Annotated in this window: 55 protein-coding genes (1 of these 55 cut by a window edge); 27 read left to right on the forward strand and 28 right to left on the reverse strand. The window is 69.6% G+C overall.

All coding sequences use genetic code 11. From position 1 onward, the window contains the following. Positions 1-195: 195 nt before the first annotated feature. The gene (locus ACWIGI_RS13380) at positions 196-684 is read right to left on the reverse strand and encodes a hypothetical protein (RefSeq protein WP_454202648.1); all 489 of its coding nucleotides are present in this window, start codon (positions 682-684) and stop codon (positions 196-198) included. Between the two features lie 81 nt (positions 685-765). Between ACWIGI_RS13380 and ACWIGI_RS13385 the strand changes: the two genes are divergently transcribed. The 4 genes from ACWIGI_RS13385 to ACWIGI_RS13400 all read left to right on the forward strand — a co-directional run bounded on the left by ACWIGI_RS13385 (position 766) and on the right by ACWIGI_RS13400 (position 6054). Continuing rightward, a complete protein-coding gene (locus ACWIGI_RS13385; RefSeq protein WP_454202649.1) occupies positions 766-2154 on the forward strand; it encodes a cystathionine beta-synthase in 1389 nt (462 codons plus the stop codon). A 274-nt stretch (positions 2155-2428) separates the two neighbouring features. Then, positions 2429-3553, forward strand: a complete 1125-nt coding sequence (locus ACWIGI_RS13390) for an AbrB family transcriptional regulator (RefSeq protein ID WP_454202650.1) — start codon at positions 2429-2431, stop codon at positions 3551-3553. Positions 3554-4137: 584 nt separating this feature from the next. Further along, positions 4138-4761 carry a transglycosylase SLT domain-containing protein gene (locus ACWIGI_RS13395; RefSeq protein WP_454202651.1) on the forward strand — a complete coding sequence of 208 codons (624 nt, stop codon included), beginning with the start codon at positions 4138-4140 and terminating at the stop codon, positions 4759-4761. 246 nt (positions 4762-5007) lie between these two features. After that, on the forward strand, positions 5008-6054 hold the full coding sequence (locus tag ACWIGI_RS13400) for a membrane protein (RefSeq protein ID WP_454202652.1): 1047 nt from the start codon (positions 5008-5010) through the stop codon (positions 6052-6054). A gap of 158 nt (positions 6055-6212) precedes the next feature. Here ACWIGI_RS13400 and ACWIGI_RS13405 read toward each other — a convergent pair whose 3' ends face one another. Both ACWIGI_RS13405 and ACWIGI_RS13410 read right to left on the reverse strand, forming a co-directional pair. Beyond that, positions 6213-6557 (reverse strand): DUF6401 family natural product biosynthesis protein, encoded by a 345-nt coding sequence (locus ACWIGI_RS13405; protein WP_454202653.1) that lies wholly within the window; start codon positions 6555-6557, stop codon positions 6213-6215. Positions 6558-6653: 96 nt separating this feature from the next. Further along, positions 6654-7829 (reverse strand): acyl-CoA dehydrogenase family protein, encoded by a 1176-nt coding sequence (locus ACWIGI_RS13410; protein ID WP_454202654.1) that lies wholly within the window; start codon positions 7827-7829, stop codon positions 6654-6656. A gap of 292 nt (positions 7830-8121) precedes the next feature. Here ACWIGI_RS13410 and ACWIGI_RS13415 point away from each other — a divergent pair, with 292 nt between their 5' ends. Continuing rightward, entirely contained in the window at positions 8122-9267 is a 1146-nt protein-coding gene (locus ACWIGI_RS13415; protein ID WP_454202655.1) for a cystathionine gamma-synthase, read from the forward strand. A 211-nt stretch (positions 9268-9478) separates the two neighbouring features. Here ACWIGI_RS13415 and greA read toward each other — a convergent pair whose 3' ends face one another. Next, positions 9479-9970: a transcription elongation factor GreA gene (gene greA, locus ACWIGI_RS13420; protein WP_354991300.1), complete on the reverse strand. Its 492-nt coding sequence runs from the start codon at positions 9968-9970 to the stop codon at positions 9479-9481. Between the two features lie 245 nt (positions 9971-10215). Beyond that, positions 10216-10632, reverse strand: coding sequence for a DUF4307 domain-containing protein (locus ACWIGI_RS13425; RefSeq protein WP_454202656.1), 417 nt, complete (start codon positions 10630-10632; stop codon positions 10216-10218). A gap of 154 nt (positions 10633-10786) precedes the next feature. On the opposite strand from ACWIGI_RS13425, the gene mca reads away from it, so the two are divergent. Both mca and ACWIGI_RS13435 read left to right on the forward strand, forming a co-directional pair. Continuing rightward, positions 10787-11668, forward strand: a complete 882-nt coding sequence (mca, locus tag ACWIGI_RS13430; protein WP_454202853.1) for a mycothiol conjugate amidase Mca — start codon at positions 10787-10789, stop codon at positions 11666-11668. Continuing rightward, positions 11665-11934, forward strand: coding sequence for a hypothetical protein (locus ACWIGI_RS13435; RefSeq protein ID WP_454202657.1), 270 nt, complete (start codon positions 11665-11667; stop codon positions 11932-11934). The genes mca and ACWIGI_RS13435 overlap by 4 nt, the downstream gene beginning before the upstream one ends. 78 nt (positions 11935-12012) lie before the next feature. On the opposite strand, the gene ACWIGI_RS13440 is transcribed toward ACWIGI_RS13435, so the two are convergent. Both ACWIGI_RS13440 and ACWIGI_RS13445 read right to left on the reverse strand, forming a co-directional pair. Further along, the gene (locus tag ACWIGI_RS13440) at positions 12013-12477 is read right to left on the reverse strand and encodes a VOC family protein (protein WP_454202658.1); all 465 of its coding nucleotides are present in this window, start codon (positions 12475-12477) and stop codon (positions 12013-12015) included. Further along, positions 12387-12875, reverse strand: a complete 489-nt coding sequence (locus ACWIGI_RS13445; protein ID WP_454202659.1) for a LysR family transcriptional regulator — start codon at positions 12873-12875, stop codon at positions 12387-12389. The genes ACWIGI_RS13440 and ACWIGI_RS13445 overlap by 91 nt, the downstream gene beginning before the upstream one ends. Before the next feature lie 322 nt (positions 12876-13197). On the opposite strand from ACWIGI_RS13445, the gene ACWIGI_RS13450 reads away from it, so the two are divergent. Next, on the forward strand, positions 13198-14223 hold the full coding sequence (locus ACWIGI_RS13450; protein WP_454202660.1) for a diguanylate cyclase: 1026 nt from the start codon (positions 13198-13200) through the stop codon (positions 14221-14223). A gap of 52 nt (positions 14224-14275) precedes the next feature. Here ACWIGI_RS13450 and ACWIGI_RS13455 read toward each other — a convergent pair whose 3' ends face one another. Further along, positions 14276-14692 carry a hypothetical protein gene (locus tag ACWIGI_RS13455; protein ID WP_454202661.1) on the reverse strand — a complete coding sequence of 139 codons (417 nt, stop codon included), beginning with the start codon at positions 14690-14692 and terminating at the stop codon, positions 14276-14278. A 133-nt stretch (positions 14693-14825) separates the two neighbouring features. Further along, positions 14826-15524, reverse strand: a complete 699-nt coding sequence (locus ACWIGI_RS13460; protein WP_454202662.1) for a hypothetical protein — start codon at positions 15522-15524, stop codon at positions 14826-14828. 303 nt (positions 15525-15827) lie between these two features. Between ACWIGI_RS13460 and ACWIGI_RS13465 the strand changes: the two genes are divergently transcribed. Further along, entirely contained in the window at positions 15828-16358 is a 531-nt protein-coding gene (locus ACWIGI_RS13465) for a hypothetical protein (RefSeq protein ID WP_454202663.1), read from the forward strand. 92 nt (positions 16359-16450) lie between these two features. Here the strand turns inward: ACWIGI_RS13465 and ACWIGI_RS13470 are convergent, their stop codons facing one another. Then, entirely contained in the window at positions 16451-17041 is a 591-nt protein-coding gene (locus tag ACWIGI_RS13470; RefSeq protein WP_454202664.1) for a TetR/AcrR family transcriptional regulator, read from the reverse strand. Between the two features lie 92 nt (positions 17042-17133). Here ACWIGI_RS13470 and ACWIGI_RS13475 point away from each other — a divergent pair, with 92 nt between their 5' ends. Then, entirely contained in the window at positions 17134-17853 is a 720-nt protein-coding gene (locus ACWIGI_RS13475) for an alpha/beta fold hydrolase (RefSeq protein WP_454202665.1), read from the forward strand. A 20-nt stretch (positions 17854-17873) separates the two neighbouring features. Here ACWIGI_RS13475 and ACWIGI_RS13480 read toward each other — a convergent pair whose 3' ends face one another. The 4 genes from ACWIGI_RS13480 to ACWIGI_RS13495 form a co-directional block, all read right to left on the reverse strand. Continuing rightward, complete coding sequence (locus ACWIGI_RS13480) at positions 17874-19157, reverse strand: M20 metallopeptidase family protein (protein ID WP_454202666.1); 1284 nt, start codon at positions 19155-19157, stop codon at positions 17874-17876. A gap of 34 nt (positions 19158-19191) precedes the next feature. Then, entirely contained in the window at positions 19192-20880 is a 1689-nt protein-coding gene (locus ACWIGI_RS13485) for a hypothetical protein (protein ID WP_454202667.1), read from the reverse strand. Between the two features lie 32 nt (positions 20881-20912). Then, the gene (locus tag ACWIGI_RS13490) at positions 20913-22595 is read right to left on the reverse strand and encodes a hypothetical protein (RefSeq protein WP_454202668.1); all 1683 of its coding nucleotides are present in this window, start codon (positions 22593-22595) and stop codon (positions 20913-20915) included. Between the two features lie 207 nt (positions 22596-22802). Then, positions 22803-23315 (reverse strand): GtrA family protein, encoded by a 513-nt coding sequence (locus ACWIGI_RS13495; RefSeq protein ID WP_454202669.1) that lies wholly within the window; start codon positions 23313-23315, stop codon positions 22803-22805. A 49-nt stretch (positions 23316-23364) separates the two neighbouring features. Here ACWIGI_RS13495 and ACWIGI_RS13500 point away from each other — a divergent pair, with 49 nt between their 5' ends. Next, entirely contained in the window at positions 23365-26634 is a 3270-nt protein-coding gene (locus ACWIGI_RS13500; RefSeq protein WP_454202670.1) for a BTAD domain-containing putative transcriptional regulator, read from the forward strand. On the opposite strand, the gene ACWIGI_RS13505 is transcribed toward ACWIGI_RS13500, so the two are convergent. The 3 genes from ACWIGI_RS13505 to ACWIGI_RS13515 all read right to left on the reverse strand — a co-directional run bounded on the left by ACWIGI_RS13505 (position 26618) and on the right by ACWIGI_RS13515 (position 31158). Then, positions 26618-27367, reverse strand: coding sequence for an ABC transporter permease (locus ACWIGI_RS13505; protein WP_454202671.1), 750 nt, complete (start codon positions 27365-27367; stop codon positions 26618-26620). The genes ACWIGI_RS13500 and ACWIGI_RS13505 overlap by 17 nt on opposite strands. Beyond that, positions 27367-28308: an ATP-binding cassette domain-containing protein gene (locus tag ACWIGI_RS13510; RefSeq protein WP_454202672.1), complete on the reverse strand. Its 942-nt coding sequence runs from the start codon at positions 28306-28308 to the stop codon at positions 27367-27369. The genes ACWIGI_RS13505 and ACWIGI_RS13510 overlap by 1 nt, the downstream gene beginning before the upstream one ends. Before the next feature lie 141 nt (positions 28309-28449). Next, a complete protein-coding gene (locus ACWIGI_RS13515; protein WP_454202673.1) occupies positions 28450-31158 on the reverse strand; it encodes an AAA family ATPase in 2709 nt (902 codons plus the stop codon). 186 nt (positions 31159-31344) lie between these two features. On the opposite strand from ACWIGI_RS13515, the gene ACWIGI_RS13520 reads away from it, so the two are divergent. The 5 genes from ACWIGI_RS13520 to ACWIGI_RS13540 all read left to right on the forward strand — a co-directional run bounded on the left by ACWIGI_RS13520 (position 31345) and on the right by ACWIGI_RS13540 (position 34931). Continuing rightward, complete coding sequence (locus ACWIGI_RS13520; RefSeq protein ID WP_454202674.1) at positions 31345-31788, forward strand: SRPBCC family protein; 444 nt, start codon at positions 31345-31347, stop codon at positions 31786-31788. A gap of 137 nt (positions 31789-31925) precedes the next feature. Continuing rightward, positions 31926-33125, forward strand: coding sequence for an MFS transporter (locus ACWIGI_RS13525; protein ID WP_454202675.1), 1200 nt, complete (start codon positions 31926-31928; stop codon positions 33123-33125). A gap of 44 nt (positions 33126-33169) precedes the next feature. Then, positions 33170-33589, forward strand: a complete 420-nt coding sequence (locus tag ACWIGI_RS13530; RefSeq protein ID WP_454202676.1) for a Dabb family protein — start codon at positions 33170-33172, stop codon at positions 33587-33589. Positions 33590-33786: 197 nt separating this feature from the next. After that, positions 33787-34425, forward strand: a complete 639-nt coding sequence (locus ACWIGI_RS13535; RefSeq protein WP_454202677.1) for a DUF4097 family beta strand repeat-containing protein — start codon at positions 33787-33789, stop codon at positions 34423-34425. A gap of 278 nt (positions 34426-34703) precedes the next feature. Further along, entirely contained in the window at positions 34704-34931 is a 228-nt protein-coding gene (locus ACWIGI_RS13540) for a hypothetical protein (RefSeq protein ID WP_454202678.1), read from the forward strand. Between the two features lie 69 nt (positions 34932-35000). On the opposite strand, the gene ACWIGI_RS13545 is transcribed toward ACWIGI_RS13540, so the two are convergent. Beyond that, positions 35001-35612, reverse strand: coding sequence for a TetR/AcrR family transcriptional regulator (locus tag ACWIGI_RS13545; RefSeq protein ID WP_454202679.1), 612 nt, complete (start codon positions 35610-35612; stop codon positions 35001-35003). Positions 35613-35706: 94 nt separating this feature from the next. On the opposite strand from ACWIGI_RS13545, the gene ACWIGI_RS13550 reads away from it, so the two are divergent. Then, positions 35707-36630, forward strand: coding sequence for a tyrosine-protein phosphatase (locus ACWIGI_RS13550; RefSeq protein WP_454202680.1), 924 nt, complete (start codon positions 35707-35709; stop codon positions 36628-36630). 43 nt (positions 36631-36673) lie between these two features. Here ACWIGI_RS13550 and ACWIGI_RS13555 read toward each other — a convergent pair whose 3' ends face one another. Then, positions 36674-37252 (reverse strand): TetR/AcrR family transcriptional regulator, encoded by a 579-nt coding sequence (locus ACWIGI_RS13555; protein ID WP_454202681.1) that lies wholly within the window; start codon positions 37250-37252, stop codon positions 36674-36676. A 178-nt stretch (positions 37253-37430) separates the two neighbouring features. On the opposite strand from ACWIGI_RS13555, the gene ACWIGI_RS13560 reads away from it, so the two are divergent. Continuing rightward, a complete protein-coding gene (locus ACWIGI_RS13560) occupies positions 37431-38552 on the forward strand; it encodes a hypothetical protein (protein ID WP_454202682.1) in 1122 nt (373 codons plus the stop codon). Further along, positions 38549-39574 (forward strand): phosphotransferase family protein, encoded by a 1026-nt coding sequence (locus tag ACWIGI_RS13565; protein ID WP_454202683.1) that lies wholly within the window; start codon positions 38549-38551, stop codon positions 39572-39574. Before ACWIGI_RS13560 ends, ACWIGI_RS13565 begins: the two co-directional genes overlap by 4 nt. A gap of 71 nt (positions 39575-39645) precedes the next feature. Here ACWIGI_RS13565 and ACWIGI_RS13570 read toward each other — a convergent pair whose 3' ends face one another. After that, positions 39646-40590, reverse strand: a complete 945-nt coding sequence (locus tag ACWIGI_RS13570) for an SGNH/GDSL hydrolase family protein (protein ID WP_454202684.1) — start codon at positions 40588-40590, stop codon at positions 39646-39648. Positions 40591-40810: 220 nt separating this feature from the next. Beyond that, positions 40811-41182, reverse strand: a complete 372-nt coding sequence (locus tag ACWIGI_RS13575; RefSeq protein WP_454202685.1) for a hypothetical protein — start codon at positions 41180-41182, stop codon at positions 40811-40813. Between the two features lie 204 nt (positions 41183-41386). Here ACWIGI_RS13575 and ACWIGI_RS13580 point away from each other — a divergent pair, with 204 nt between their 5' ends. Beyond that, positions 41387-41968, forward strand: a complete 582-nt coding sequence (locus tag ACWIGI_RS13580; protein WP_454202686.1) for a dihydrofolate reductase family protein — start codon at positions 41387-41389, stop codon at positions 41966-41968. Positions 41969-41990: 22 nt separating this feature from the next. Here ACWIGI_RS13580 and ACWIGI_RS13585 read toward each other — a convergent pair whose 3' ends face one another. Both ACWIGI_RS13585 and ACWIGI_RS13590 read right to left on the reverse strand, forming a co-directional pair. Then, on the reverse strand, positions 41991-42413 hold the full coding sequence (locus ACWIGI_RS13585) for a hypothetical protein (RefSeq protein WP_454202687.1): 423 nt from the start codon (positions 42411-42413) through the stop codon (positions 41991-41993). Positions 42414-42621: 208 nt separating this feature from the next. After that, the gene (locus ACWIGI_RS13590) at positions 42622-43257 is read right to left on the reverse strand and encodes an NAD(P)-dependent oxidoreductase (protein WP_454202688.1); all 636 of its coding nucleotides are present in this window, start codon (positions 43255-43257) and stop codon (positions 42622-42624) included. 86 nt (positions 43258-43343) lie between these two features. On the opposite strand from ACWIGI_RS13590, the gene ACWIGI_RS13595 reads away from it, so the two are divergent. Further along, positions 43344-43943 carry a TetR/AcrR family transcriptional regulator gene (locus tag ACWIGI_RS13595; RefSeq protein ID WP_454202689.1) on the forward strand — a complete coding sequence of 200 codons (600 nt, stop codon included), beginning with the start codon at positions 43344-43346 and terminating at the stop codon, positions 43941-43943. On the opposite strand, the gene ACWIGI_RS13600 is transcribed toward ACWIGI_RS13595, so the two are convergent. Beyond that, complete coding sequence (locus ACWIGI_RS13600; RefSeq protein ID WP_454202690.1) at positions 43829-44686, reverse strand: AraC family transcriptional regulator; 858 nt, start codon at positions 44684-44686, stop codon at positions 43829-43831. The two genes, ACWIGI_RS13595 and ACWIGI_RS13600, sit on opposite strands and share 115 nt — an antisense overlap. 159 nt (positions 44687-44845) lie before the next feature. On the opposite strand from ACWIGI_RS13600, the gene ACWIGI_RS13605 reads away from it, so the two are divergent. Both ACWIGI_RS13605 and ACWIGI_RS13610 read left to right on the forward strand, forming a co-directional pair. After that, positions 44846-46234 carry an MFS transporter gene (locus tag ACWIGI_RS13605; protein ID WP_454202691.1) on the forward strand — a complete coding sequence of 463 codons (1389 nt, stop codon included), beginning with the start codon at positions 44846-44848 and terminating at the stop codon, positions 46232-46234. Positions 46235-46327: 93 nt separating this feature from the next. Beyond that, the gene (locus ACWIGI_RS13610) at positions 46328-48427 is read left to right on the forward strand and encodes a thioredoxin domain-containing protein (protein ID WP_454202692.1); all 2100 of its coding nucleotides are present in this window, start codon (positions 46328-46330) and stop codon (positions 48425-48427) included. A 13-nt stretch (positions 48428-48440) separates the two neighbouring features. On the opposite strand, the gene ACWIGI_RS13615 is transcribed toward ACWIGI_RS13610, so the two are convergent. Beyond that, a complete protein-coding gene (locus ACWIGI_RS13615) occupies positions 48441-48935 on the reverse strand; it encodes a hypothetical protein (RefSeq protein WP_454202693.1) in 495 nt (164 codons plus the stop codon). Between the two features lie 344 nt (positions 48936-49279). On the opposite strand from ACWIGI_RS13615, the gene ACWIGI_RS13620 reads away from it, so the two are divergent. Beyond that, a complete protein-coding gene (locus tag ACWIGI_RS13620) occupies positions 49280-50029 on the forward strand; it encodes an ATP-grasp domain-containing protein (protein WP_454202694.1) in 750 nt (249 codons plus the stop codon). A 15-nt stretch (positions 50030-50044) separates the two neighbouring features. Here the strand turns inward: ACWIGI_RS13620 and ACWIGI_RS13625 are convergent, their stop codons facing one another. Both ACWIGI_RS13625 and trhA read right to left on the reverse strand, forming a co-directional pair. Then, positions 50045-51604 (reverse strand): adenylate/guanylate cyclase domain-containing protein, encoded by a 1560-nt coding sequence (locus tag ACWIGI_RS13625; protein WP_454202695.1) that lies wholly within the window; start codon positions 51602-51604, stop codon positions 50045-50047. A 135-nt stretch (positions 51605-51739) separates the two neighbouring features. Further along, a complete protein-coding gene (gene trhA / locus ACWIGI_RS13630; RefSeq protein ID WP_454202854.1) occupies positions 51740-52417 on the reverse strand; it encodes a PAQR family membrane homeostasis protein TrhA in 678 nt (225 codons plus the stop codon). A 532-nt stretch (positions 52418-52949) separates the two neighbouring features. Between trhA and ACWIGI_RS13635 the strand changes: the two genes are divergently transcribed. Both ACWIGI_RS13635 and ACWIGI_RS13640 read left to right on the forward strand, forming a co-directional pair. Then, positions 52950-53729 (forward strand): isoprenyl transferase, encoded by a 780-nt coding sequence (locus tag ACWIGI_RS13635; RefSeq protein WP_454202696.1) that lies wholly within the window; start codon positions 52950-52952, stop codon positions 53727-53729. 129 nt (positions 53730-53858) lie between these two features. Then, positions 53859-54443 carry a hypothetical protein gene (locus tag ACWIGI_RS13640; protein ID WP_454202697.1) on the forward strand — a complete coding sequence of 195 codons (585 nt, stop codon included), beginning with the start codon at positions 53859-53861 and terminating at the stop codon, positions 54441-54443. Positions 54444-54471: 28 nt separating this feature from the next. Here the strand turns inward: ACWIGI_RS13640 and coaA are convergent, their stop codons facing one another. Beyond that, the gene (gene coaA, locus ACWIGI_RS13645; protein ID WP_454202698.1) at positions 54472-55404 is read right to left on the reverse strand and encodes a type I pantothenate kinase; all 933 of its coding nucleotides are present in this window, start codon (positions 55402-55404) and stop codon (positions 54472-54474) included. A gap of 258 nt (positions 55405-55662) precedes the next feature. On the opposite strand from coaA, the gene ACWIGI_RS13650 reads away from it, so the two are divergent. Then, positions 55663-55797, forward strand: partial view of a DUF885 domain-containing protein gene (locus tag ACWIGI_RS13650; protein WP_454202699.1) — the 5' end (the start) only. The gene runs 1062 nt beyond the window's last position; 135 of the gene's 1197 nt are visible here — the first part of the coding sequence; its start codon is at positions 55663-55665; its stop codon lies beyond the right edge, outside the window.

Genomic DNA, 55797 nt, shown 5'->3' on the forward strand with positions numbered 1-55797 from the left:
TTTTCCCGGCCCGCGGCCTTGTGTGCGTTAACACAACATTATCTGGGGTTCTATCCCCCAACCGGGGGGGCGCGGGGGGGGCCGCGTGCCGGGGGGCGCCGCCCCCCGACGGAGAAAGGGGAGGTCGGGAGCTCTTCGAAATGTCAACGCCGACTTGGCCGGTCGTGATGCCGGACCTCAGGGTGATGCTGAGGCTCAGTCGTCCTGTGGCGCCGGGGCGGCCGGGGCGGGGACGTCGAAGGCGCCGACCTGGGGCACGTGCAGGCCGTCGGTGAAGACCGTCGTCACGATGTGGCCCGGACCGGTGTCCTGGAACTGGGCGTACTGGATGCTGCCGTAGATGCCCGCGACGACGTTGACCCGATATTCGCCGGCCGCGCCGGTGGTCGTGTTGCGCCAGGCGATGGTGGTCAGGTTCTCGCAGAGCGGCGCGAAGATCCAGGGGCCTGGACCGATGCCCGCGATCGGGTTCGCCCGGATGTTCAGAATGGCGCGGCCCGCGTAGGTGGGGCTGGTCTCGGCCCAGGTGCGGATGGATCCGCCGCAGGGGCCGGGCTGGAACGTGGTTGGTAGCTGGGGGAATTCGTAGGTCCGCGCCTGGGCCGGCGCGGTCGCGGCGATCGTTGTCGCGGTCGCGAGACACCCGAGGAGCACGGTGGCACGCAGGTGGTTCGGCGTCCTCATGCGGCGATGGTAATTTCCCGCCGACGTGAGATCGCCTACGTGCGCGTAGGCGCCGATATCCTTTCTGCAACGATGAGGGGTATGCGCATCGCTAACTCCGTGGTCGATCTGATCGGAAACACTCCACTCGTTCGACTGAACTCCGTGGTGGGTCCGAACTCGGGCCTGGTGGCGGCGAAGGTGGAATACCTGAACCCGGGCGGCAGCTCGAAGGACCGCATCGCCGTCAAGATGATCGACGCCGCCGAAGAGGCCGGGCTGCTCAAGCCCGGCGGCACGATCGTCGAACCGACCTCCGGCAACACCGGCGTCGGCCTGGCGCTGGTCGCGCAGCAGCGCGGCTACAAGTGCGTGTTCGTCTGCCCGGACAAGGTTTCCGAGGACAAGCGCAACGTGCTGCGCGCCTACGGCGCCGAGGTCGTGGTCTGCCCGACCGCGGTCGCGCCCGAGGATCCGGACAGCTACTACAACGTCTCCGATCGCCTGGTCCGGGAGATCGAGGGCGCCTGGAAGCCGAACCAGTACTCCAATCCGGGCGGCCCGGAGTCGCACTACGAGACCACCGGCCCGGAGATCTGGGCCGACACCGACGGCAAGGTCACGCACTTCGTGGCGGGCGTCGGCACCGGCGGCACCATCTCCGGCACCGGCCGCTACCTGAAGGAAGTCTCGGGCGGCAAGGTCAAGATCATCGGCGCGGATCCCGAGGGCTCGGTGTACTCCGGCGGCACCGGCCGCCCGTACCTGGTCGAGGGCGTCGGCGAGGACTTCTGGCCCACCGCCTACGACCCGTCCATCCCGGACGAGATCATCGCGGTCTCGGACGCCGATTCCTTCGAGATGACCCGTCGCCTGGCCCGCGAGGAGGGCCTGCTGGTCGGCGGCTCCTGCGGTATGGCCGTCGTGGCCGCCCTCAAGGTCGCCGAGCGCGATCCGGATGCGGTCGTGGTCGTGCTGCTGCCGGACGGTGGCCGCGGCTACCTGTCCAAGATCTTCAACGATCAGTGGATGAGCTCCTACGGCTTCCTGCGCACCCGCCTCGACGGCCGGACCGACGAGACCCACGTCGGTGACGTTTTGCGCGGCAAGTCGGGCGAGCTGCCCGATCTGGTGCACACCCACCCGCAGGAGACGCTGCGCGACGCGATCGAGATCCTGCGCGAGTACGGCGTCTCGCAGATGCCGGTCGTCGGCGCCGAGCCGCCGATCATGGCGGGCGAGGTCGCGGGCAGCGTGACCGAGCGCGACCTGCTCTCGGCGGTGTTCGAGGGCCGGGCCAAGCTGACCGATTCGGTCGCCTCGCACATGAGCCCGGGCTTCCCGCTCATCGGCGCGGGCGAGCCGGTGTCGGCGGCGACCAAGTTGCTCGAGTCCACCGACGCGCTCATGGTGGTCGACGACGGCAAGCCGGTCGGCGTCATCACCCGGCACGATCTGCTCGGGTTCCTGAGCGAGGGGTCGCTCGTCTAGCGCGACAACGATTTCGCCCGGCGCCCGTCCGCACCCCCGAGGTGCGGGCGGGCGCCGTTTTTCGTGGCGGCCCCGGTGTCCCGCTCGTCGGTAGCGGTGGTCGTTTCGACTCCGGCGGTCGGTCGCTTTCCGGGCTCGGATCGCGAATTACCGTCGTGTGATTTGTGGTCTGCCCCTTGGTTTTTCGATTGTGCATCGGAAATCACAAGGCCCGGGAATCGCGATAACTGCGCTGTTACTCTGCGTTCATGGTTGACGAGCAGGATCGGCTCGTATGAACCGAAGGCAAGCGCTGAGCTGGGTGGCGTTGTCGGCCGGGGTCCTCGGCGGCGCGGCACTGCTCGACCGCGTGGGATTCCCGGCCCCGCAGATGATTCTGGCGATCGTGGTCGGCGCGGCGCTCGCCATGACGGGCCGGCTGCCGCAGCCGCTGCCCAAGCAGGTCGGCGTCGGCGTGCAGGCCATGCTCGGCGTCGTGATGGGCAGCTACCTGCAGGTGGAACTGCTCACCTCGATCGGGCTGGATCTGCTGCCGGTGCTGGCCGTCACCGCCGCCACCATTCTGGTGAGCGTGGGGGTGGCCCTGGTGTTCGCGCGCGCGGCCAAGGTCGACGTGCCCACCGCCACGCTGGGTTTGCTGGCGGGTGGTTCGGCGGCGGTGGTCTCGGCCGCGGACGAGTTGGACGCGGACCCGCGCCGGGTGGCGTTCATGCAGTATCTGCGCGTCGCGCTGGTGGCGCTGAGCGCACCCGCGATCGCCGCGATCCTCGACGAGGAAGCCGGAATCTCTTACCGCACAACCACACTCGGTGGCGGCGTGACCAATCCCGATCTGCCGTACTGGATGATCGTCGGCCGCGGCGATCAGGTCGCGGGCATCTCCATCGCGATCATGCTGTGCGTGCTGGGAATCTGGTTGGGGCGCAAGGTCGGTCTGCCCAACGCCGCGCTCCTGGGTCCCATGCTCATCACCGCGCTGCTCACCGCGGCCGGCATCTCGCACGGCTACGCCCCGACCCATCTGTTCAAGGATCTGCTGTTCGTGCTGATCGGTTTCGAGGTCGGCACCCGCTTCACCCGCGAGGTGGTGCGTCAGATGGCCCGCATGATCCCGGGGATGACCGCGGCCGTGCTGGCCCTGAGCGGCATCGTGGCGGCGCTGGCGCTCGGGCTGGGCAATGTCGTGGACCTGCACATGTCGGATCTCTATCTGGCCACCACGCCGGGCGGCATCAACGCCGTGCTCGCCACCGCCGACAAGATGAACGCGAATCTGCCCCTGATAACCAGCGTGCAGACCCTGCGCCTGCTGCTGGTGATGCTGACGCTCCCGCTGCTCATGCGGGTTCTGCGTCGATTCGCGGTGCCGCGAGCGCTGCCGGCGCAGTCTCCGGCCTGAGCTCGCGAGCCCTCGGAAGCTCGAGGTCACGACCCCTCACGAAGCCTGGTTCGCGCCCCCGCGGATCAGCCCTGCGGCGTACCCCGGCACGCGAAAAATGGTCGATTTGGGGTATATCGCGTCATTCGACCGAAATACTTCTGTGATCCGAACCACTTTGCGTTTCGAAATGAATCAGCAGGTCAGTGCATGTATTAATGCAGGTAAACGGCGTGCACTTCGGGCCGGTTCACTTTCCGTTCACTTTCGGTTCAGGCTGTGTTCACTCGACGCAATCAAGCTGTGACCTTGTTGGAAACAGACCCCAGGTCTGGTTGACGCAAGGAGATGTGAACTCACATGAGGAACGTGATCATCACACCGGTGCGCTGAGGCACCGCGGCCCGATTGGCCGCAGACCCTCTTCGCGGAATTCCTGCAGCGTCAGAATTCCTTGGCCCGTAACGGGTTTCACAACAGCAACGCGAAACAGCCCGAGCGCTGGAGTGGAGTACCGATGGTACCCGCCTGATCAGCGCTGCCTTCTCTCGGCCTGCGAGCCCAGAAACCGAACAGGAATCAAATTCGCCATGCCTACGAATGCCATGACTGCTCTGCGTGACCCTGCCAAACGCAGCAGGGTGGTCGCCGCCGCCCGCACGGCCGGCACCGCCGCCCTCGCCCTCACCGTCTTCGGCTCCATCGTGACCGCCGCCGGTGCGGCCTCGGACGACGTGCAGCCCGCGGCCCTCAAGGACTCCCTCACCGCCGCCGTCGCCGCGCCGACCGCGATCAAGCACGTCGAGACCCCGGCCGAGGCCGCCCTGGCCGCTGCCGCCGCCGTCGTGCCCGCGCCCGCCCCCATGCCGGAGCCCGAGCCCATCGCGCCGCCGCCGGCCCCGGTGTACGAGAACAACCTCGACGGCTGGATCCGTCAGGCGCTGGACATCATGGCCGCCAAGGGCATCCCCGGCAGCTACGACGGCATCTTCCGCAACATCATCCGCGAGTCCAGCGGTAACCCGCAGGCCATCAACCTGTACGACATCAATGCCATCAACGGCATCCCGTCGAAGGGTCTGCTCCAGGTCATCGATCCGACCTTCGCCGCCTACCACGTCGAGGGCACCCCCTTCGATGTCTGGAACCCGGTCTCCAACATCGTCGCCGCGTGCAACTACGCCGCGGACCGCTACGGCTCGATGGACAACGTCAACAGCGCGTACTGATTCACCCCGGCCTGTTCGGCCCAAGGTGCGTACCGAGTGTCACTCGGTACGCACCTTCTGCGTCCGGCCCATGTCCCGATGATTGCCGGCGCGGCCGACTCGCCGCCCGGCAATGCCCGAGCACCCGATTTGGCAACTATTTCGCAAACTGACGAATGAGCCGATCGCCTGCGGGTATAAATCGCCCTTGGAGCAGGTTCCGGCAGTAGGCCGGGACCGGAACAGGTAGCGAAGGGACGGGGTTCTATGCACACCTCGAGTTTGGCTATCGATATCCAGCAGGGGCTGTCCGACGCGTGGAGTTCGTTCGCCACCTTCGTGCCCAAGTTCGCCGGATTCCTGGCCATCCTGGTCATCGGCTGGATCGTGGCCAAGATCGTGGCCAGGCTGGTGACGCGGATTCTGCATCAGGTCGGCTTCGATCGGCTCGTGGAGCGCGGCGGCATCAAGGACATGCTGGCCGACAGCCGGTACGACGCGGTCGGAATCATCGCGAAGCTGGCGTACTACGCGGTTCTCTTGCTCACGCTGCAACTGGGCTTCGGCGTCTTCGGGCCGAACCCCATCAGCGACATGCTCAACGGCATCGTGGCCTGGCTGCCGCGACTGGCCGTCGCCATCGTCATCGTCTGCATCGCGGGCGCCATCGCCCGCGTGGTCATGGACCTGATCGCGAACGTGCTCAGCGGTCTGTCCTACGGCCGGATGATGGGACGTGTTGCGGCGGTGTTCATCTGGGGTGTCGGCCTCATCGCCGCGCTCAATCAGATCGGGGTGGCGACCTCGGTCACCATGCCCATCCTGATCACCGTGCTCGCCGTGATCGGCGGCGTGCTGATCGTCGGTGTCGGCGGTGGTCTGGTGCGGCCGATGCAGCAGCGCTGGGAGGGCTGGCTCGAGACCATCGAGGGTGAGATGCCCGAGATGAAGGGTCATGCCGAGGCGTACCAGCGCGGCCGGGAGGATGCCGCCCGTCAGCGTGCGGCCGCCTCGCAACAGCAGGCCATGATGGGTCAGCAGCAGGGGATGGGCGGGCAGCAGATGCCGCCCGGAAAGTGGGCCGAGCAGCCGGTCGGCTCGCCCGGATACCGGCCGCAGAGTTTCGAGGGTCAGGGCGGCTACCAGCAGCCGGGCCGGCAGGGCCAGGGATATCCCGGGCAGGCGCCGGGGCATGGCGGGCAGATGCCCGGGCAGAGCGGGTACGGGCAGGGTGGCCAGGGCAACCAGGGTCACGGCGGTCAGGGGTACGGCGGTCAGATGCCGGACGACGGCAACCAGTCCGGGATGGTCTAGCAAACCCCGGGGCCGAACCGGCCCGTCGGAACCGAATACACGTCGAGCGGCCCGGATGCAGGCATCCGGGCCGCTCGGTGTTCGGTGTGAGCGTGTCGAGTGGAGGTTTGCCGCGACGGCCGCATTCGGGTCCGGCAACCTCCGGAGACGCGGAGCGTTCAGTCGGCGTGCGCGAGCGCGCAGACCGCGGCCAGGCGCAGATGCACCCAGTCCGCGCGCTGCCACTGTCCTGCGCTGTCGGGCAGTGGCTCGCCCGATTCGCGCAGATCCTCCAGCAGGCCGCGCGCGTAGCCGGCCAGCAGCACGCTCGTCGGGACCACGCTGGAATTCTCCACGCCCATATCGAGAATGTCGCGGACGGCGGCGGCATGCTGATCGAGCACCGCGTGCAGGCCCGGGAAATCCCGAGCGGCCGAGCGGACCGGACTTCCGTGCGTGCGTTGCAGGCGGTTCAAAGTCTTACGCGCCGAAACGACGAGCAGCGCGGAGCCGGGCAATAACACCTGGTCATGCTAGCAATCGGGGTGCTCTCCCGGCAGTGGGCTGTGAGATATAGCGCATCTGCGCCAGTGTCACTTCGCGGCAGTTCGCGGCCGTCCTCAGCGGAAGGCCTTGGACCCGGTCAGCGCCTCGCCGAGGACAAGCTGGTGCACCTCGGCCGTGCCCTCGTAGGTGAGCACCGACTCCAGGTTGTTGGCGTGCCGCAGCACCGGGTAGTCCAAGGTTATGCCGTTGGCGCCCAGGATGGTTCGGCATTCGCGGGCGATCGCGATGGCCTCGCGCGTGCTGTTGAGCTTGCCCGCGCTGATCTGCTCGGCGCGAATCTCGTGGCGGTCCTTGAGCCTGCCCAGGTGCAGCGCCAGCAGCTGGCCCTTGCCGAGTTCGACCGCCATGTCGGCGAGCTTGGCCTGGGTCAGCTGGTACGCGGCCAGGGGTTTGTCGAAAACCTCACGCGTGCGGGCGTATTCGATGGTGGCGGACAGGCAGTCGCGGGCCGCGCCGAGCGCGCCGAAGATGATGCCGAAGCGCGCCTCGGACAGACAGCCCAGCGGCGCGGCCAGCCCGCGCGCCTCCGGCAGCAGGGCGTCGGCGGGCAGGCGCACGCCGTCGAGCGAGAGTTCGGCGGTGATCGAGGCGCGCAGCGACAGTTTGCGATGCATCTCGCGAGCGGTGAAACCCGGTGTGTCCGTGGGCACCACGAAGCCGCGGATGGTGTCGCGCTCGCCTTCGCGGGACTGCGCCCAGATGATGGCGACATCGGCCACCGAGCCGTTGGTGATCCACATCTTGGCGCCGTCCAGGATCCAGTCGTCGCCGTCGCGGCGGGCCCGGGTGCGCATGCCGCCGGGGTTGGAGCCGAAGTCGGGTTCGGTGAGCCCGAAGCAGCCGATCAGCCGGCCGGCCGCCATTTCCGGCAGCCAGCGCTGCTTCTGCTCCTCGGAGCCGTACTTGTGAATCGCGGTCATCGCCAGGGAGCCCTGGACCGAAACCAGGCTGCGCACACCGGAATCCACGGCTTCGACCTCCATGCAGGCCAGCCCGTAGGCGGTCGCCGAGGTCCCCGCGCAGCCGTAGCCCTCGAGGTGCATGCCGAGCAGCCCGAGCTTGCCGAGTTCGGGCGCCACCTCGCGCACCGGGAAGGTTCCGGCCTCGAACCATTCCGCCACGTGCGGGCGCAGGCGCTCGTTCGCGAACGCGCGCACGGTGTCGCGGATTTCGCGCTCCTCGGCGCTCAGCAGGGAGTCGATGGCGAACAGTTCGTCTACGGAGACCATGCGCTCAGCCTAGGACCAGCGCCCGGCCCGCACGAGGACCCGGCTCGCCGTTCGCGCTTCCGGGCGCGGCCGCGGATGTGCGGCCCGAGCATCCCGGTTCCTCGCGCGTGCTCGGAACTCCGGCCATGGGATCCGGGCGCAGGTGGACCGCGGGATTCGAGCGGCGATGCTGTCCCATTGCGCGCCCGGCAAGTCGGCTGGTCGGGGCCATGTGCCCGATTTGCGGGTGAGTTCGGACACGCGACGCGTGCCCGGGGTAGGGGGCGAACGCGGAGCGACCTAGGCTGGCGGTATGAGTGAGCAGCTTGGTTTCTCCACGCGGGCGGTGCACGCCGGGTACGAGCCGGATCCCCAGACCGGCGCGGTGAATGTACCGATCTACGCGAGCTCCACCTTCGCCCAGGACGGCGTCGGCGGCATGCGTGGTGGTTACGAGTACGCGCGGACGGGCAACCCGACCCGTACCGCCCTGGAGGCCAATCTGGCCGCGCTCGAATCCGGTACCTACGGGCGGGCGTTCTCCTCGGGCATGGCCGCGACCGACTGTGCGCTGCGCGCGATCCTGCGCCCGGGTGACCACCTGGTCATTCCGGATGACGCCTACGGCGGCACCTTCCGGCTCATCGACAAGGTCTTCACCCAGTGGGGCATCGAGTACTCGGTGGCGCACGTGAACGATCCGGCCGCGGTGGCCGCGGCCATGCGCCCGAACACCCGGCTGGTGTGGGTCGAGACCCCGACCAACCCGCTGCTGAACATCGGCGACATCTCGGCGCTGGCCGACGTCGCGCACGCCGGCGGTGCGAAGCTGGTGGTGGACAACACCTTCGCTTCCCCCTACCTGCAGCAGCCGCTGCTGCTGGGCGCGGACATCGTGCTGCACTCGACCACCAAGTACATCGGCGGGCACTCCGACGTGGTCGGCGGCGCGCTGATCACCAACGACCAGGAGCTGGACGTCAAGTTCGCGTTCCTGCAGAACGGCTCGGGCGGCGTCCCGGGCCCGTTCGACGCGTTCCTGACCATGCGCGGCATCAAGACCCTGGCCCTGCGCATGGACAAGCACTGCGACAACGCCGAGGCCATCGCCGAGTTCCTGGCGAACCACCCCAAGATCGCGCAGGTCATCTACCCCGGCCTGGCCGAGCACCCGAGCCACGAGGTCGCTCAGAAGCAGATGCGCCGGTTCGGCGGCATGATCTCGGTGCGCGTGCACGGCGGTCAGGCGGCGGCGCTGGACTTCTGCGCCCGCACCAAGATCTTCACCCTGGCCGAGTCGCTCGGCGGCGTGGAGTCGCTCATCGAGCACCCGGGCGCCATGACCCACGCCAGCACCGCGGGCTCGGCCCTGGAGGTCCCGGCGGACCTGGTCCGGCTGTCGGTCGGCATCGAGGACATCGCCGACCTGCTTGCCGACCTCAAGCAGGCGCTCGCGTAGGAAGCGCCCGCACATGGCAACGACGAAGCCCCGCACCGGAATCGGTGCGGGGCTTCGTCATTTGTCTACGACGCCGTGTCGTTCGGTGCGGTCTGTGCGCCGACCGCTCAGGACCGTGCGCCCCCTGCTCCGGCCTGTGCGTCGTGCGCCCGAACACACGACGGCCCCCGGTCCAGGGGGACCGGGGGCCGCGATGTTCGTGTCGCCTACCTCAGCTGTGGTACGGCTCCGCCGACACCAGGGTCACCTTCATGACCTTGCCGTTGGGCAGCTGGTACTCGCGGGTCTCGCCGACCTTCGCGTCGATGAGCGCGCCGCCGAGCGGGGAGTTGGGGGAGTAGGTCTCCAGTTCGGAGTTGCCCAGACCTTCTTCGCGGGTGGCGATGAGGAAGGTCTCGCTGTCGCTCTCGTCGCCGTCGTAGTAGACCTTGACGACCGAGCCGGGCAGCGCGACGCCGGACTTGGTCGGGGCGATGCCGACCTTGGCGTTGTTGAGGAGTTCCTGCAGCTGGCGGATCCGCGCCTCCTGCTGGCCCTGCTCCTCGCGCGCAGCGTGGTAGCCGCCGTTCTCCTTGAGGTCGCCCTCTTCGCGACGCTCGTTGATTTCGGCCGCAATGACCGGACGGTTGGCAATGAGCGCGCCGAGTTCGCTCGTGAGCCTCTCGTGCGACTCCGGGGTCAGCCAGGTCACTGTCTCAGTCATCTCGATCACTCCCTAGTAGTTGTCCCCGGCAAGCCGGGATTCCCTCTGAAATCCGTTGCCGCACCCACCGGAGCCGGGCATGGCAACAGCGGACGGCAAGAGCGATCCTGGGGGAGGTACCCGACAGCGCCGGCCGCCAATGCAGCAAACACGGCTCCGAACCCCGGAACCGTGTGTTGCGTTATTTTAGCACGAATCGCATAGATGCAGGTAGAAGCATCAAAGCGGGTCAGGGACCGGACTTTTCACCCGGCGCGCAGGTAGGCGGGCACTTCGTCGCTGCAGCCGTAGATATTGCCCGCGCCCGCCCGGGCGGAGGTCTTCAGCGTGGTGGTCAGGCGCACCGTGCCGGCGTCGGAACCCGGTATGAGCACCTCGCGCCGGCCGACTTCGGCGCCGTCGGCATCCAGTGCGCGAACGTAGCAGACGACCGGTTTCTCCGGGTCGTCGCGGGTCACCTTGAAATCCACCGAGACGGTCGAATCGTCGACGACCGTGTAGCCGAGGCGTTCGGGCTCGATGTCCTTGGGTCCGTACTGCTTGAAACCCAGATAGGCCACGCCGCAGCCGACCACGACCACCGCGAGGGTCAGCGCCAGCGGCAGCCAGCGCGGGGCCCTACGTCGCCCGACCCCGTAGCGATCGGCCGGTCTCTCGCTCATGACAGGACGCTCCCGGGGGGTAGGTCGGAACAAAGGACGGTCGGATGGAACTATAGGTAATGGAGATCGGACACCCCCTGCCTGGACTCGGCGGAGAGCGATGAGGTGAAAAAGTGATCGGTGAGGTGAACGCGAAGTGAGTGGTCTTCGCCTCATGGCGGTACACGCCCACCCCGACGACGAATCCAGCAAGGGCGCGGCAACCACCGCGCGCTATGCGGCCGAAGGTAACGAGGTGCTCGTCGTCACCCTGACCGGTGGCGAACGTGGCGACATTCTCAATCCGGCCATGGATACCCCGGGTATCAAGGACCGCATCAGCGAGGTGCGGCGCGAGGAGATGGCGGCCGCGGCCGCCGCGCTCGGCGTCGACCAGATGTGGCTGGGGTACGTGGATTCCGGTCTGCCCGAAGGTGATCCGCTGCCGCCGCTGCCCGAGGGCAGTTTCGCGCTGGTGCCGCTGGACGAGGCCACCGAGGCGCTGGTGCGCGTCGTGCGCGAGTTCAAGCCGCACGTCATCACCACGTACGACGAAATGGGCGGCTACCCGCATCCCGACCACATCATGTGCCACAAGGTGTCGGTCGCGGCGTTCGAGACCGCCGGTGACGTCGAGAAGTTCCCGGACGCGGGTGCGCCGTGGACGCCGCTGAAGCTGTACTACAACCACGGTTTCAGCCTGGCCCGGCTGGAGGCCTTCGCCGACGAATACGCCTCGCGCGGTGAGCCTTTCCCCATGCAGGAGTGGATGGACCGCATGCGGGGCTACGCGGCCGAGCGCGGGGACATCATGTCGCGGGTGACCACCCAGGTCGAATGCGCCAAGTACTTCCCGGCCCGGGACGAGGCGCTGCGCGCGCACGCCACCCAGATCGATCCCAACGGCCCGTTCTTCGCCATTCCCACGGAATTGCAGCAGAAGATGTGGCCGACCGAGGAATTCGAATTGGCGCAGACCCGGGTGCGCACCGCCATCCCCGAGACCGACCTGTTCGCGGGTATCGATGACGCCGACACCGAGGACGCCCCCCGATGATTCTCGACCTGCTCGCCCAGACCAACAATTCGCCGACCGGCCCGGAGTTCGGCAAGGCGTCACCGCTGGGTCTGGTGATCGTGCTGCTGTTGCTGGCGGGCACGGTGCTGCTGGTGCGCAACATGAACAAGCACCTGAAGAACCTGCCTGCGACCTTCTCCCCGGAGCATCCGGAACCGGATCAGGAGGCGGACGAGGGCACCGAGCACGGCATCGCCACGCTCGACAAGCCCGCGGCTAAGCCCGAATCCGCGGATTCCGCCTGACCCGAGGGCTCGCGCCACGCTGTTTCGGACAACCCCGGTCCCGTCGATGGACCGGGGTTGTCGGCGTTCACCGGGCCGTCAGAGGACGGGGGTGTCGTACAGGGTGAAGCTGCCCTCGGCATCGGAGTCCACGCCGACGAAGCGATCGGGGTGCAGCGGGTTGTTCGCCAGCAGGCGCACGACGGTGCCGTCGGGATCGATGAGGTCCAGGACGGCGCCGTAGACGCCGCGGTCGGTGACGCCGGTGTGCTCGGCGCCGAGTTCGCGGGCCCGGGCGGCCAGCTCGTGCAGGTCCGCGACGGCGCCGACTTCGAGGGCGACGACGTCGAAGCCCGCGAGATCGGGCTTGCTCGCGCAGAATTCGCGTTCGCGCAGCGCGATGCCGAAGCCGCTCGCGTCCATGAGCTGGGCTCCGCGCAGCTGTCCCCGATCGCGGAATTCGGCGGCCAGGGTCAGGCGCAGCAGGTCCCGGTACCAGGCGACGCTGCGGGCGAGGTCGGTGACCGGAACCTTGACGTGCCGGATGCGGATGAGGGCGGCCATGGTCTCTCCCCTGTGCGGCTCCGGTGCGGAGCGATGGCTGTCCGCAGAATGCCATCTCGCGCCTGCGGTGTCAGCGCGCCGGTGATCGCCGGTGCCGGGCCGGAGGACGGGTGGTTCCGGGCCGGGTTCGAGGCCCCGGGCCCGGGCGCGGGCGTTGTGCAGGGCGGTGCGCAGTTGCCGGCCGCGGGCAGTACCTCTTCGTGCATGCGCAGGCCGAGCGGGGTGAGGGCGACGCCCCGGCTGTTGCGTTCGAACAGTGGTGCGCCGACCCGGCGTTCGAGTTTGCGAATGATCTGGCTGACCCGGCCGGTGCTCACGTGCATGCGGTCGGCGGTGCGGCCGAAGTGCAGTTCCTCGGTGAGGGTCAGAAACGCCTCCAGCTCGGGTCTTTCCAGCATGGCCGGTCCTCCGGGTCGGTGTGCGGGTCGTACAGGGGACAGCCCGGGGGTCTCCGATGTGACACGCGCGTGCGTGACACGGGACACAGCCGGTGTTCCGGAAGATTGCTGTGGATGCGCCAGGGTTCGGGCGCGGAGTGATTCCGTTCGGGTTCAGGGGCGATGCGGGGTTGTGCTTCGGCGCGGCGGCGCGACGACGGCCGTCGCGATCCCGGGCAAACGCCAGATATGAAACAGGCCAGGCGGTTTGGTAGAGAATGTGGTCGCGCGCGTCGTTCGTGTCCCGCGAGATTCACGGGTTTCGGTATGTCACGCTGGGGCTATGGACCAGACCCGGGTGGCTCGGGCGGAATCCGACGCTCCGGCCGGCGCCGGACTGGCGGGGTACGTGGGCGGCTGGATGCTGCTCGCCGCGGTCGCGCTGACCGCGATCTTCGCGCGGGAACTCGTGCTCGACAGATTCCTGAACGGGTGCCTGCTGCTGTCCGGCGTGGTCGCCGCGCTGGGCATCGCCATGCTGTTGCTGGGAAGACGCACGCCGGGCCCGCTGCTGAATGCCGCGCCGCTGCTCATCATCGTGCTGGGCACGATCCCGGATTCGGGGGAGACCCTGCTGGTGTGGGCCGTGCTGTACGCGGGCTGCCTGCTGACCGAGGCCGCGACGCTGCTCACCACGGCGGCGGCGGTGGTGATCTTCGGGGCGGGCACGGTGCTGCTGGGCGACGCGCGCGACGTCGCGCTGTGGTGCCAGGTCAGCGCCTCGCTCATCCTGGTCTGCTGCGTCATCGTGCAATTACGCAGGCGGATCACCGGTCTCGTGTCCGCGCTGGACGAACAGGCGCGATGCGACGGCCTCACCGGGCTGGCGAACCGGCGCCGTTTCACCGAACGCCTGGAGAACGAGATCACCGCGCACGCCCGGCACGGGCGGCCGCTGGCGGTGTGGTTCCTCGATGTCGACGAGTTCAAGCACATCAACGACGCGCACGGGCACACCGCGGGGGACGCCGCCCTGCGCAATCTCGCACCGCTGCTGCTCGCTCGCATGCGCCCCAACGATCTGGTTGCCCGGACCGGCGGGGAGGAATTCGCGGTGATCCTGCCGGACGCGACGGCGGTGGAGGCCGCGGCGTGGGCCGAGGAGTTGCGGGTCGCGATCGAGACGGCCGCGCGCACCTGGCCGGTCGCGCTGACCGTCAGCATCGGGGTCGCGGCGACCCCGGATTTCGCCGCGCACGATCTGTTCCGCGCGGCCGACATCGCCCTGCACGCGGCGAAACGTCAGGGCCGCAACACGGTTCGCACGGCGGTCGCGGCGAGCGGCGCGGACGGCGCGCCTGCGCGGTAGCCGAACGGCGTGAGTTGTGTTGTGGCGGAGCGCTTTACCGTGCTCGTTGAACTCAGGGCGCGCGCAGGCACGAGGTGCCGGTGTTGATTCCGGCGCCCGCGACGTCGACCGTGATCGTCTGCCGGGTGTTGAACCCGCCCTCGACGGTCTGCACGGCCGTGATCGACTGCGAGCCCAGCCGGGTGGGGGTCCAGGTGGTGGTGACGGTGCCGCTGTCGGCGTGGTAGTCGCCGAGGCCGGGGATCTGGTCGCCGAAGTTCCAGAAGGTGACCGCGCCGGGCTGGTAGGGGGCGCTGTCGACCTTCGCGGTGACGGTGTACGCGCAGCCGGTCAGCAGGCCGTCGGCCCCCGAGGCCACGCTCACGCTCAGGACGTCCGCGCCGGCGTGCGGTGCGGTGAGGGCCGCTCCGCAGGCCAGGGCGGCGAAGGCGGACGCGACGGCGCCGTGACAAGTGGATCTCCGGGTCATGGTGGGTGCTCCTCGATGCGTCGATGGCATGGATCCTCCTGACCGTTCGCACCCTACTCGCGCCCGTTCGGCGCCGCCGGTGCTGTGCCGGGCTTGGCAGGCCTCCGGTCGGCGCGCCCGGCCCGCTGTCGGGTCAGGCGCCGTCGTGGGTCAGGTGCAGGTAGGCGGTGTCGAGCGGAATGTCGACGGCGAACCAGGCGGCGGGGCGGTCGTCGTCGCGCGGGCACCAGGCGGTCGCGATGCACAGGCGCGCCACCTCGGTGCGCGCCAAACCCGGGAGATGCCAGGTGATTCGGGACGGCGGGTCGTAGCTCGCGCCGTACTCGGTGGCGGAGTCGGTGGGGTAGGCCGGCATGACGTCGGCCCAGTCGCCGGGCATGAGGCGGCCGTCGGCGGCCTGCATGGCGAGCAGTTCGGTGTCGGGGCCGCCGATGGAGACCATGAAGTGCTCGTTCTCGACGGTGACCGCGGCCAGGCACTCGCCCGGATCGGGGCCGCCGGCCGCCTCGGCGGGAATGTCGGTGATGGCGACCGAGAAGTCCAGTTCGGTGACCGGACCGTGCGCCTGTACCTGCCAGATGGCGGCCCACAGGGGTACCGCCGCGCCGCCGTCCCAGGCCGGGACGTCGATGCTGCCGATGAGCAGGTCCACCGTCGCGGACGGATGGCCCCACCGGTGCAGTTGTGAGCCGTTCGGCAAGCGCCACACCGTATCCGGGCCGGGCGGCAGCACCTCCGATCCGAGGGCGACGGAGAAGCCGACGATGCCGAGGGGCGTATCGATCACGGCGGGGCGACGATCCGCCTGTGTCAGATGGTCGGTGGGGAGCATGTGTCAATGATGCAGGCAGGTGGCCCGTGTCCTGCCCGCGAGTCCGGGAATTGGATGCGAGGATTGTGCGACCGCCGCACCCCGCGCGTACCGGGCGAATCGGGTTTCGACGTGCGGGAACACCCGATGATCTGCGGTTCGGGGCTGGGTCGTCGATCGTGGTTCGCGTAACGCGGCGGCCCGCGGCCCCGACAGATCCGGTGAAGGCCGACCGGTCGGCCGCACCCGCCGGTGCCCATCCGCGGCGCCGCGAATGTACGGCGCACCTCGTAATCGACCGCCCGAGTGGAGTGGAGTACGACGATGAAACGCACGATCCGGTTCCTGACCGCCGCCGCATTTCTCGGCGCGGGCGCGATCGTCACCGCCGCACCGGCCACCGCCGATCACCCCGGCGGTCCCTGCCAGCTCGGTTGGTCCAACGTCGAGCCGCGCTCGTGCGTACAGAACAGTTTCAACCTGTCCCCGACCTTCTCGGTCGGAAACGGTATCTGCGCGGGCCTTTTCATGACCGGCGGCACCGCGTTCGACGGCCCGCTCTACCAGTACTCCGAAGCTCCCGGCGCGGAACACGCGGTGGTGCTTCGCATTACGCAGGGCTATTCGCCGGTCGGCTACTGGGGCCCGCAGTTCCTCGCGTGCGATGTCACCGCGGTGGTCGACTGGTTCAACCACGACACCGGCCAGGGCGGCAGCGTCAGCCAGTTCATTCCCGCCGGCCAGCGTTCGACCCCCGCGATCCTGGTCGCCTACACCGGCCCCGGCCGCGTGCAACTGACCGTACGCACCGACCGCCCCAACGTCCCGGCCTCGGCAGAGGTGTTCGTGCCGTAGCACTCTCGACTTCCCGGGCAGGGTTTTCGAGTAGCCGGGGTGCTGTCGTCCGACCGAGGGGTACGACAGCACCCCGGCAATCCCGCTCCCGCTCAACCATTTTCGCCGCGCACCACGCCGTGCAGCACGGTGTCGACCGTGGCTTCTACGTAGGCGGCGGTGAGGGGTTCGTCGCGGAAGATCAGCCGGAACCACAGCGCCCCCGCGAGCATGTCCATCAGGGCCGCCGGGTCCGTGCCGTCGGTGAGTTCGCCGCGTTCGATCGCCCGGGCGAAGATGGGCTGTTCGCGACCGAGGCGGTCGGCGAAGAAGGCGTGGCCGGCGGCCGCCAGGCGGGGCCGGGAGGGCGCGGCGGCCAGGACGGCGGTGGCGATGGGCGCGGTCGCCGGACCGGTGAGCAGCCGAGCGATGTCGCCGGCCACCGCGAGCAGGTCGCCGCGCAGACTCCCGGTGTCGGGGATGTCGATCGCGAGCACGTCGCCGGCGGTGAGGGCCGCGGCGAGTAGGTCGTCCTTGGCGGGCCACCAGCGGTAGAGCGTGGTCTTGTTGACCCCGGACCGCTGGGCGACCGCCTCCATGGTCAGGCCGTCGTAGCCTTGCGCGGCCAAGAGTTCCAGGGCGGCCGCGTAGATCGCGTCGGCCCGCCGGGGTCCTGCGCCGGTGGCGCGAGCGGGGGAAGTCACGACCCGAGAATACAACGCAACGTTGCGTTGCCCTCCTGTGCGGTCTATCGTTTGCAACGCAACGTTGCGTTGCATTTTCAGGAGGTGGGGTTATGACGAATTCACTGCCCGTCGTGCTCGTGCACGGCATCCGGCTCAGCGGGGCGGCGTGGACGGCGGTCGCCGAACAGTTGGGGGGCGAACGGCCCGTTCGTGCGGTCGACCTGCCCGGGCACGGCGCGCGACGCGGGGAGCGGTTCACCCTGCCGGGTGCCGCGGCCGCGGTGCTCGAGGCCGTCGACGAGTTGGGCGGCCGCGCACTGGTCGTCGGGCATTCGCTCGGCGGCTACGTCGGCATCGCCGCCGCCGCGGCCGATCCCCGCCGGGTCGCCGGTCTTATGGTGGCCGGGTCGACCATCGTGCCGGGGCCGCTCGCGACGGCGCCGTTCTCGATCCTGCATCGTGCGCTCACCGCGCGTTCCGATGGTGGAAAGCGGTTCAGTGAAAGCGTTTTCGACGCCGTGCTGCCCGCGCGGGTGGCGGCGGACGTCAAGGCCGGGGGCATCGCCACGGAGGTGATTCCCGATGTGGTCGGGGCGCTCCGGGACTATGACGTGCTCGGCGACCTCGCCGCCTACCCGGGGCCGGCGTGGCTGATCAACGGGGGTCACGATCACTTTCGCTGGCACGAGGGCCGTTTCGCGGCGGCGGCCGCGGACGCGCGATCGATCGTGGTGCCCGGCGGCGGCCACTATCTGCCGTTGGCGCGGCCGGAGGCGTTCGCGCGCCTGGTGCTCGACGCCGCGGCGGCGGTTCCCCTCGCACGGGTCTAGCTGCGCTGCACCGAGAGTGGCTACTTCGGGACCAGTGCGCCGGTCAGGTGGTCCCAGGCCACGTGGGTGTGGAGGCGGACGCCGGTCACGAGGGTGTCGTCGTCGGCGTAGAAGTGGGGATTGTGGTTCATGTAGAGGCCGCGGCCGCCGGGGGTGGGGGTCGGTTGGCCGGTGGGGGTCAGGTCGGCATCCTGGACGCCGAGGGTTACGTAGAGGCCGCCGTACTTGTTGACGAACTCCGAGACGTCGTCGTAGCCGAGGGTGGCCGACGTCGGGACCACGTGGTCCGCGCCCGCCACGCGTTCGAAGGTGGGCAGGGCGGCGTCCATCCAGGACTCGTCGTTGTGGACGGCGGGCACGTCCTGGAGGAAATCGACGGCGGCGGTGCAGTTGTAGGCGCGGGCGGAGTGCTCGGCGAGGGTTCGTACGCGCTGCTGGACGTCGGCCATGTCGGACTCGACCGCGCAGCGGATCGTGCCCCAGAGCGTCACGGTGCGGCCGATGATGTTGAAACGGCCCACGTCCTCGACGTGGCCGATGGAGACGGTGACGGGATCGAAGGCGTTGACCTGACGGTAGAGCTGGCCGATGCCGGTCAGGATCGCGCCCGCGGCGGGCATGGGGTCGATGCCCATCCACGGCGTGGACCCGTGCACCTGCTCGCCGGTGATGGCGATCTTTACCAGGGTCGAGGCCCCGAACTGGTTGCCGACCCGATATCCGATGTAGCCCTTGGGATACGGCGTCACGTGGAAACCGAAGGCCATGGTCGGCTCGGGGTCGTCGAGCGCGCCCTGCGCGAGCATCGCACGGGCCCCGCCGGTTTCGGCGACCGGCGGGCCCTCCTCGGCGGGCTGGAACACGAAAAGCGCGGTGCCGGGCAAGCTTTCGCGAACCCCGGCCAGCACGGTGGCGGCGCCGAGCAGCATCGCGGTGTGGCAGTCGTGCCCGCAGGCGTGCGAGACCGGGAACGGTCCGCCCGGGTAGTCCTGATCCACGACGTGCGAGGCGAAGTCGACGCCGCACTCGTCGGGCACCGGCAGCGCGTCGATGTCCGCGCGCAACGCGATGACCCGCTCGCCCGCCTGCCCGCCGCGCAGCACCCCGACCACCCCGTGCCCGGCGATCCCGGTGCGCACCTCGTCCAGGGACAGCCCGCGGAGGTGATCGGCGATCAGCGCGGCGGTCTCGCGCTCGCGGTTGGACAGCTCGGGATGGCGGTGCAGATGCCGTCGCCAGGTCACCACCTGATCCGCGACGGCCGTTGCGCGGCGGTCGAGTTCGTCGTGCATCGATGCGGTCAACAGGTACTCCTCACCGGGTGGGTTCAGGGGCGGATCAGGGCAGGCGGTGCAGGGTCAGTTCCCGATCCTCGCCGGTGCGCAGGACCAGTTCGGAGGTGTCGGCGCTGACCTTGATGTTGCGGAAGCGGCCGGTGCCGGTCAGCTCCTCGACGATCGGGCGCAGCCGGGACGAGCGGCGGTCCAGGGACATCGACTCCTGGGGGGTGATGCACAGGACGCCGTGGTAGGTGCGGGCCGTCTCGCTCAGCCCCTCGGGCTGCCAGCCCAGGCGGGTGTCACCGGCCAGCATGGCGGTGAGGTCGGCGCACCGGCCGTCGCCCGCGCACAGGTGCAGCGGGACCGCGTCGTCGGCGTGGTCGAAGTCCAGGGTGGTCAGGGTCCAGCCGTCGGGGTCCCGGTACTCGTAGTGCACCCCCGAGGGCGGGGCCGGGTCCGCGGCGGAGTGATCGCCGGGGCGATTGTCCACCGGATCACCGGTCGGCGGTTGATCGGTGACGGTGAACTCCCAGCCGGCGTTCGGATCGATCGGCTTGTGCCAGTAGCCGGTTCGGTCCCCGTCGCTGCCCTCCACGCGCAGTTCGCGCTGGAAGCCGCGCCCGCCGGTCTGGTGGATGCTGATGGTGGAGGTGATCTCGCCCGGGATCTTCGGCTGCTGTTCCCAGGCCGGCGCGGGCAGTTGGATGTCGGCGTACCGGTTGAACGGCGGGCGCAGCTCCGGGGAGCGGGAGAACTCGTACTCGACGTTGTCGGGCGCGGAATCGTAGGTGGTCTGATCTTCGTAGGAGTACGAGAAGAACAGTGTGTCCGCGCCGGAAATGTCGAAATCCCAGAGCCTGGTGAACATGTCGCCGTACTTGTTGATCACGAAGGTGGTCGATCCGGCCGTGCTGAGATTGATCGCGCGGAAGCGGCCGTCCAGCGGGCCGGGCACCTCGTAGCTGTACTCGTCGGTGAACTTCGCATCGTCCGGCCGCAGCGGATCGCTGCCGGGCAGCCACGGATCGAGGATGACGATCCGATTGCCTTCGGGGGAGAGCACATACACGCTGGTGACCCCGGCGCCGCCGACCGGCGCGTCCTTTCCGGCGGTGTCGGTCCGGAATCCATCCTGGTGGAACGGGATCGGATTCACGGGGGCGGGATCCAGCCAGGACAGACTCCACGCCCGCGACTCGGGGCGCACCGGTTGCCCGGACGGGTTCAGCCACACCGGAGCGCCGAAACGCATGGTCCACCACCAGATCTCCGGGGTCTGGTCGGCCGACTCGAGGGTGAAGACCCGCCCTTCCGGGCCGGTGGCCACCAGCCGCCCGCCGTCGACGGAGATGCCGGTGATCTGTCCGCGCAGGCAGTTCGGCATGGGCGGGATCCGCCACCCCGATTCGCCCTGCCTGGCTTTGATGTACAGGTTGCGATCGAGCAGCGCGTACTGCCAGGCGTCGTTGAATCCGCCGGTCGAGGTCCGCAGCTCGATGCGCGCGGGCAGCCGCGCGGCGACCTCCGCGGGCACGAGCGGCATTGTCCACAAACCGATTCCGACGTTGGGGAAGTGCAGCGGCACCGGCCACGCACCGGTGCGCCCGGGCTGCGACAGCGCCGCGCAACCGATCGGTTCGGGCAGCACCCCGAAGGGCAGCCATTCGTCGGCCGCCGCGGGACCGGCGCACAGCAGGGACAGCGCGGTGACGCACGCGGTGAGCGCGGCACGCCGGCCTTTTCGCATCGGTGAGAGCCTTTCCGCTGTCGTCGGGCGCTTCACGCCCGGGTCAGGACCGTGGTCGCGCCCTCGTCGGTGTGCAGGCGCAGCGTGGCGGTGGTGGCGCTGACGAGGGCGTTGCGGAAGCGGCCGGTTCCGGTGAATTGCTGGACCAGGGGCCGCAGGTGCGGGGAGCGGCCGTCGAGGGCGTCCCACTCGTCTTGATCGACGACCAGGAATCCGTGGTATTCCCGTGCCGTCTCGCTCAATCCCTCGGGCTGCCAGCCCAGTCTCGGGGTGCTCGCGAGGTGGGCCGTCAGCTCGACGCAGGCGCCGTCGGCGGCGCACAGGCGCACCGGCACCTGATCGCTCGCGTAGTCGAAATCGCGCACGGCCAGCGTCCATCCGGCCGGATCGCGATAGTCGTAGTGCACCCCGCTCGGGGGTGCGAGCATCGCCGCGGACATGTCCCCGGGGCGGTTGTCCAGGATGTCGGCGACGAGTTCGCGGTCGGTGGGCGTGAACTCCCAGCCCGCGGCGGGGTCGATCGGTTTGTGCCAGTAGCCGGTTCGATCGCCGTCCCGGCCCTCCACCCGCAGCTCCCGCTGGAAGGATCTGCCGCCGGTCTGATGGACGCTGATGGTGGAGGTGATGTCGCCGGGGATCTTGGGCTGGCGGACCCAGCCGGGCGGCGGCAGCTGGATATTGGCGTATTGGGCGAAGAACGGGCGCAACTGCGAGAAGCGCGCGAACTCGCCGTCGAAATTGTTCGGCGCCGAATCACGGGCCGATTGGTCCTCGTACGAGTAGGAGAAGAACACCGTATCGGCCCCGGAGATGTCGAAATCCCAGAGTCTGGTGTACATGTCGCCGTATTCGTTGACGAGGAAGGTGGTCGATCCCGCCGCACTGAGATTCACGGCCCGGAATCGCCCGTTCAGCGGGCCGGGCATTTCGAAGCTGTAATCATCCGAGTACGTAGGATTGTCGGGATGCAGTGGATGCGCGCCCGGTAACCACGGGTCCAGGATGGTGATCCGATCGCCCCCGGGAGACAGTACGAAGACCGTGTCGACTCCCGCGCCGCCGACCGGCTGTTCCTGTCCGGCGGTGTCGGTCCAGAATCCCTCCTGCCGGAAGGGAATCAGTTCCACGTAGCGCGGATCCAGCCAGGACAGACTCCACGCGCGGGATGCGGGGCGTACCCGCTGACCGGCCGGGTTCAGCCAGGTCGGTGCGCCGAACCGGGCTGTCCACCACCACAGTTCCGGCGTCTGATCGGCCGATTCCAGGGTGTAGACGTGGCCTTCGGGGCCGGTCGCGACGAGTCGGCCGCCGTCGACGGAGATGCCGGTGATCTGACCGCGCAGGCAGTTCGGCAATGGTGGGACGCGCCAGCCCGATTCGCCGTCGACGGCCTTGACGTACAGGTGGTTGTCCAGCAGCGCGTATTGCCAGACCTCGTTGAATCCACCTGCGGTGGTACGCAGCTCGATGCGCCGGGGCAGCCGGGCGTTCACCTCGGCGGGCGCGTGCGGCATCGTCCACAACCCGATTCCGGTGTTGGGGAAGTGCATCGGCAACGGCCAGGCGCCCGCGCGCCCGGGCAGACTCAGTGCCGCACAGCTGATCGGCGCGGGCAGCACCCCGAAGGGCAGCCATTCATCCGCCCGCGCGGGCCCCGGGGCCGAAACCAATGCCGCCGCAATGGCTGCGGCGGCCACTTCTCTTCTGCCGATCATCGGGAAGTTTCCATCCTTTCACTCGGTGAACGCACGGGAGGTCGAACTCGCAAGAAAGAGAAAGGCATACGATTCATTCGCGTGTGGTACACCCGCCATCGGCGAGAGCGTCAGATGGGAAATAGGTGACCCCGGCTGAATATTCGGCAGCAGGTTATCACTCGAGGATTCGAATCGGGTGCGCAGGCGCGCCCGGCATTTCGTGACTCAGAATACGAATACTCGGAGTATCAGAAAACGCGCGCCGCCGACCGCCGCCATCAGAGCCATCAGCGCGAGCGCCTGCGGGAAGTCGCCGAGACCCGGCGCCCAGAACTCCAATCCGGCCAGCGCCACGGTGCTGATCGCCATGCCGATCATGGCCAGCGCCCCGCCCTCCCATTGCGCTTTGAACCAGCCGACCTGCCCGGCGGCCCGGAAGGTCAGGCGGCGGTGCAGCTCGTTGGCGATGATCGTGCTCACGATCGAACCCGCGAGGTTGGCGATCATCGGGCCGAACTCGGCCAGCGCCATGAACAACAGGAAGTACGCGATGTTGCTCGAACCGCCGACCGCGGCGAAACGGATCAGCTGGGCGACGACGTGGTCGCCGGTCAGGAACCGCCGCACGGCGTCCGGGCGGCCGGTCAGCCGGGTACGCGCCGGCGCGCCGAGGGCGTCGAGGATCGACGTGGCGTCGACGCTCTGCCAGGGTCCGGGGGCGTACGCGGTGCTGTTCACGAGGTAAGAGTCACCGGGACCGCTTACATAACGCTGACAGCCGGCTGACATGAGCGCTGACACACTGTTTCGACTGCTCACGGGCGGGTTTCTCATCGGTGGTCCGGGCAATACGGACATCGTCGGCGGGGGTCCGGACGGGCGGCGTGGCAAGATCGCCCGGGTGCAGATCGCGATCCTGGGACCATTCGAAGTGCGCACGGACGACGGCGCCCTCGCCGACGTGCCGGGCGCGCGCCTGCGCGGGTTGCTGATCGCCCTCGCGCTCGAGGCGGGTCACGCGGTCCCGAAGGCGGCGCTCATCGACTGGATCTGGGGTGACAATCCGCCCGCGGATGCCGCGAATGCCCTGCAACGCTTGGCCTCCCGCCTGCGCAAGGTGCTTCCCGCGGGATCGGTGGAGGGCCAGCCCGACGGCTACCGGCTGCGCGTGGAGCCCGAGGCGGTGGACGCGGTGCGGTTCGAGCGCCTGGTGGCGCAGGCGCGCGGGGACCAGGATCCGCTGCGCCTGCGCGAGGCGCTGGGGCTGTGGCGCGGAGCGGCCATGCAGGACATCGGATTACAGGAGAGCGCGGCCTTCGACGCGGCCGTCACCCGGCTCGACGGTCTGCGCCTGGCCGCGCTCGAGGACCGTTTCGACGCCGAGGTCGCGGCCGGTCACGGCGGGGACGTGGTCACCGAGCTGACCGATCTGGTTGCGGTGCATCCCATGCGCGAACGACTGGTCGGCGCGCTCATGCGCGCGCTCGTCGCGACCGGCCGCGACACCGAGGCCATCCTGATCTTCGAGCGCACCCGGGAAACCCTGGCCGACGAGCTCGGCGTCGACCCGGCGCCGGAACTGTCCGAGCTGCATCTCGCGCTGCTGCGCGGGGAACTGACGCGGCGCGAGGAGAAGCGGCCCACCAATCTGCGGGCCGAGCTGACGAGTTTCATCGGCAAGGACGCCGAGGTCGCGGCCGTGCGGGCGCTGAGCGCCGAGCATCGGCTCACCACGTTGATCGGGCCGGGCGGATCGGGCAAGACCCGGCTGGCCACCGAGACCGCGCGCACCCTGCTGGGCGATCACCCCGACGGGGTCTGGGTGGTCGAGCTCGCCGCGCTCGGCGCGGACGGGGATGGTGGCGGTGCCGACGGGAACGCCATCGCCCGGGCGACCCTGGCCGCGCTCAAACTGCGCGACGCGCTGCTGACCGACGCCACCGACGCCGAGCCGCTGGACCGGGTCATCGGCGCGGTGCGCGAGCGATCCATGGTGATCGTGCTGGACAACTGCGAACACGTCATCGAATCCGCGGCGGCCTTCGCGCACCGGGTGCTCGGCGAATGCCGGCGGCTGCGCATCCTCGCGACCAGCCGTGAGCCGCTGGGCATTACGGGCGAGGCGCTGTGGCCGGTCGCCCCGCTCGCGCTGCCCGCCCCCGAGGCGGGCGCGGCCGCCATCGAGGCGGCGCCCGCCGTTCTGCTGTTGCGCGACCGGGCGGCCGCGGTGCGCCAGGATCTGGGCTCGGACGCCCACACCCTGGCGACGCTGGCCCGCGTCTGCCGGGCGCTGGACGGCATGCCGCTCGCGATCGAGCTGGCCGCGGCCCGGCTGCGCACCATGTCCCTCGATCAGCTCGCGGCCGGGATCGACGACAGATTCCGGCTGCTCACCGGCGGCAGCCGGACCGCGCTTCCCCGGCACCGGACCCTGCGCGCGGTGGTGGACTGGAGCTGGGAACTGCTCACCGACGCCGAGCGCGCGGTGCTGCGCCGGCTCGCGGTGTTCTCCGGCGGCGCCGATCTGCCCGCGGCCGAACGGGTCTGCGCGGGCGCGGGCGTCGAGTCCTACGAGGTGCTCGAACTGCTCACGGCGCTCAGTGAGAAGTCGCTGGTGCTCGCCGGAAGCGAAGGCGCGCAGCGGTATCGGATGCTCGGCACGATCCGGGAGTACGCCGCGCAGCGGCTCGCGGACGCCGGGGAGGCCGAGGCCACCCTGGGCGCGCACCTGGCCTATTTCACCGAACTCGCCGACACCGCGGAGCCGCACCTGCGCCGGGCCGAACAGGTGCGCTGGCTCGCGACCCTCGAGGCCGAGCACGACAACATCGCCGCCGCCATGCGCGGTGCGATCCGCTCGGGGGACGCGGACGGCGCCATGCGCCTGGCCGCGGCCGCGGGCTGGTACTGGTGGCTCGGCGGGCACAAGGTCGAGGGCAACGACCTCATCCTGGCGGCCACCGCGCTACCGGGTGCGGTGGACGACGAGACCCGGGCGATCGTGTACTCGTTCGTCGTGCAGTTCCTGAGCTCGGGGCGGCAGGGCGATCAGTACCAGGCCGAGGATTGGATCCACCGGGCCTACGAGATCAGCCAGCGGATCGAGATACGCCATCCCGCGGCGAAATTCGCGGTCCCGCTGGAACGCATGCTGCAGGCGCCCGGTGAATTCCTGCCCGCCTGGGAAGAATTGCTGGGGGACGACGACCCGTGGGTGCGGGCGCTGGCCCGGCTGCAGTTGGGGAACCTGAGTATTCAGCTCGGCCGGGGCGACCGGGAGGCCGACGCGCACCTGGTCGCCGCGCTGGCCGAGTTCCGGGAGATCGGCGACCGCTGGGGGATCTCCCTGGCCCTGACGATTCTCGCGAATCGCGTTGCCGTGCAGGGCGATCTGGCCGCGGCGTGTGCGCACTACGAGCGGGCCGTGACGGTCGTGGAAGAGCTCGGGGCGGTCGAGGACGTCGTGCCGCTGCGCGCCCGGCAGGCCCAACTGTATTGGCTGCTGGGCGATCCGGCGTCCAGTGCGGTGTCCATGGCGGCGGCGCAGCGGGTCGCCGATCAGGTCGCCTGGCCGAGCATGCTGGCGGATCTGGCGCTGTCCAAAGCCGAACTCGCGCGCTGGAGCGCGGATTTCGAGCAGGCGCACCGGCAGCTGGCCGACGTGCGCGCGCATCTCGGGCCCGATGCCGAGCGGGACACGATTCGCGCGCCCGTCGAGGATCTGCTGGGCTATCTCGCGGCGGATCTCGGCGCCGCGCGCACGCACCGCGCCGCGGCGGTGGCGGCGGCCGCGGCGGCCGGGCACCCGCCGCTGATCGCGCAGGTGCTGGTCGGGGTCGCGGATCTGGCGCTGCGGCACGAGGATTACGAGCAGGCGGCGCGGCTGCTCGGTGCCGCCGCGGCGGTGCGCGGGCTGCCCGACCGCTCCCTGCCCGACACCGCCCGCATCGAGGCGGACGCACGACACCGCCTCGGCGACCTGAGGTTCGCCGAGGCGGTGGGGGAGGGGGAGCGAGCGCACTGGCCGGACCTGGCCGCGCTCACGCTCGCTTCGTGAAAGTGGAACGGGCCCACAGGTATCCGATCACCGCGATGGCCACGCACCAGATGATCGCGGTGATCGCGTCGCCGGCCTGCGGTGTGCCGGCGAGCAGTCCGCGCATCGTCTCGATGATCGGGGTGAACGGCTGGTACTCGGCGAACTGGCGCAGGCCCGGGCCCATCTTCTCGGCGGGCACGATGGCACTCGAGAAGAACGGCAGCATGACCAGCGGCACCGAGGCCAGGCCCGCGGTCTCGGGGGACTTGGCGAACAGGCCCAGGGCGATGGTCAGCCAGCCGGCCGCGAAACCGAGCAGCACCACCATGCCGAGCACGCCGAGCCAGTCCAGTGCACTCGCCTGCGGGCTGAAGCCCAGCAGGAACGCCACCCCGATCAGGGCCGCGATGGCGACCAGGTTGGTCAGCACGCTGGCGACCACGTGGCCGGTGAGCACCGCGCCCCGGGACACGTCCATGACCTTGAAGCGGTTGATGATGCCGTTGAGCATGTCCGAGTTCACCGCGGTCGCGGTGGCGCCGAGGCCGTAGCAGACCGCGAGCAGGATCAAACCCGGTGTGGCGTAGTCGATGTAGTCGACGCCGACGTCGAACGCGTCGCCGAACATGTACACGAACATCAGCATGATGATGATCGGCATCAGCACCGCGTTGAAGACCGAGGTGGGGTTCCGCGCGATGTGCTTGAAGTTGCGGCGGAGCATGACGATCGAGGGGGCCTTGGTGCTCATTACGCGGAAACCTCCGTGGTGCGGCCGGTGAGGGCGAGGAAGACGTCATCGAGATCGGGGGTGTGGACGGAGAACTCGTCGGCGGCCAGGCCGTTCTCGTCCAGGGTGTGCAGCAGGGCGCGCAGCGAGGCGGTGCCCGCGTCGCTGGGGACGCGCAGGGTCAGGGCGTCGGGATCGGCGGTCGAGTCCGGGAAAAGCGCCGCGGCCGAGTCGAGTTGCGTGATGCCGGCGAAGCGGAGGCGGACGTGGGTGCCGGGGATGAGGCGCTTGAGCTCGTCCGGGGTGCCCTGGGCGACCAGCCGGCCCTGGTCCAGCACCGCGATCCGATCGGCGAGCTGATCGGCTTCCTCGAGGTACTGGGTGGTGAGGAAGATGGTGACCCCGTCGGTGGCCACCAGGTCGCGGATGATCGTCCACATGGTGCGGCGGCTGCGCGGATCGAGGCCGGTGGTGGGTTCGTCCAGGAAGATCACGCGGGGGTTGCCGACCAGGGTCATGGCCAGATCGAGTTTGCGGCGCATGCCGCCGGAGTAGGTCGAGGCGGGCTTGCCGGCGGCGTCGGTCAGTTCGAAACGCTCGAGCAGATCCGCGATGATCTTCTTGCCCTCGGCGGTGGGAATCCCCTGGAGATCCACCATGAGCTGCATGTTCTCGTAGCCGGTGAGCAGTTCGTCGACGGCCGCGAACTGGCCGGTCACGCCGATCGCCGCGCGCACCGCCCGGGATTCGGTGGCGATGTCGTGCCCGGCGACGCTGATCTCGCCGTCGTCGGCGCCGATCAGGGTGCTGAGCACGTGCACCGTGGTGGTCTTGCCCGCGCCGTTGGGGCCGAGCAGGGAGAAGATGGTGCCGGCGGGAACGTTCAGGTCGATGCCGTCGAGCACGACCTTGTCCCCGTAAGCCTTTCGCAGTCCGGAGACCGTGATCGCTGTGTTCGTCATGGGAAGAACTTTGGCGGGGCCGCCTGACACTGCCCTGTCACGGAACTGACACGCGGTCTGACACCGGATGTGGCGGTGTCGTGCCTGGTCAGGGGTGGTCTTTTCGCGCGAACCCCTGCGAGAACCGGGCCCGACCCGTCCCTATGCGGCCGGTTCGCCGCCGATGTCCGGGAGCGTGCGCAGCTGCCTGCGCGAGGTGACGCCGAGCTTGCGGAAGATGTTGCGCAGGTGCGCGTCCACGGTCCGGGGGCTCAGGAACAGTTGCGCGGCGACCTCTTTCGAGGTGGCGCCGGTCGCGACCAGGCGGGCGATGTGCAGTTCCTGCATGGTGAGGCGCTCGTGGCCGGGTTCGGTGCGGCTGCGCGCCTGTTCGCCGGTGGCGCGCAACTCGTCGGCGGCGCGCGTGGCGAAGCCGGACATGCCCAGGGCGGAGAGGGATTCGTGCGCGGTGCGGAGCTGCTCGCGGGCTTCGCGGCGGCGGCCCCGGCGGCGCAGCCATTCGCCGTAGAGCAGGTGGGCGCGCGCCTGCGCGGGCCGCATCGGGGACCTGCCCAGCTGGTCGAGGGCCGCGCGGTAATCGTCCTCGTCGTCCGAGATCAGCGCTCGCGCGTAGGCGGCCACACCCAGGCTCCACGGGGTGCCGGTCGCCTCGGCGCGTTCGGTCAGCTCGGCGGCGGCCGCGGCGGCGATCTCGTGCTCGCCGGTGCGCACCGCGGCCTCGACCGTTTCCGGGAGCGACATGGCGGTCAGGAACAGCGCCGGATGTTCGGTGAGCTGCCGGGCCGCGACCAGCGCCGCCGCGTAGTCGCCCGCCGCGTTGTGCGACACCGCCTGCGCCCAGTAGACATTGCCGAGCCGATGCTCCTCGCCGCGCGCCCGAGCCTCGGCCAGGGCGGGGGCGGCCAACTCGGCCACCAGGGCGCGGTCACCGCGCAGCGCCGCGAGATGCAGTCGCGGATAGGGTTGGGGCGTCGCGCCGAAGGCGTCGGCGATGGCTTCCTCCTCCGCTATGGCGGCCGCGGCGTCGGCGAAGTCGCCGCGGTGTGCCGCGGCGACCGCGACCTGGGCGAGGCCGAGCCGCAACAGCATCGGGGAGCCGTGGGTTCTGCCTGCGCTCACCAGCCGGTCGGTGATCCGGGCGTGCGTCTCCAGGTCCCACAGCTCACCGGCCAGGATGACGCCCAGCGCGGGCCGGGTGGTCCAGAGTTCGCCGCCGCTGTCGGTGAGAATCGGGCGCAGGGTCGCCGCCGCGCCGCGGTGATCCGCCGCCGCCGAGGCCAGCATGCCGTCCAGCAGCGTGTCGGCCGGGCGAGCGGGATCCGGTGCGGGCGGGGCGGATCGGGCCGCCTCCAGCACCAGATCCATGACCCCGCTCGCGCGGCCGACGTGCAGCGCCATGTCCAGCGCGTCCAGGAAACAGTCCCGGGATCGGCTCGGATCCACCTCGGCCAGCCGGTGCGCGGCGCGCAGCATGAAAGATGGTCCGTCACCGTCGATCCGGCGCACGGACGCGAGCTGCCCGCGCAGCTGATCCACGCTCGCGCTCTCGATGACGCCGAGTGAGCCGTCGTCGATCGTGGTCAGCAGCCGATCGGCGGCCTCGGTCGCGCCCGCCGCGAGCTGTGCGCGCACCGCGGTGAGGCTGCGTTCGATTCGGCGGGCCGGATCGCGGGTGAGTTCGGCGGCGCGGGCGAGGAAGTCCGCGGACGCCGCGACGCCGCCGCGCAGTTCGGCTCGGGCAGCGGAGAGTTCGAGTTCGGTGGCGATGTCGTCGTCGGGGCCGACGCTCGCGAGCGCGCGGTGCCAGGCGCGGCGGTCGGGATCGGTGGCCGGATCGGTCGCCTCGGCCAGCAGCCGGTGCGCGGTGCGGCGCTGGTCCGGATCGGCGCTGCGATAGGCCACCGACCGTGCGATCGGATGGCAGAAGCGCACGCGCGCACCGAATTCCACCAGGCCGCGCACATCGATGGGCGCCGTCCGGTCCAGGCCCGAGCGTTCCACGGCCGCCCACAGCAGACCGGCGTCCCCGGTCGGGTCGGCGGCGGCCAGGGTCAGCAGCAGGCGATCGCCGGGCGCGAGCGCGACCATGCGCGTTCGGAAGCTGTGCTCGAGCGCGGCGGTGACCGGGTACTCGCCGGGCAGCGCGAAACCGCCGGCGAGGCCCGCGCTGCGCGGGAGTTCCAGCAGCGCCAGCGGATTTCCGCGCGCCTCGGTGAGAATCCGTTCCCGCACACGGCTGTCCAGCGGCGCGCGCAGTCCGGCGGCCAGCAGGTCGCGGGCCTCGGCATCGGCGAGCGGGCCGATGTCGATCGCGGGCAGCGCGTCCAATGCCGTTGCGCGGTCCGGGATTCGGGTGCCCATCAGCACGGCGATCGGCTCCGCGCCGATCCGCCGGCTCAGGAACGCCAGCGCCAGCGCCGAGGCGTCGTCCAGCCACTGCGCGTCGTCCACCACGCACAGCAGCGGCCGGTCGGCGGCCGCCCCGCCCAGCAGTTCCAGCAGGCCGATGCCGATGGCGAACGGGTCCGGGGCCGCGCTGGTCAGGCCGAACGCGGCCGCGAGCGCCTCGCGGTGCGCGGCGGGAATCGACGACAGTCCGTCCAGCAGCGGGCGGCACAGCTGATGCAGGGCCGCGAACGGCATGCCCATCTCGAATTCCGAGCCCGTGGCGGCCAGCACGCGGAATCCCGTCGCACGACTCTCGGCCGCCGTCAGCAGCGCGGACTTGCCGATGCCGGGCTCCCCGCGCAGCACCAGCGCACCACCGGCGCCCGCCCGCGCGTCGGCGAGCAGGCGCGTCAGGCGGTCGACCGGCTCCGCTCGGCCCATCAGCGCGATATCCGCCGTCATGGCGCGAAGTCTAGTGAGATGTCCGTTTTCCGCGCCGCGGGGCGGGCGCGGAGTTCGGATCACCGATATCGGCGATGTAGGCGATTTCTACCGACGCGAGTGGTGATCACCCGGTGCGAATCTGATGTCAGAGCCGGAACGGGGCCGGCGAAAAGCCCCGAAACCGCAGATCAGAGAGGCAATACCGTGATCACCGACATCGACACCGCCGCACCCGTGGTCGCCATCCACGAGATCGTGATCGACGCTCCGCTCGAGCGGGTCTGGGCGCTGCACACCGATATCGCGGGCTGGACCGCCTGGCAGACCGACATCGGCGCCGCCGCCATCGACGGCCCGATCGCGCCCGGCACCCGCTTCCACTGGAGCACCTTCGGGCTCGACATCGAGTCCACCATCTACGCGGTGGACGGTCCGCACCGCATCGTGTGGGGCGGTCCGGCGCACGGTATCACCGGTATTCACGTGTGGACCTTCACCGCCGAGGGCGATTCGGTACGGGTGCGCACCGCGGAATCGTGGGACGGCGCACCGATTCTCGCGGATATCGACGGTATGGGCGCGGCCCTGGACAGCGCGCTCACCGGCTGGCTCGGCCACCTGAAGCGGACCGCCGAGAGCCCGCGGTAGTCGATGCCTTACCCCGGGCCCGGCTCTCACCTGGTCCGCCTCCGCGGCTCATTCGAGGGAAACGACCCGAAAGTCGCGGCGACACCGCTCATCTCGGTGGCACTCGGCCGAATCTACGCAATCTCCAGGAGGAAACCATGAACGCGGCACTCGGGGAAGCGGTTTCGCACGATGCCGCCGGACCGGCCCGTATCGCCCGTGCGACGGTGCTGGCCGCCGCGACGCTGACCCTCATGGCGCCGGCGATCATCGCGCCGAGTCTGCCCGCCATGCGGGCGGAGTTCGCGGACGTGGCAGGGGTGGACGTCCTGGTCAGGCTGGCGCTGACCATCACCTCGCTCGCCATCGGGCTCAGCGCGCCGGTGGCCGGACTGGTGGCCGATCGGCTCGGGCGCACACCGCTGCTGGTGGGCAGTCTCGCGCTGTATGTCGTTGCGGGAGTCGGCGGCTACTTCACCGACGGCTTGGCCGCACTCTCGGCGACCCGGGCACTGCTCGGACTGGCGGTGGGCGGGATCATGACCGCGATCAGCGCCCTCATCACCGATTGGTTCGACGGGCCGCGCCGGGCATCGTTCCTGGGCCTGCAACAGGCGTCGGCGAGTCTCGGCGGAGTGCTGTTCCTGCCGCTGGCGGGATTGCTGTCCGCCGTGCAGTGGAGAGCGCCGTTCTGGATCTACGCCGCCGGCGCGCTCGTCCTGCCGTTCGCTCTCCTCGGACTGCGAGAACAGCGGCGCGACAACGCATCCGGGGTCGTGGCGGCGGGCTCTAGTGATACACCGCATGGACTCCGCCGGCCGATCGCGGGGTTGTACCTGCTCGCGTTCGCGGTGACCCTGGCCTTCTACATGGCGCCCACCCAGTTGCCGTTCCTGCTGGCGGAATTGCACGCCGGACCGGCGGTGGCCGGGGCGGTGATCGCCGCGACGATGCTCAGCAGTGTGGCGGGCGCGCTGGCCTTCCCGGCGCTGCGCGGCCGGTGGCGGCCGAGCCCGCTCACCGTCGCCGCCGTCGCGCTGCTCGGCGCCGGCTGGGTGGTGGTCGGCGCGGCGCACACCGTGGCGCAGGTGGTGGCCGGCCTGCTGATCGGCGGGTTCGGTGTCGGACTGGCCGTCCCGACGTTGAACCTGCGGCTGAGCGAGCTCGCTCCCGTCGCCACCCGGGGCCGGATTCTCAGCGGTCTGGTCGCCGGAATCTTTCTCGGCCAGTTCTTTTCCCCACTGCTCGTGCAGCCGCTGCTGCGGAGCGCGGGTATCGGCGGCGCGTTCACCTGGACCGGGCTCACGATGCTCGCCGGAGCGGCGCTCGCCTTCGTAGCGCTCCGAAAAGCGCACTGACACAACACATCTATCCACAACCATCGAGACAAAGGATGAAAGACATGATCTACCACGGCAACCGCTTCACCCTCCGCGCCGACGCCACCCCCGAGGCCGTCGAGGAGGCCCTCGAGAGCCTGCGCAACCAGGGCCGAGTCATCCCCTCGGTGAAATCCTTCGTCGTCGGCCGCGACTTCGGCGGCGAATACGAGTGGGGCGCGGTGTTCGTCATCGAGGATCTGCGGGGGTACTGGGAGTACCTGATCCACCCGGCCCACCGCAACACCGACCGCGTCGGGCTGCCCCTGGTCGACAAGTTCTCCTCCTTCGACATCACCGACGACCCGGACCCGGAGATGGCTGCCAAGATCGCGGCGCTGCACCAGCGGCGCTACGACAGCGACCCGGAGCTGACCAAACTGGTCTCGGACCTCGGTGAGTACAGCGGGAGCGCGGCTCCCGGACCGCACGGGCAGAAGTAGCTACAACCCGCACGTCAGAGCCCCCGCCGGACATTTCCGGCGGGGGCTCTGACGTGTCGCTGTCCATGCCCGCGTGCCCGGTCGGGGGCATGTCAGGCCGGTGACTGCGCGGTGTCAGGACGGCCCGCCATCGTAGTTCTCATCGAGCGGCGCACAGGCCGCCGGAACCGCGATCGAGACTTCAGAAGGGTACCGACATGCCTACCTTCCAGACCCCCGCCGCCATCACCGCCAAGGTCGACGTGCCCGCCGGGTACATCCGGGTCATCGCCTCGGATCGCACCGACACCGTGGTCGAGGTGCGCCCGACCGATCCGCACGCCAAGAACGACGTGCGGGCCGCCGGGCAGGTCCAGATCGACTACAGCGCAAACCATCTCAGCGTGAAGATGCCCAGGGCGTGGCGTGCGTACGCGCCCTTCGGTGGCACCCCGTCCATCGAGGTGAGCGTGTACGTGCCCACCGGTTCGCGGCTCGAGGCCACCGCGGCGCTCGGCCGGTTGCTGGTCTCGGGCGAGTTCGGCGACTGCACGCTGAACGTCTCGGCCGGGGACATCACCGTCGAGGGCCCGCATGGCGCGGTCACCGCGCGCACCGCCAAGGGCGACATCCGGGTCGCCGACGCGGTCCGGGGCGTGCTGCGGCTCGAGACCTCCATGGGCGAGGTGGAGGTGGGTATCCACCCCGCCAGCGCGGTGCGGCTCGATTCCACCGTCCAGCACGGTTCGGTGCGCAACCTGCTGTCCCCGGTGGCCGGCGCCACGGGCGACACCGTCCAGGTTCACGCCCGAAACTCGTACGGCAACATCGTCGTTCGGCACACCGCGGCCGCCTGATCCGGTGCACCGCGCGGCCCGCGGCCCGGGACGACGGCGACCGGCGGGGGAGCGCGTCGGTCCCCGGCCCCGGTGGTCGCCCATCAGCCCGTTTCGATGGGCGACCACCGCCCCGATCGGGGTCCCCGGCCCTTTGGCCAATTCGTGATATCCCCCCGTCAGCGCCTTCTTTTCACCCTCGCGAGCCCCCTCGGCCCTGTTGCGTGAACAAACCGTCCGGTACCGTATCGACCGCTGGTTAGTCCCGGTAGCAACCCCCATCTAGGAGGAGTAGCACCATGAGCGGTAACCGCAACGCCAAGAAGAACGCCGAATCGATGATCGGCAAGGCGAAGGAAAAGCTCGAGCACGGCCAGGAAGTGATCAACCAGGACATGCGCCGCGCCGGTCAGCGCGTCAAGGGCGCGACCAAGGACGCCCGCGCGAACCTGGAGCGCGGTGAGGAGCGTGCCCGTGAGGGCATGGAGCACGCCACCGACGAGATGAAGGACGCGATGCGTCACTGACCCTGCCGAGCGAGCGGATGTTCGCCTCGCCCCCGCCGTGACGCTCGGCGGGGGCGAGGTCGTTCCGGATCAGCCGGCGGCCCCGGAATCGGGAGTCAATATGCCGTGCAACAGCATTCGGGTCAGGCCCGCGGTGAGGGCGGGCAGATCGTCGGCATCGCGCACGGACAGTGCGAAGATCGCCGCACCCGCGACCATGTCGATGATGAGGTCCGCGTCGAGCCCGGGCCACACCTCGCCGCGGCCGACCGCCGCCTCGACCCGTTCGGCGAGGCCGGCGCGAAAGGTGGCCAGCGGACCGGCGATCAGCGCGTCGTGCAGCGCGCGGTCCGAGCGCAGATCGTTCATCAGGCCGGGAGCCGCTTCCCGGGCCGCGGGGTCGGCGAACACCATCACCGCGCCCGCGACGAGCCGGCGTATCTCCTCGGCGAAGTCGGCGGCGGGGTCCAGCTCGGGCATCGGGGCGGGGTAGATCGAGTCGTTGACGATGTGGCCCTTGGACGGCCAGCGCCGGTAGATGGAGGGGCGGCCCACCTCGGCCTGTTTGGCTATGGCGTCGATAGTGGTTCCGCTGTAGCCCCTTTCGACGAGCAGCTCGCGGGTCGCCGCCAGGACGGCGGTATCGACGGCGGCGTCGCGCTTGGAACCGAGGCGATGTCCGCCCTCGCGTTTGTTCGGCACCGATACCCCTTGCGTTGGACTGTGGTCGTCGTTACATTGTGTCACGACCCCGCCGTTACACCGTGTAACGGCGATGGGTGCCGAAAGGAATTCCATGCGCAGACGCAGCCATTCCCTCGCCCGGAGCGCGGGCGCCGTCGCGGCCGTCGCGGCGGTATTCGTCGCCGGGCACGGTCTCGCGAGCGCCGATCCCGCCGCCCCGGCGCCGGGTATCAGCACCGGATCATCCGGTGGTACAGGCAGTTTCGGCGGGCCGATGGCGGTGGACACACCACGGCTGAAGTCGGTGGACAACTTCCGCGACGTCGCGGGCACCGGCTCGGGGTACGCGACCGCCGATGGCAAGCGCGTGGCACGCGGCGTGTTCTATCGCTCCAACGTGCTCGACCCGAGTGACGCGGATCTGGCGACGCTGCAGGCGCTGCGCCTGACCGCGGCCTACGACCTGCGCGGGCCCGCGGAGATCGCGAAGCAGCCCGATCGGCTGCCCGGCGGGGTCGCCTACCGCAATATCCCCATCCTGGGCGGCAACATCGAGGATCAGGCCGCGCGGGTGCGCTCACCCGAGGAGGCCCGCGAACTCGCTCGCACGGTCTATCGATCCTTCGTGACCGGCACGGGCGAGCGGGCGGCGATCGCGCAGCTGCTCACCGAGCTGGCGAATACCGAAGGCGCGCAAGTCTTCCACTGCAACGCTGGCAAGGATCGCACCGGCTGGATCGCCGCCACCCTGCTCGGGCTCGCCGGGGTGCCGCGCGCCACGATCATGTCGGATTTCCTGCTGACGAACGAGTATTCGGCGGTGTCGATCAAGGCGCGCCGGGACAGCATCGTCGCGCAGTACGGCGAGGAGGCGGCCAAGATCTTCGACCCGATCTTCGGGGTCGAGGCCGGATTCCTGGAAGCCGCACTGGCGCAGATGGATCAGAGCTACGGCTCGTTCGAGGGCTACCTCACCACCGGTCTCGGGCTCGATGCCGCGACCGTGTCGGCGCTGCGGGCGAAACTGGTGAACTGACGCCGTCCGGCGTGCGTCGTCGTGGACGCTCGCACGCCGGGGCTCACCCGCGCGCGGAATCTCCGTGGCCCGATGCCGCTGCCCCGGTTCGGGCGACGGTCACCAGCGCGCGGGTGATGCGCTCGCAGAAGTCCTCCCGGTCCTCGAGACCGTGGGTCAGCGCCCGCAGCAGGGTCGCGCCGCGCAGGATCTCGAAGATCGCCTCGACATCGCAGTCGGGCGCGGCCGCGCCCCGGGCGGCGGCGAGGGTGAGCAGTTCGCGCAGTGCGTCGATCGTCGGGCGCTCGCCGCGGTCGAGCAGGCGGTGATACAGGGCCTGGTCGCCGTGATAGTCGGCCAGCAGGCCCGGGATCGCCGCCCGGGCGGCCGGGTGGGCGGCGGTGGCCAGGAACAGGCCGGTCCAGGCCAGCAGGTCGGCGTGCAGGTCGCCGGTCGGAACCGGGTGCGCGCCGGTGTCGAGGCCGAACACGGTGTCCTCGACCAGCTCTCGCTTCCCCGGCCAGCGCCGGTAGATGGAGGTGGCGACGATGCCGGCCCGGCGTGCGACGGCCGCGATGGTCGTGGCCTGGTAGCCCTCGCTGACCAGCAGTTCCTCGGTCGCGGTGAGGATCCGATCGTCCACGAGCGGATCCCGGGGGCGACCGGGGGCGGGTCGCGGGGTTGCGGACGCGGGCACGGCTTCCTCCGTCGGATCGCGAGAAGTTTCCTGAAGCAGATTACATTTCCAGCCCATTTAGAATACGCTATGCCGCGTATCGTAATTACGGTGGCGCAAGCCACACCGAGAGAGGTACCCGTCGATGTTGACGCCCCAGGACGAATTGCTCTGCCATCAACTGCCCACCACGTTCGACCACGTCCTGCAGAGCGACCTGCGCTGGACCGAACGGGTCGTGCTCTACGGCTTCGACACCACCGGAACGGTGAGCGTCATGACCGGCATGGCCCGCTACCCCAACCGCAACGTGACCGACGCCTACGCGATGATCACCATCGAGGGGAAACAGGCGCACGTGGTGCGGATGTCCCGCGAGATCAGCGGCCGCTACGACGGTTTGGGCGCCTGGCAGGTCGGGCCCTACCGGTACGAGGTGATCGAGCCGCTGCGCAAGGTGCGCGCCACCCTCGCCGACAACGATTCGGGCATCCGGCTGCAGCTCGACTTCGAGGGCGAATTCCCGGCCTACGAACAGGAACCCGCGTTCTTCCGCAGTCGTGGCCGGGTGCGCGAGGACGCGCGGCGCTACTACCAGAACGGCCGCATCTCCGGCTGGCTGGAAGCCGCGGGCGAACGCTACGAGATCGATTCGGACACCTGGTGGTTCGGCCGCGACCACTCCTGGGGGACCCGCCACGGCGGCGGTGGTGGCAGTCTCGGTGAGGGAAGTGACATGCAGCCCAGCGAGATTCCGGACGGCGTGCTCTATTACATGGGGATCTTCCAGTTCGAGGACGAGCTCGTGCATTTCGCGCAGCGGGAGACGGCGGACGGCCAGCGCTGGCACTTCGAGGGAAATGTGTTGCCAAGGTTGGACTCCGGCAAGCCGATCGTGCCGGTCGTCGATGCCGAGCACGCGCTGAGCTTCCGCGACGACTTCCGCATCGTCGACGGCGGCAGCTTCACCGTCCGCAGCGCGGACGGCCGCGATCGGGAGTTCACCATCACGCCGGTGTCCGACTTCTGGCCCGGCATAGCGGGATACGACCACTACCGCGGGTACGCATCGGGGCTCTGGAGGGGAGAGTCCTGGAGCGATCACTTCGTCGCCGATCTCACCGACGTCGCGGATCTGAAGCAGGCCAGCATGCTCAGCGAGACCTTCTGCCGTATCGAGTCCGAGGGCCGCGTGGGCTACGGCCTGGTGGAGATGGTGTTCCTGGGCCGCAACGCGCGGTACGGGTACGCGGGGTACGGATCGTGAACATCGCCCGCCCCCTGCCGGAGGCGATTCCGGCCCTGCTCGAACCCGCGCTGCGCCGGAACCTGCCCGGCGGCGGGGATGCCCGGGTCAGTGAATTCGCCAGAACCACACGCGGTTTCGCCACCGAGACTTTTCTGTTCGAGGTCGAGGCCGACTACGGGCGGCTGCCGCTGGTGCTGCGCCGCCCGCCGGAGGACTCGCTGTTCCCCGACTACGACCTGCTGCGCCAGGTGCTGGTCATGAACCGGCTCGCCGCGACCGACATCCCGGTGCCCGCGGTGACCTGGCTCGACCGGGGTGAGAGCGAGCTCGGCAGTCCGTATTTCGTCATGAGCCGGCTCGCGGGGGAGGCTCCCGGCGATTTTCCGTCGTATCACAGCGCGGGCAACTACTTCGAGGCGTCGCCGGCCGAACGTGCCCGGATGTGGTGGGGCTGTGTGGATACCATCGCCGCAGTGCACCAACTCGATTGGCGCGCACTGCGACTGGACTTCCTCGCGCTACCGCACCACGGCCACGGGCCGATTCGGCAGGTGGTGAACTACCTGGACGCGGCGCTGCACTGGGCCTGTGCGGGCGAACCGGCCGAACCGTATCGGCGGGCGATCGCGTACCTGCGCGAGAACGCGTACGAGCCCGAGCATCTCACCCTGTGCTGGGGTGACGCGCGCATGTCGAACATCCTGTACGACAACGACTACCGGGTGACCGGCGTCCTGGACTGGGAGATCGCCTACCTCGGCGACCACGAGGCCGATCTCGCCTGGATGCTGTTCCTGGAATGGGCCAGTACCGAATTCGAGGGGCACGCGCCGTTGCCTGGCACCCCGTCCCGGGCGGAGACCATCGCGTACTACGAACGGCGCAGCGGGATGCCGGTGCGGAACCTGCGGTACAACGAGATTCTCGCCGCGGTCCTGCTGTCGGTTCCCCTGTTGCGCATGGTGAATCGCGTGCAGCTCCCACCGGAGATGAACATCACCGGATTCTGCACCACCCGAATCGAACAGCTGCTGTCCTGACAGTGCCCGTCAGCGGCTGTTTCGCGGGCCGTCGTCCGGCGCCGATGCCGGGCGGCGGCCCGCACCCGCGATCAGCGGGCCGGGGCCTGGGGCGCGGGCGCGGCCAGGTACTGCCGCAGGGCCTCGGAGACGGCGGCGTCGCCCTCGAGGGTCGGGTGACCGGGCTGGCCGAGGAAATCGCGGCCGGGGGTGAAGACGCCGGTCAGCCAGGGATCGTCGGAGCACAGGCCGTGGCCGGCGGTGACGGCCCGGGCGTCGAAGAACTCGATGCCCAGCTGGGCCGCACCCGCTTTGGGGGCCTGCTGGACGCTCTCGAAGACGTCGGTGACCGCGCTCGCGCGCGGGATGCGCATGGGGACGCCGAGGATGTCGGTGCAGACGGCGGTGTCGCCGGGGGTGTGCAGCTCCTGGTAGCCGACCAGGATGATGCGGGCGTTCGGGGCGTAGTAGCGCAGGTAGGACACGATGCTGCCGAGGTGGTCGACGTAGTCCTGACCGGTGAGGATCTTGGGCGGGGTGCCGTTGGCGGCCACATCGGCCGTGCTGCACCCGCGTTCGATGTTCAGCAGGCAGGGTGCGAGTTCGCCCTGCGCCTTGTGGTTCTCACCCCAGATGTCGTTCAGGCCGAACTGGAGCAGTACGGCCTTGGTGCGGGTGCCGAACGCCCCGATCTCGGCGGCGCGACGGGTCTGGGTCAGCGCGGTCCAGTAGCGATCCTCGCCGTGCCGGTACAGGTAGGAGCCGACGCACGACACATCGGCGACGTCGCTCTCCTGCAACCCCATTCGCTGGCCCATCTGGGTGGGCCAGGAGGTGGGCTGATGCGCGCACTCGCCGGTCTCCGGCGAGGCGTCGGGCGTGGTCCAGGTGGCGTTGGCGGTGTTGGAATCACCCATGACGACCAGGCTCTTGCCATTGCCGGCTTCGGTGTCTGCCGCGGCGGTCGGTGCGGTGAATCCTCCCACCAGCACCGCCAATCCGAAGGTCATGGCAACGGCGGACAAGAAGCGGTTCATGATCCTCGTGATTCCTGCGGTATCGAAAGGGAAGGCGAACGGTACGGCATATTAACGTGACGTAACGCGTGAAACTTGCGTTCGGCAAATAACATTCCGCACCTTCGCGTCCGCGTCCCATTCATCGAGGTCGGACGGGGTGAACCGATTCATCGTTCGCTAGGGTCCGCGCAGCGCTGCGCGCCTCGACGGGTTCGTCGAGGCGCGGCGGGTCGTTCACTCAGCCGGTGACGGGGCGTTCGGCCGAGAGGCGGTGGCGCTCCTGGTAAGCGGTGGGCGCGGTGCCCCGCCACTCGCCGGGGACCAGCGGATTGTGCCCGTGCCTGCCGACTTCCTGCTCCCGCTTGAACTCGCGGAAGTATTCGAAGCGGATCAGCAGCAGACCCGTGGTCAGCAGCACCGCCGCCGCGATCGCGCCGATCACCGCCCAACCCCAGAATCCGTACCCGGCAGCGGTGAGGGTCAGTCCGACCGCCACGACCCCCAGTGCGCACAGGAACAGGGCTGGAAATTCGCCATGATCTTCGATGGCATCACCCGGATGCGGATGCCAGTGCTCACCGTCCGGTTTGACTGCGGTAATTCTGAACACTGTGTTGCCTCCTGAACTGCGGAGATTCCTTCCTTGTATCCAGGGTGCCCCTCCGGCGGGCATTAATCACGGGTAGTTTCTGATTATTTGCTCTTCGAGCGAAGATTGGCGGGTCGAGCGCGGGTGGCACCCCGGTTCGCGGCGATGAATTTCGCACCCCGCTCTCGTCTGTACCGGTGTACCCATCGCATCCGAGGAGGACCCATGGCCACCACGTACACCTTCGACGTCTTCTCCAGCCTGGACGGCTCCGGCAGCGTCAGCGGCGGGGACTGGGGCGGGTACTGGGGCAAACAGAGCACCGAGTTCCTCGCGCACCGCCTCGAGCAGTACCGGCCCGAGCAGCGAATGGTGTTCGGGGCCAACACCTATCGCGAGTTCGCGCAGATGCTTGCGGAGGCGACCGAGGGGTCCGAGGTGTACGACCCCTGGGTCACGCGCATGGTGAATCTGCCCGCCACGATCGTGTCGACCAGCCTGCGGGAACCGCTGGACTGGGTGGACGGGACCGTCGCGGACGGCGACGCGGTCGACGTCGTCGCCCGGCTCAAGCGGGAGTCCGCGGTTCCGCTGCGCTCGCACGGCAGTCTCGCGATGAACTGGGCCCTGATGGCCGCGGGCCTGGTCGACCGGGTGCAGGTGACGGTCTTTCCGGTGATCACCGGAAAGACCGGGTCCGCCCCGATCTTCGGCGGCGCGGCCGATTTCGACCTCGAGCTGCTCGAGAGCCGCACCCTGGGCGGCGGTATCCAGGAACTGATCTACCGGCCGACTCTGCACGACTGACGGAGACGGCCGGCGCCGGTGCCTACCCCGCCGAGCCGCTCAGCAGCGATTGGATCCAGTCGCTCGGGGTGGGCTGTTCGGCGGCATCGCTGTCGGCGCGCCCCGGGACGCCGACGATCAGCTGCGCGACGCTCTGGCCCTGCAGGGCGGAGACGGTGTACTTGCCGTTGGCCGGCGGGTTCCATGCGACGGTGACGGTGCCGTTGGTGGGAACGACGTTGTAGGCGATGACGTCGTTGCCGACCTTGACCAGGACCGGCGCGCTGTCGGACACCGTGACGACGATCCGGCACGGGGTGGCGCCGGTCTTGCAGTCGGCGCCGGCCGCCGCGCCCTCGATCGTGAGGTTGGTGATCGCCGCCGAGGCCGGGGCGGCGAACAGGGCGGGAGCGGCGATCGAGGCGAGCCCGGCCACGGCCAGGGTTGCGATCGGGAGTTTCGGCATTGTGCTGACCAGTTCTTTCCGGTGAACGTGGGAAGTCACCCGCGGCGAACACTAGTGAAAGGTATGTATTTCAACAAGGCTGCCGGCACTGTCGGTCCGGGTATGCGGGGGCGGGTCCTGCCGGGGACGGGCTTCGTCGGCTGGGCCGATCGGGGTCGGATCGGCCGGTTCCGGGCGCTCGGCGCCGAGCGCCCGGGCACGTCCACGTTCAGTTGGCGACCGAGATGACCTGACCGATCGAGGACGGGGAGGCGGCGGCGTCGAGCATCGCCGTGGCGAGGTTCGATCGGCTGATCTGGAAGCCGCCCAGGACATTTCGATCCACCGCGCTGCGGTATCGCCCCCTGCCCCGCCCGTCGGTCAAACGGCCGGCGCGTACGACGGTCCAATCCAGTCGCGAGTTGCGCAGGCGCGCTTCGGCATCGGCCATATCGGCAAGTGCCCCCCGCAGTAGCGGGTGCAGGATCAGCGGTTTGACGACGAACCGGGTGAACGCGTCGTCGCCGGGGCCGGGCGCCATGGCGCTGTTGCTGACCATGATCAACCTGCCGTGGGTGTCCAGCGCGGTGATCGCCGCCCGGATGCCGTCGGCGCAGATGCTGGTCGGTGCGCGCATCTCGCGACCGCCGATGGCTGTGAGGACGACATCGCGGCCGGCTACGGCGTCGCGAAGGTCGTCGGCGTTCAGGGGATCGGCGGTGACGAGGTCGGCGCGGGCCCGCAGGTCCGCGCGCATCGTCGCGGGGTCGCGGACAACGGCTGTCACGTCGTGCCCGGCCGCCAGTGCCTGGTGGACGATCTCGGTGCCTGTGCCGCCGTTCGCGCCGAGCACGGTGATCTTCATGGGGAACTCCTCGCTAGTGGTTAGTGAATATTCACTAACCACTAGGATGGTGAACGTTCACTAACCTGTCAAGAGGAGGCGCTTCGATGAGTGCGCGGGAACGGATACTCGACGCGGCCGCGGAAGCCATGCGCACGCGCGGCGTGGCCGGAACCACCACCAAGGAGATCGCCAGGGTGGCCGGTTGTTCGGAACCGTTGATCTACAAGTACTTTCGCGACAAGAACGAGTTGCTCAAGTTCGTCTTGACCGAGCGCATGCCGGCCTTCTCCGGTGCGCCGACCCCGGGCGCGGCGACGGTGGAAGCCAACCTGGTCGATGTCGCACACGGCGGCCTGCGGTTCTATCAGCGGGGTTTCCCGATGATGGCCTCGATCGCGGCCCAGCCCACCCTCATGGCCGCCACCCGCGACGGCATGCGCGACTACGACGCCGGCCCGCAGGTTCTCGTCGCGAACCTGGCCGAATACCTGCGCGCCGAACAGGGCCTGGGCCGGGTCGCAGCCGGCGCGGATCCCGACGCGGTGGCCGCGCTGCTACTGGGCGCGTGCTTCCAGCAGGGCTTCCTGCGCTACGTCGCCGACGATCCCGAGGCCCCCCGGTCCGCTGCCGAGGCCCTGGTGCGCCCACTGCTCGCGCACGTGGAACCGGCCGGTGGTTCCTCGTCCGGGGCACCCGCCAGGTAGCGGTGGGGTGAGGTGCCGACGACCCGGCGGAACGCCGCCAGGAACGCGCTGGGCGTCGCGTAGCCGACGGCGGCCGCGACGCGCGAAACGGGTTGTCCCTCGGCGAGTTGCGGGAGGGCGGCCTGGAGCCGCGCGTGGGTGCGCCAGCGGTCGAAGCTCATGCCGGTGTCGTGGACGAACAGCCGGGTCAGGGTGCGGCGGCTGACGCCGATGTCGCGGCCGTGGGCGTCGAGGCCGCGGGGGTCGGCCGGGTCGGCCAGGAGCGCGTCGGCGACACGGCGGGCGCGAGGGTCGGTGAGCTCGGGTACCTCGATCGGCAGGGCGGGCAGGGGACACAGCAGATCGAGGAGGACGGCTTCGGCCCGCATGCGGGCATCTTCGGGCAGGTCCCGGCGGGTGAGGTGGGTGATCAGGTGTGCGAGCAGCCCGTCGACGCCGACCGGGGTGGGATTCGGCCAGTTCCGGGCGGACCGGGCCGGGTCGAGGTAGAGGCTGATCAGGGTGGCGCCGCGGGTCGTGCCGGTGCGGTGCACGACGCCGGCCGGAATCCAGAGCGCGCGGGTGGGCGGCAGGACCCAGTGGGAGTCGTCGATGGCGACGCCCAGGACGCCCCGCCTGGTCCAGGCCAGTTGGTGGTGGGTGTGACTGTGCGGCGGTATCCATTCCCCGGCCGTGAGCGGAAAACGGCCCACCACAATCGTTCCGGGTCCCGGTGGCACCGCGCCCATATCGGTCTCGTCCACGCCCCGCACTCTATGTCCTCAACGCGATAACATGTGGCCTCGTTGCGGATTGTGGCCACTATCGTCCGGTACCTAGCCTCGGAACATGCCCTTCGCGCCCGCTCGTTCCAGTCGACGCGTCGAATTCCGGCTGTCGATCACTGCGCGAGGAATCGTCGAATGACCTCGCTGCCAAGACTTTCCGAGTCCGCGCCCACCATCGGCCGCCGGTGGGCGCTGGTCGCCCTCTGTGTCGTGCAGTTCATGCTGGTCTTGGACGACACCGTCGTGAACGTCGCCCTGCCCAGCATTCGAGCCGACCTCGGGTTCGGGCCCGCGGCCCTGGCCTGGGTGGTGAACGCGTACTTCCTCGCCTTCGGCGGGCTGCTGCTGTTGTTCGGCCGTCTGGCCGATCTGCTCGGACGCAGGAGCGTATTTCTGTGCGGGGTAGCGGTTTTCGGTGTCGCGAGTCTGTGCTGCGGGATCGCCCAGGAGCCCTGGCAGTTGGTGATCGCTCGATTCGTTCAGGGCTCGGGGGCCGCGATGGCCGCTCCCGCGGCGCTGTCGCTGATCACCCTGCTGTTCCCCGAGCCCGCGGAACGCGCGAAAGCCCTTGGTATCTGGGGCGGTATCGCGGCACTGGGCGCGACCCTGGGACTCGTGATCTCCGGCGTGCTCACCGAGTTGGCGTCGTGGCGCTGGATCTTCCTGATCAATCTGCCCGTCGCGGCCGTGGCGCTGATACTGCTGCCCCGGCTGCTACCCGAGAGCCGGGCGGCGGCTCCGGGTCGCCTGGATGTGCCCGGCGCGGTCCTGGGCACCGCCGCGGTGCTGTCCCTCGTCTACGGCCTGCTTCGGGCCGGCGAGACGGGCTGGGACTTCGGCGTCGCCACCGCCCTGGCATCGGCCGGCGCGCTCTTCGCCGCCTTCCTGATCGCGGAGTCGAGAGTCGCCGAACCCCTTGTGCCCAAAGCATTTCTGACACTTCGCGTGCGGGCCGTGGCCAACGTCGCGACGCTGCTGTTCTCCGCGGCCATGTACGCCATGGCCTTCCTGCTGATGATCCATCTCCAGACGGTGCTCGACTACCGTCCCCTCGTGGCCGGTGTGGCCTACCTGCCCTACGGCGCGGCGATCCTGGTCGGCATGTGGCTCTCCACCCGAATACTCCTCCGGATCGGGTTGCGCTGGACCTTGGCGGCGTCGTTCGCGCTGTGCGCCGTCGGCCTGCTGCTCCTCTCCGGTATTTCGGCCGGCGACAGCTATGCCGCGGACGTACTGCCGGGCATGCTCGTCACCGCGCTGTCGAACGGTATGGCGCTGCCGATACTCGCCGTCGCGGCGGTCAGCGAAACCACCGACCGGGATGCCGGGCTCGGGTCGGCCCTGTTCACCTCCGCCCAGCAGATCGGCGGCGCAATCGGCATCTCCCTGCTCGTGACGCTGGCAACCTGGCGCACCGGCGATCCGACCGCCGGTTACACCCCCGCCCTCGTAGCGGCGGCCGCCCTCGTGGCGTTCGGTGCGGCGCTCGCCGCGATCGGGCTGCGCCACGACGGGGCGGCGTAGCCGGCATCGATCGACGGTTCGCGGCTGGGCGGCGGTGCGAACGCGCTGCGGGTGGCTGGATCGAGGCCGGTTCGGTGTGGGACGCTGGCGAGCATGAACCGATTAGGCGCTGCGACCTCGCCCTACCTGCGTCAGCACGCCGACAACCCGGTGCACTGGCGGGAGTGGGACGCCGCGGCGCTGGCCGAGGCGGCGGAGCGGGACGTGCCGATCCTGCTGTCGATCGGGTACGCGAGCTGCCACTGGTGTCACGTGATGGCGCACGAATCGTTCGAGGACGAGGCCACCGCGGCGCTCATGAACGCGAACTACGTGTGTATCAAGGTCGATCGGGAAGAGCGGCCCGACCTGGACGCGGTGTACATGAACGCCACCGTCGCCATGACGGGGCAGGGCGGGTGGCCCATGACGTGTTTCCTGACCGCGGCGGGGGAGCCGTTCTACTGCGGGACGTACTACCCGAAGACGCCGCGGCACGGGTCGCCCTCGTTCACGCAGCTGCTCGAGGCGGTCACCGAGACCTGGCGTAACCGGCGGGACGAGGTCACGCAGGCGGCGGCGCAGGTGGGGGACGCGCTGCGGGAACAGACCGCGGGGCTGCCGGAGAACGACGTGCGGATCAGCCCGGAACTGCTCGACCACGCGGTCGCGGCCGTGCTGAAGGACGTGGACGCGCAGCACGGCGGATTCGGTGGGGCGCCGAAGTTTCCGCCGTCGGCGCTGCTGGAGGGGCTGCTGCGGGATTACGAGCGGACCGGGAACGCCGGTGTGCGGCAGGTGGTTACGTTCACCGCCGAGGCCATGGCGCGGGGCGGGATCTACGACCAGCTGCGCGGCGGGTTCGCGCGGTACTCGGTGGACGCGGCGTGGGTGGTGCCGCACTTCGAGAAGATGCTGTACGACAACGCCCAACTGCTGCGGGTGTATTCGCATCTCGCGCGGCGTGAGCGCGACGCCGAGCAGGTGATTCCGCATGATCCGCTGGCCCCGCCCGGCGCGCTGGAATCGTTGGCGCTGCGGGTGACCCGGGAGACCGTGCAGTTCCTGCTCGACGACCTGGGGACCGAGGGCGGCGGATTCGCCTCCGCGCTGGACGCGGACACCCATGTCGAGCCGGAGGGACCGGGGGTGGAGGGCGCGACCTACGTGTGGACGCCAGCGGAACTGAACGGGCTGCTGGGCGGCATCGACGGGGCTTGGGCGGCAGAGTTTTTCGGGGTCACCACCGCGGGGACGTTCGAGCACGGCACCTCGGTACTGACCGGGTACGCCGATCCCGCGCCCGCCGATTTCGAACGGCTGCAACGGATCACCGGGCTCATGCGGGATGCGCGGGATCGCCGGCCGCAGCCCGAGCGGGACGACAAGGTGGTGACGGCCTGGAACGGTATGGCCATCGCCGCGCTCGCCGAAGCCGGTGCCGCGCATCATCATCCGACCTGGGTGCTGGCCGCCGAGCGCTGCGCGCAGTTCCTGCTCGACACCCACGTGACCGACGGGCGGGTGTGCCGCGCCTCGCTCGGCGGGGTGGCCGGGGCCGCGCCCGGCGTGCTCGAGGACTACGCCTGGCTCGCGCTGGGACTGCTGACCCTGCACCAGACTTCGCGCGGGGAGTGGCTGTCGCACGCGCAGCGGGTGCTGGACGCCGCGATCACCCATTTCGCCGATCCGGAGGTGCCGGGCAGCTGGTTCGACACCGCCGACGACGCCGAGACGCTGGTGACGCGGCCGCGCGATCCGCTGGACGGCGCGACCCCTTCCGGCACAGCGGTTCTCGCCGACGCGCTGCTCACCGCGGCGGCCCTCTCCGACCTGGAATCGGCCGCCCGCTACCGCGACCTCGCCGACGCGACCCTGGACCGCGGCGCGATCCTGCTCGCCCGCGCCCCCCGTTCGGCGGGCCACTGGCTCGCCGTCGCCGAGGCGGCCCTGCGGGGTCCGATCCAGGTGGCCGTGGCGGTGGCCGACGGTGACCGCGAGGGCTATTCGACCCTGGTGCAGGCCGCCCGCCTCGCCGCCCCCGGCGGCACGGTAGTGGTGGCGGCGGCCCCCGACACCGACCCCCTGCTGACCGATCGCCCCGCGGTGAACACCCACTCCGCGGCGTACATCTGCCGCGGCGCGGTCTGCGACCTCCCGGTCACCACGGCGCAGGAGGTCCGCGCGGCTCTTCTCCCGCCGGCCTCGGCCTGAGTCACGGCCCCCGCTACGCGCCGCGTTGCGGGGACGCGGTCGTGCCGGGTGTGAAGTAGTCGCCCGCGCGGTACATGGCGGGGATCGCGACCAAGACCGCGGCTATGTGGATTACGCGAAATGTGGCCAGCGCCAGTGGCTCCGGCGACCAGTCCACCGTTACGCCCTGCCCGGAGAACAGTGTGGTCGCGGGCTCGATGAGCAGGGAGGTCATGCCGACCACGCCGAGGCCGAGCGTGAGAGTCGTTCGGGCCCACCGCGCGCCCGCCGCCATCTGTAGAGCTATCGCCGCGACCGCCACGTAGATCAGTCCCCGGGCGGCGAGCCCCAGCAGCAGGCCGCCCACGTCGGCATCCGGCTGATCCAGTGCCGAGGACGCCCGCAACAGCGACTCGCATACCCCCGCGAGCAACGCCACGACAATGCCCTGCAGCGCGATCGAGACCGCCACCGGCCGATCCCGGTCACCGTCCGACAAGTCCCGTGCGTGCGCCCCGATACCGCTCATACCCCCACTGTCCCCGCCCCCGTCGCCGATACGGATCACCCGCGAGTACGACACGCCACCGGTCCCGCAGTACGACAGCGGTACCGGAGCCGCGGCCGATACCCGCGCCGCGGATCGGTTCGACCTCGCGCCCGCATACCGCTTCGGTTACGGGCGGCACGGTCACGCCACCGCAACCATGCAGCGAAACAGCCTGTGAACTGCTGTGAATACGTCCACACACACCGCCTCGGGTCGACGCCGCCCCGCGTATTTCCATTGCCGCAGCCACCGCCCGGTCCTACAGTCCGGAACCTGTGTCTACTTTGATTTTGTCGCCCAGATACTCCGAGGACTCTCGGATCATGAGGGCGGCCGCCGTACAGGCGGAGGGCTGGTCCGTGCTGCGGCTCGCCGGGTGGCAAGCTCCGGACGAGCTCGAGGGGCGCGTGACGCTCTACGGGGAGATCTCCTGGGTGGAGGTCATCGCCGGGCAAGCGGGAATCTCGCTGTTGGACGTCCCGGCGGACTGGTTACCGAACCTGCCCGAGCGACATCGCGGGCGCGAGATACAACTGACGACCCTCGGTCGCGCACGTGCCTGGGAGACAGCGGCTTTCGTGAAGCCCGCCGACGGGCGCAAGGGTTTCGAAGGGCGCGTCTACCCGTACGGTGGCCTCGGATTGCCAGATGCCGGAGCGTATTCGGACGAGACCGCGGTGCTGATCGCCGACCCGATCCACTTCGAGTCCGAGTTCCGCTGCTTCGTGCTCGACGGCGAGGTCGTCGCGATCTCACCGTATCTGCGCGCTGGTGAGCTCGCGATGGCCGCCGACGGCGGCTGGCCCGCGAGTGAGCGGGAACTGGCCGATGCGCGGGCCTACGCCGGGCGGGTGCTCGCCGACGTGGACGTGCCCGCGGCCGTGGTCCTGGACGTCGGGCTGATCGCCGGTCGCGGCTGGGCGGTGGTGGAGGCCAACAGTGCCTGGGGCGCCGGGGTTTACGGGTGCGACCCGGGGCCGGTGCTGGGCGTCCTCGAACGGTCGTGTGTACCGGGCGAAGCGATCACCGCGGCCGACCGGCCGTGGCTGTTGGAAGCCGTGCCGGCGGAATGACGGGGGAGTGGCTGCCTAGAGGTCGGCGGCGGGGGCCGGGGCTGCGGCCCGCGGGGGCGCGGCCTGCGGGGCGGTGCCGTTGTGGCGGGCTCGCGCGGGAGACGGGACGTCGGTCCAGCCCGGCGTGGGTTCCTTCCGTCCCCGCAGGTGGATGGTGTCGTGCAGCATCCACCTGCTGCGTTCGGAATCCGCGGCGGCGTCGATGACGACCTGACTGGCCAGGATCCGGCGGCCGACCTGTTTCGCCTCGGTGGTCAGGCGGGCGGCCTCGTTGACCGCGTCGCCGATCACGGTGAACTCCAGGCGGGTATCCGCGCCGACGTCACCGGCGAAGACCAGCCCGCGGGCGACGCCGATGCCGATGTCGAGCTCGCCCGCCGCGATCACCTCGTCGCGAATGCGGCGCGCGGCGCGCAGGGCGGGGGTCGCGTTGTCGTCCAGGGCGATGGGCGCGCCGAAGATGCACAGCGCCGCATCGCCTTCGAACTTGTTGACCAGGCCCTGATTGGCCTCGGTGGCGGCGACCACGATCGACAGCAGCCGGTTCAGCTTGGTGACGAAATCGCGCGGGGCCAATTCCGTGGCCATGGCCACCGACCCGGTCACATCGACGAAAAGCGCTGTCACCACCCGCATATCGCCGGTCAGATCGGATTTGGCGGCGAGCGCGCGGGCCGCGACCTCGGCCCCGACGTGGCGGCCGAACACCGCCTGCATGCGTTCGCGCTCACGCAGATTCGAGGCGAGCTCGTTCACCGAATGCTCGAGCCGCCCGATCTCGCTGGTGCTGCCGATCGGGACCCGTACGTCGCGATCGCCCTTGGCGATCCGGTCGAGGGCATCGCGCAGCGTGTGGATCGGGGTGGCGACCGAGCGCGCCAGCGCCGCCGTCGCGACCGCGCCCGCCGAGAGCCCGACCAGGGCCACGTAGATCGCCGTGTGAATCCGGTCCGCGTACGCCGACGAGGGATCCGCGAGCACCGTGATGAGCATGAACAGCGGCACCGCGCCGGTCACGGTGAAGGTGACGAGCACCCGCATCAGCACCGTGGAACTCCAGTGCCCGGTCCCGTCCAGCACCTCCGACACCACCGGAATGGTCGGCCGGATGAGCCGGTCGACGATCAGGAAGGTCAGCGCCGCCGACTCGATCCCGCCCAGGGTGAACATGGACAGCACGACCGCGAAGTCGCGTTCCGGGGTGAAATGCGCGAACAGCGCCGCCGCGATGATGACGCCCGGCAGCCAGATGGCCAAGGCCCGCAGCGTGATTCCCAGCGGCAGGTGCAGCAGCCGGCGCGCCTCGGCTTCGGTCGGCGTCCGACGCTGATCGAGCCAGGCGAAGTAGTGCTCGCGATCGCGCACCGCGAGCACGATGCCCAGGAACGCGCCGATGGCCGGATAGATCGCCACCTGCCCGAACGCGGTCATCCATTCGGTGCCGAGCCGGGCGAAGAACCCGCTGAGCCACAGTTCGACGGTGATGACCCCGAGCCCGCCGAGGTTGCACGCCATCACGACGGCCGACAGCCCCCAACGCGCGCGCAGCGCCCACAGAATGAGCCTGCTGATCACGTCGCCAGGGGCGTCGCGGCTGCGACGGTCGGTGCGTTCATCGGAATGTAGTGCCTAGGGGTCGTCCGGCTGTTGCTCTGGACTTTAGAGACCTTTTGCTCCGGATTGCACGTTTGTGAGTTATTGCTCGCGCACTCAGCGCAGCAGAACCAGCCAGACCGCGACGTAGTGGCACAGCGCCGCGACCACCGTCGCCGCGTGGAAGAACTCGTGGTAGCCGAACACCTCCGGCCACGGATCCGGCCAGCGCGCGGCGTACAGGACGCCGCCGATGCTGTACGCGATCCCGCCCGCGAGCAACAGCAGCACCGGCGCCCACCCCACGTTCCCGATGAGCGTCCCCGCGACCGGCACGATGGCCCACCCCAGCAGCAGATACAGCGGCACCCCGACCCAGCGCGGCGCGGTGGGCCACAACATCTTCAGCGTGACCCCCGCCAGCGCCCCCGCCCACACGGTGACGAGCAGGATCGTCCCCGCCCGCCCCCGCACACCGAGCAACGCGAACGGCGTGTAACTACCCGCGATGAACAGGAAGATCATCGAGTGGTCGGCCCGCTTCATCCACATACGCGCCCGCGCGGTCTTCCAGTGCACCCGGTGGTAGGTGGCACTGATCCCGAAAACCCCGCACACGGTCAGCCCGTAGACCGCCGTCGACCAGGCCGCGGTCGCCGACACGGTGCTCGCGACGCTCACCAGCACGATGGCCGCGACGGCCGCGACTCCCACGGCCCAGAGATGGATCCACCCCCGCAGCCGCGGCTTGATGAGCGCGATCTCGTCCCGAACGGTTTCAAGAACATCCGCCACCGGGGCGGGAACACTCTCCGACACGTAGTTACCTCCTCAGTAACCTACGGTACCGTAGGTTGCGACCCGAATCCCCCCGAAAGTGGCGGGCCCCTCAACGGATACGCCCCCAACCCCCGTCCCCACATCACCCACCCGTAGGGGTCCGGCACCCTCGCCACCAACCGGGTTTCCAGTGATCACCCCTCTGCGAAGGCGAAGCCGAGCCCCAATTCGGCAGACCCGCACCTGTCCTTCATGAAATGTGCCCGATCGGATTGTGGCCCACAGATCTCGAACGGTCCGGTATCTCCCGGGGCACGCCCAAGATGGGCTCGGCTCCTGCCCGCATCGCGCGAATGGGAAGGCCAACGGCACTCGTGCCGCGCGCCGATCGGGTCGCGCCGACTGATTTCGTGCCGGTCGGGGTAACTCCGGGGGTACGCCCAAAATGGGTTCCGCTCCTGCCCGCACCACGCGAATGGGACGGCCAACGGCACCTAGGCCATGCGCCAAATACGCGGGGAGGCGGGGGAGCGTAGGGTGACTGGCCGTGAAGCTTGCGAGTCAGGTGCGTGGACTCCCGTATCGCGTTTACGAGGCCAGACTGGCCAAGCAGCTGGCGGGTAAGCAGCATCCGCGCCATGTGGCGGTGATGTGTGACGGCAATCGGCGGTGGGCGCGGGAGAACGGCTTCACCGACGTCAGTCACGGGCATCGGGTGGGCGCGCTCAAGATCGCCGAGCTGGTCGGCTGGTGCGGTGAGGCCGGGATCGAGATGGTCACCGTCTACCTGCTCTCCACCGAGAACCTGGGCCGTGACCCCGAGGAGCTGGAGACGCTCTTCGAGGTGATCACCGACGTGGTCGAGGAACTCTCTGCGCCGGAACAGAATTCGAGCGTCCGCATCGTCGGCGCGCTGGACCAGTTGCCCGATGTCGTGGCCAAGCGATTGCGGCACGCCGCCGAGGGCACCCTGGGCCGGGACGGCGTGCACGTGAACGTGGCCATCGGCTACGGCGGCCGGCAGGAGATCACCGACGCGGTGCGCTCGCTGGTGCGCCAGGAGATGGAGGGCGGGGAGACCGGGGAGGATCTGGTCCAGGCCATCACGGTGGACGCGATCGGCCAGCACCTGTACACCTCCGGGCAGCCGGATCCGGATCTGGTCATCCGCACCTCCGGTGAGCAGCGACTTTCCGGATTCCTGCTGTGGCAGAGCGCCTACTCCGAGATCTGGTTCACCGAGGCCTACTGGCCCGAATTCCGGCGCGTGGATTTCCTGCGCGCCCTGCGCGATTTCGCCGCGCGGCACCGCCGCTTCGGCGTCTGAGCACGCACCCGGGACCCGAATTCCGCACCGTGACCCCGGCCGCGACCGCGACACGGCCAGTCAACGGTTGTATTGCAGTGCAATGGCTTCCGTGGTTCGCGGGCGCTTCGCTGCGTACCGTCGGATCGCATGAGCGAACTGGTCGAGGGGCAGGGTGGCGCCGCGGCGTACCTGAGTTATGAGGAGTTCGGGCGGCGATTCCTGGAATACGCGGCGTCGCCCGAGCGGATCGCCGGCGCTTTCGAGAAGCTGACCGGCGAGCAGTTCGAGTTCGGCCCCATCGGCGCGGGCCCGGGCCGCATCGCGAAACTCTCGGCCAGCGTGCGCCTGGGCCAGCCCCGCCTGAATCGGGAAGTGCTGGAAAACATTTCGTTCGATCTGGTGATCCCGCTGGACGTGGACCTGCTCATCGACCTCGCGGTGGACCGCTACCCCTTCCGCGTCGACGGCACCATTCACCTGCGCCTGACCGTGCGCACCGCCGAACCGCTGCGGGTGCTCATCGAGATCGCCGAGCCCCAGCCCAGCAACGTGCGCATCAACGTGGCCAGCGCGTCCCGGCGCGGCGAGGTGCTGCGCATCGTGGCCAGCGTCGACCACGAGATCCGCCGCTTCGTCGCGCGCTACATCGCCGAGGAGATCCACAAGCCGAACATCCAGGCCGCCACGAACATCGACGTGGGAGCGCGCCTGGACGCCGCCTGGAGTCTCTGACTCCCGCGAGCCCGGAGTTCCCGGCTCCCTACAGCTTGCGCAGGCGCAGCCGGTTGATGGTGTGGTCGGAGTCCTTGCGCAGCACCAGCGTCGCGCGCGGGCGGGTCGGCAGGATGTTGTCCACCAGGTTCGGCCGGTTGGTGTTGTTCCAGATCTCCTTGGCCGCGCTGGTGGCCTCGGCGTCGTTGAACCGCGCGTAGTGGTGGAAGTGCGAATTCGGATCGGCGAAGGCGGTTTTGCGCAGCGCGAGGAACCGCTGCACGTACCAGGTCTCGATGTCCTCGATGCGCGCGTCCACGTAGATGGAGAAGTCGAACAGGTCCGAGACCATCAGTCGCGGACCGGTCTGCAGCACGTTCAGGCCCTCGACGATCAGGATGTCGGGCTGGCGCACGCAGTGGAACTGGTCCGGCACGATGTCGTACGCGATGTGCGAGTACACCGGCGCGCACACCTCGGTCGCACCGGATTTCACCTCGGTGACGAAGCGCAGCAGCTTGCGCCGGTCGTACGACTCCGGGAAACCCTTGCGGTGCATGATGCCGCGCCGGGTGAGTTCGGCCGTGGGATACAGGAATCCGTCGGTGGTGACCAGATCCACCCGCGGGTGGTGGTCCCAGCGCGCCAGCAGCGCCTGCAGCACGCGCGCGGTCGTGGACTTGCCCACCGCCACCGATCCGGCCACGCCGATCACGTACGGCACCTGGCGGTCGGGATGGGTTTCCCCGAGGAAGGTCGCGGTCGCGGCGAAGAGCCGCTGCTTGGCCGCCACCTGCAGGTGAATGAGCCGGGCCAGCGGCAGGTAGACCTCCGCGACCTCTTCCAGGTCGATCTGCTCGCCCAGACCGCGCAGACCGGTCAGCTCTTCCTCGGTGAGTACGAGCGGAGTCGACTTGCGCAGTGTGCGCCACTGCTTACGGTCGAATTCCACATACGGACTCGGCTCACTCATTCGCGCCATTTATCCACGTCCCCGTGTCGGCCGACAACGGTCACCGCGGGTCCGAACCCGGGCCCGTGTCGGTTGGGTTTCCACCTGTACTGACCCCGGACTCCTCAGAGGCGGATACGTCGACACTCCACGCATAGGCGAATTGTGCTCGGCTCCTACAACCCGGTGAACACCAGGTGTTGCTACTCGCCGGTAACCATAGTGATCTAGGACATAGCCGCGGCGGTGACACGCGCCCGAGCAGGCAAGGCAGTTAAATGAACTCCCATGGCAGCGCATCCGCTCGTGACCGAATACCTGCGACTGGGCCTGGCCTTCGATCGGTTGGAGGAGGGCTTCGTCGACGCCTTCACCGGCGATCCGGCCCTGCGCCGGGCGAGTGAGAACGCGCCCGCCCCGCAG

Source organism: Nocardia sp. NPDC055321, from assembly GCF_053645575.1.

Bases quoted from the DNA above. Each gene is read 5' to 3' on its own strand.
- ACWIGI_RS13460 (WP_454202662.1), bottom strand. From the start codon at position 15,524: ATGCTCCCCACCGACCATCTGACACAGGCGGATCGTCGCCCCGCCGTG.
- ACWIGI_RS13510 (WP_454202672.1), bottom strand. From the start codon at position 28,308: ATGACGAACACAGCGATCACGGTCTCCGGACTGCGAAAGGCTTACGGG.
- ACWIGI_RS13590 (WP_454202688.1), bottom strand. From the start codon at position 43,257: ATGAAGATCACCGTGCTCGGCGCGAACGGCGGCACAGGCACCGAGATC.
- ACWIGI_RS13410 (WP_454202654.1), bottom strand. From the start codon at position 7,829: ATGGTCTCCGTAGACGAACTGTTCGCCATCGACTCCCTGCTGAGCGCC.
- ACWIGI_RS13605 (WP_454202691.1), top strand. From the start codon at position 44,846: ATGACCTCGCTGCCAAGACTTTCCGAGTCCGCGCCCACCATCGGCCGC.
- ACWIGI_RS13535 (WP_454202677.1), top strand. From the start codon at position 33,787: ATGCCTACCTTCCAGACCCCCGCCGCCATCACCGCCAAGGTCGACGTG.
- ACWIGI_RS13415 (WP_454202655.1), top strand. From the start codon at position 8,122: ATGAGTGAGCAGCTTGGTTTCTCCACGCGGGCGGTGCACGCCGGGTAC.
- coaA (WP_454202698.1), bottom strand. From the start codon at position 55,404: ATGGCGCGAATGAGTGAGCCGAGTCCGTATGTGGAATTCGACCGTAAG.
- ACWIGI_RS13560 (WP_454202682.1), top strand. From the start codon at position 37,431: ATGTTGACGCCCCAGGACGAATTGCTCTGCCATCAACTGCCCACCACG.
- ACWIGI_RS13540 (WP_454202678.1), top strand. From the start codon at position 34,704: ATGAGCGGTAACCGCAACGCCAAGAAGAACGCCGAATCGATGATCGGC.
- ACWIGI_RS13400 (WP_454202652.1), top strand. From the start codon at position 5,008: ATGCACACCTCGAGTTTGGCTATCGATATCCAGCAGGGGCTGTCCGAC.
- ACWIGI_RS13595 (WP_454202689.1), top strand. From the start codon at position 43,344: ATGAGTGCGCGGGAACGGATACTCGACGCGGCCGCGGAAGCCATGCGC.
- ACWIGI_RS13525 (WP_454202675.1), top strand. From the start codon at position 31,926: ATGAACGCGGCACTCGGGGAAGCGGTTTCGCACGATGCCGCCGGACCG.
- ACWIGI_RS13435 (WP_454202657.1), top strand. From the start codon at position 11,665: ATGATTCTCGACCTGCTCGCCCAGACCAACAATTCGCCGACCGGCCCG.
- ACWIGI_RS13620 (WP_454202694.1), top strand. From the start codon at position 49,280: ATGAGGGCGGCCGCCGTACAGGCGGAGGGCTGGTCCGTGCTGCGGCTC.
- ACWIGI_RS13395 (WP_454202651.1), top strand. From the start codon at position 4,138: ATGACTGCTCTGCGTGACCCTGCCAAACGCAGCAGGGTGGTCGCCGCC.
- ACWIGI_RS13580 (WP_454202686.1), top strand. From the start codon at position 41,387: ATGGCCACCACGTACACCTTCGACGTCTTCTCCAGCCTGGACGGCTCC.
- ACWIGI_RS13385 (WP_454202649.1), top strand. From the start codon at position 766: ATGCGCATCGCTAACTCCGTGGTCGATCTGATCGGAAACACTCCACTC.
- ACWIGI_RS13485 (WP_454202667.1), bottom strand. From the start codon at position 20,880: ATGCGAAAAGGCCGGCGTGCCGCGCTCACCGCGTGCGTCACCGCGCTG.
- ACWIGI_RS13530 (WP_454202676.1), top strand. From the start codon at position 33,170: ATGATCTACCACGGCAACCGCTTCACCCTCCGCGCCGACGCCACCCCC.
- ACWIGI_RS13465 (WP_454202663.1), top strand. From the start codon at position 15,828: ATGAAACGCACGATCCGGTTCCTGACCGCCGCCGCATTTCTCGGCGCG.
- ACWIGI_RS13440 (WP_454202658.1), bottom strand. From the start codon at position 12,477: ATGGCCGCCCTCATCCGCATCCGGCACGTCAAGGTTCCGGTCACCGAC.
- ACWIGI_RS13570 (WP_454202684.1), bottom strand. From the start codon at position 40,590: ATGAACCGCTTCTTGTCCGCCGTTGCCATGACCTTCGGATTGGCGGTG.
- ACWIGI_RS13585 (WP_454202687.1), bottom strand. From the start codon at position 42,413: ATGCCGAAACTCCCGATCGCAACCCTGGCCGTGGCCGGGCTCGCCTCG.
- ACWIGI_RS13390 (WP_454202650.1), top strand. From the start codon at position 2,429: ATGAACCGAAGGCAAGCGCTGAGCTGGGTGGCGTTGTCGGCCGGGGTC.
- ACWIGI_RS13610 (WP_454202692.1), top strand. From the start codon at position 46,328: ATGAACCGATTAGGCGCTGCGACCTCGCCCTACCTGCGTCAGCACGCC.
- ACWIGI_RS13550 (WP_454202680.1), top strand. From the start codon at position 35,707: ATGCGCAGACGCAGCCATTCCCTCGCCCGGAGCGCGGGCGCCGTCGCG.
- ACWIGI_RS13445 (WP_454202659.1), bottom strand. From the start codon at position 12,875: ATGCTGGAAAGACCCGAGCTGGAGGCGTTTCTGACCCTCACCGAGGAA.
- ACWIGI_RS13450 (WP_454202660.1), top strand. From the start codon at position 13,198: ATGGACCAGACCCGGGTGGCTCGGGCGGAATCCGACGCTCCGGCCGGC.
- ACWIGI_RS13380 (WP_454202648.1), bottom strand. From the start codon at position 684: ATGAGGACGCCGAACCACCTGCGTGCCACCGTGCTCCTCGGGTGTCTC.
- ACWIGI_RS13615 (WP_454202693.1), bottom strand. From the start codon at position 48,935: ATGAGCGGTATCGGGGCGCACGCACGGGACTTGTCGGACGGTGACCGG.
- ACWIGI_RS13475 (WP_454202665.1), top strand. From the start codon at position 17,134: ATGACGAATTCACTGCCCGTCGTGCTCGTGCACGGCATCCGGCTCAGC.
- mca (WP_454202853.1), top strand. From the start codon at position 10,787: ATGGCGGTACACGCCCACCCCGACGACGAATCCAGCAAGGGCGCGGCA.
- ACWIGI_RS13455 (WP_454202661.1), bottom strand. From the start codon at position 14,692: ATGACCCGGAGATCCACTTGTCACGGCGCCGTCGCGTCCGCCTTCGCC.
- ACWIGI_RS13515 (WP_454202673.1), bottom strand. From the start codon at position 31,158: ATGACGGCGGATATCGCGCTGATGGGCCGAGCGGAGCCGGTCGACCGC.
- ACWIGI_RS13640 (WP_454202697.1), top strand. From the start codon at position 53,859: ATGAGCGAACTGGTCGAGGGGCAGGGTGGCGCCGCGGCGTACCTGAGT.
- ACWIGI_RS13490 (WP_454202668.1), bottom strand. From the start codon at position 22,595: ATGATCGGCAGAAGAGAAGTGGCCGCCGCAGCCATTGCGGCGGCATTG.
- ACWIGI_RS13425 (WP_454202656.1), bottom strand. From the start codon at position 10,632: ATGAGCGAGAGACCGGCCGATCGCTACGGGGTCGGGCGACGTAGGGCC.
- ACWIGI_RS13500 (WP_454202670.1), top strand. From the start codon at position 23,365: ATGAGCGCTGACACACTGTTTCGACTGCTCACGGGCGGGTTTCTCATC.
- ACWIGI_RS13505 (WP_454202671.1), bottom strand. From the start codon at position 27,367: ATGAGCACCAAGGCCCCCTCGATCGTCATGCTCCGCCGCAACTTCAAG.
- greA (WP_354991300.1), bottom strand. From the start codon at position 9,970: ATGACTGAGACAGTGACCTGGCTGACCCCGGAGTCGCACGAGAGGCTC.